Source organism: Haemophilus sp. THUN1691 (assembly GCF_059704425.1).
On record NZ_AP046578.1, the window covers coordinates 519045 to 576715 of the forward strand.

At 39.6% G+C, this 57671-nt stretch carries 56 protein-coding genes and 1 tRNA gene (2 of these 57 cut by a window edge); 35 read left to right on the forward strand and 22 right to left on the reverse strand.

Annotation, left to right across the window (positions count from 1 at the left end; translation table 11 throughout):
* Together AC6H0J_RS02525 and fkpA are read right to left on the reverse strand one after the other, a co-directional pair.
* Positions 1-364: the 5' portion of a helix-turn-helix transcriptional regulator gene (locus AC6H0J_RS02525; RefSeq protein WP_005629659.1), read on the reverse strand. 302 nt of this gene lie to the left of the window's left edge; only the first 364 of its 666 coding nucleotides appear in the window; the start codon lies at positions 362-364; its stop codon lies off the left edge, out of view.
* 88 nt (positions 365-452) lie between these two features.
* Positions 453-1178 (reverse strand): FKBP-type peptidyl-prolyl cis-trans isomerase, encoded by a 726-nt coding sequence (gene fkpA, locus AC6H0J_RS02530; RefSeq protein WP_005629661.1) that lies wholly within the window; start codon positions 1176-1178, stop codon positions 453-455.
* Between the two features lie 97 nt (positions 1179-1275).
* On the opposite strand from fkpA, the gene AC6H0J_RS02535 reads away from it, so the two are divergent.
* Complete coding sequence (locus AC6H0J_RS02535; RefSeq protein WP_005629663.1) at positions 1276-1497, forward strand: SlyX family protein; 222 nt, start codon at positions 1276-1278, stop codon at positions 1495-1497.
* 91 nt (positions 1498-1588) lie between these two features.
* Here AC6H0J_RS02535 and pgdx read toward each other — a convergent pair whose 3' ends face one another.
* A complete protein-coding gene (gene pgdx / locus AC6H0J_RS02540) occupies positions 1589-2314 on the reverse strand; it encodes a hybrid peroxiredoxin PGdx (protein ID WP_118817393.1) in 726 nt (241 codons plus the stop codon).
* A 122-nt stretch (positions 2315-2436) separates the two neighbouring features.
* On the opposite strand from pgdx, the gene oxyR reads away from it, so the two are divergent.
* Both oxyR and fabR read left to right on the forward strand, forming a co-directional pair.
* Positions 2437-3342 carry a DNA-binding transcriptional regulator OxyR gene (gene oxyR / locus AC6H0J_RS02545; protein WP_005629667.1) on the forward strand — a complete coding sequence of 302 codons (906 nt, stop codon included), beginning with the start codon at positions 2437-2439 and terminating at the stop codon, positions 3340-3342.
* Positions 3342-3959 carry an HTH-type transcriptional repressor FabR gene (gene fabR / locus AC6H0J_RS02550; protein WP_005629669.1) on the forward strand — a complete coding sequence of 206 codons (618 nt, stop codon included), beginning with the start codon at positions 3342-3344 and terminating at the stop codon, positions 3957-3959. The genes oxyR and fabR overlap by 1 nt, the downstream gene beginning before the upstream one ends.
* A 69-nt stretch (positions 3960-4028) precedes the next feature.
* Here fabR and greB read toward each other — a convergent pair whose 3' ends face one another.
* Positions 4029-4505 (reverse strand): transcription elongation factor GreB, encoded by a 477-nt coding sequence (gene greB / locus AC6H0J_RS02555; RefSeq protein WP_005629671.1) that lies wholly within the window; start codon positions 4503-4505, stop codon positions 4029-4031.
* 107 nt (positions 4506-4612) lie between these two features.
* Between greB and AC6H0J_RS02560 the strand changes: the two genes are divergently transcribed.
* The 4 genes from AC6H0J_RS02560 to AC6H0J_RS02575 all read left to right on the forward strand — a co-directional run bounded on the left by AC6H0J_RS02560 (position 4613) and on the right by AC6H0J_RS02575 (position 11006).
* On the forward strand, positions 4613-6925 hold the full coding sequence (locus AC6H0J_RS02560) for a Tex family protein (protein WP_497512782.1): 2313 nt from the start codon (positions 4613-4615) through the stop codon (positions 6923-6925).
* A 125-nt stretch (positions 6926-7050) separates the two neighbouring features.
* Entirely contained in the window at positions 7051-9471 is a 2421-nt protein-coding gene (gene gyrB / locus AC6H0J_RS02565; RefSeq protein ID WP_005629675.1) for a DNA topoisomerase (ATP-hydrolyzing) subunit B, read from the forward strand.
* Positions 9472-9617: 146 nt separating this feature from the next.
* Positions 9618-10292, forward strand: a complete 675-nt coding sequence (rpe, locus tag AC6H0J_RS02570; RefSeq protein ID WP_005629677.1) for a ribulose-phosphate 3-epimerase — start codon at positions 9618-9620, stop codon at positions 10290-10292.
* A 39-nt stretch (positions 10293-10331) separates the two neighbouring features.
* Entirely contained in the window at positions 10332-11006 is a 675-nt protein-coding gene (locus tag AC6H0J_RS02575; protein ID WP_005629679.1) for a phosphoglycolate phosphatase, read from the forward strand.
* A gap of 66 nt (positions 11007-11072) precedes the next feature.
* On the opposite strand, the gene asnA is transcribed toward AC6H0J_RS02575, so the two are convergent.
* Positions 11073-12065 carry an aspartate--ammonia ligase gene (gene asnA, locus AC6H0J_RS02580; protein ID WP_046942916.1) on the reverse strand — a complete coding sequence of 331 codons (993 nt, stop codon included), beginning with the start codon at positions 12063-12065 and terminating at the stop codon, positions 11073-11075.
* A gap of 153 nt (positions 12066-12218) precedes the next feature.
* Between asnA and asnC the strand changes: the two genes are divergently transcribed.
* Positions 12219-12671 (forward strand): transcriptional regulator AsnC, encoded by a 453-nt coding sequence (asnC, locus tag AC6H0J_RS02585; RefSeq protein WP_005635654.1) that lies wholly within the window; start codon positions 12219-12221, stop codon positions 12669-12671.
* Positions 12672-12697: 26 nt separating this feature from the next.
* Here the strand turns inward: asnC and hslR are convergent, their stop codons facing one another.
* A complete protein-coding gene (gene hslR, locus AC6H0J_RS02590; RefSeq protein WP_005626656.1) occupies positions 12698-13093 on the reverse strand; it encodes a ribosome-associated heat shock protein Hsp15 in 396 nt (131 codons plus the stop codon).
* Positions 13094-13163: 70 nt separating this feature from the next.
* Here hslR and nudE point away from each other — a divergent pair, with 70 nt between their 5' ends.
* The 10 genes from nudE to gnd all read left to right on the forward strand — a co-directional run bounded on the left by nudE (position 13164) and on the right by gnd (position 22368).
* Complete coding sequence (gene nudE, locus AC6H0J_RS02595) at positions 13164-13721, forward strand: ADP compounds hydrolase NudE (RefSeq protein ID WP_005626657.1); 558 nt, start codon at positions 13164-13166, stop codon at positions 13719-13721.
* A gap of 245 nt (positions 13722-13966) precedes the next feature.
* Complete coding sequence (locus AC6H0J_RS02600; protein ID WP_118817390.1) at positions 13967-15955, forward strand: OPT family oligopeptide transporter; 1989 nt, start codon at positions 13967-13969, stop codon at positions 15953-15955.
* 53 nt (positions 15956-16008) lie between these two features.
* Positions 16009-16425, forward strand: a complete 417-nt coding sequence (locus AC6H0J_RS02605) for an HI_0559 family membrane protein (protein ID WP_118817389.1) — start codon at positions 16009-16011, stop codon at positions 16423-16425.
* A gap of 4 nt (positions 16426-16429) precedes the next feature.
* On the forward strand, positions 16430-17239 hold the full coding sequence (gene cysQ / locus AC6H0J_RS02610; protein WP_118817388.1) for a 3'(2'),5'-bisphosphate nucleotidase CysQ: 810 nt from the start codon (positions 16430-16432) through the stop codon (positions 17237-17239).
* Positions 17240-17313: 74 nt separating this feature from the next.
* Positions 17314-18798, forward strand: a complete 1485-nt coding sequence (zwf, locus tag AC6H0J_RS02615; RefSeq protein ID WP_118817387.1) for a glucose-6-phosphate dehydrogenase — start codon at positions 17314-17316, stop codon at positions 18796-18798.
* Positions 18799-18882: 84 nt separating this feature from the next.
* On the forward strand, positions 18883-19581 hold the full coding sequence (gene pgl / locus AC6H0J_RS02620; RefSeq protein ID WP_497512784.1) for a 6-phosphogluconolactonase: 699 nt from the start codon (positions 18883-18885) through the stop codon (positions 19579-19581).
* A 33-nt stretch (positions 19582-19614) separates the two neighbouring features.
* On the forward strand, positions 19615-20007 hold the full coding sequence (locus AC6H0J_RS02625; RefSeq protein ID WP_118817385.1) for a GNAT family N-acetyltransferase: 393 nt from the start codon (positions 19615-19617) through the stop codon (positions 20005-20007).
* A 26-nt stretch (positions 20008-20033) separates the two neighbouring features.
* The gene (locus AC6H0J_RS02630) at positions 20034-20450 is read left to right on the forward strand and encodes a hypothetical protein (protein ID WP_239994378.1); all 417 of its coding nucleotides are present in this window, start codon (positions 20034-20036) and stop codon (positions 20448-20450) included.
* 32 nt (positions 20451-20482) lie between these two features.
* Positions 20483-20815 carry an avidin-fold protein gene (locus tag AC6H0J_RS02635; RefSeq protein ID WP_118817384.1) on the forward strand — a complete coding sequence of 111 codons (333 nt, stop codon included), beginning with the start codon at positions 20483-20485 and terminating at the stop codon, positions 20813-20815.
* Positions 20816-20913: 98 nt separating this feature from the next.
* Positions 20914-22368, forward strand: coding sequence for a decarboxylating NADP(+)-dependent phosphogluconate dehydrogenase (gnd, locus tag AC6H0J_RS02640; RefSeq protein WP_118817383.1), 1455 nt, complete (start codon positions 20914-20916; stop codon positions 22366-22368).
* A gap of 133 nt (positions 22369-22501) precedes the next feature.
* Here the strand turns inward: gnd and AC6H0J_RS02645 are convergent, their stop codons facing one another.
* Both AC6H0J_RS02645 and ansB read right to left on the reverse strand, forming a co-directional pair.
* A complete protein-coding gene (locus AC6H0J_RS02645; RefSeq protein ID WP_118817382.1) occupies positions 22502-23824 on the reverse strand; it encodes an anaerobic C4-dicarboxylate transporter in 1323 nt (440 codons plus the stop codon).
* Between the two features lie 157 nt (positions 23825-23981).
* Positions 23982-25031, reverse strand: a complete 1050-nt coding sequence (gene ansB, locus AC6H0J_RS02650) for an L-asparaginase 2 (protein ID WP_118817381.1) — start codon at positions 25029-25031, stop codon at positions 23982-23984.
* Between the two features lie 220 nt (positions 25032-25251).
* On the opposite strand from ansB, the gene AC6H0J_RS02655 reads away from it, so the two are divergent.
* Entirely contained in the window at positions 25252-25698 is a 447-nt protein-coding gene (locus AC6H0J_RS02655; RefSeq protein WP_497512786.1) for a rhodanese-like domain-containing protein, read from the forward strand.
* Between the two features lie 13 nt (positions 25699-25711).
* Entirely contained in the window at positions 25712-26221 is a 510-nt protein-coding gene (gene secB / locus AC6H0J_RS02660; RefSeq protein ID WP_065264916.1) for a protein-export chaperone SecB, read from the forward strand.
* A gap of 68 nt (positions 26222-26289) precedes the next feature.
* Here the strand turns inward: secB and aphA are convergent, their stop codons facing one another.
* Positions 26290-26997, reverse strand: a complete 708-nt coding sequence (gene aphA / locus AC6H0J_RS02665) for an acid phosphatase AphA (RefSeq protein WP_118817379.1) — start codon at positions 26995-26997, stop codon at positions 26290-26292.
* 218 nt (positions 26998-27215) lie between these two features.
* Here aphA and hslV point away from each other — a divergent pair, with 218 nt between their 5' ends.
* Both hslV and hslU read left to right on the forward strand, forming a co-directional pair.
* Entirely contained in the window at positions 27216-27743 is a 528-nt protein-coding gene (gene hslV / locus AC6H0J_RS02670) for an ATP-dependent protease subunit HslV (protein ID WP_005629407.1), read from the forward strand.
* 10 nt (positions 27744-27753) lie between these two features.
* On the forward strand, positions 27754-29088 hold the full coding sequence (hslU, locus tag AC6H0J_RS02675) for an ATP-dependent protease ATPase subunit HslU (protein ID WP_005629405.1): 1335 nt from the start codon (positions 27754-27756) through the stop codon (positions 29086-29088).
* A gap of 70 nt (positions 29089-29158) precedes the next feature.
* Here the strand turns inward: hslU and AC6H0J_RS02680 are convergent, their stop codons facing one another.
* Positions 29159-30211 carry an extracellular solute-binding protein gene (locus AC6H0J_RS02680; protein ID WP_046953409.1) on the reverse strand — a complete coding sequence of 351 codons (1053 nt, stop codon included), beginning with the start codon at positions 30209-30211 and terminating at the stop codon, positions 29159-29161.
* Positions 30212-30352: 141 nt separating this feature from the next.
* Between AC6H0J_RS02680 and AC6H0J_RS02685 the strand changes: the two genes are divergently transcribed.
* The gene (locus AC6H0J_RS02685) at positions 30353-31648 is read left to right on the forward strand and encodes an NAD(P)/FAD-dependent oxidoreductase (RefSeq protein WP_046953410.1); all 1296 of its coding nucleotides are present in this window, start codon (positions 30353-30355) and stop codon (positions 31646-31648) included.
* Positions 31649-31680: 32 nt separating this feature from the next.
* Here the strand turns inward: AC6H0J_RS02685 and AC6H0J_RS02690 are convergent, their stop codons facing one another.
* Complete coding sequence (locus AC6H0J_RS02690; protein ID WP_005629402.1) at positions 31681-32082, reverse strand: PRD domain-containing protein; 402 nt, start codon at positions 32080-32082, stop codon at positions 31681-31683.
* 113 nt (positions 32083-32195) lie between these two features.
* On the opposite strand from AC6H0J_RS02690, the gene AC6H0J_RS02695 reads away from it, so the two are divergent.
* The 4 genes from AC6H0J_RS02695 (at position 32196) to purT (ending at position 35297) form a co-directional block, all read left to right on the forward strand.
* The gene (locus tag AC6H0J_RS02695; RefSeq protein WP_005629401.1) at positions 32196-32798 is read left to right on the forward strand and encodes a beta-phosphoglucomutase family hydrolase; all 603 of its coding nucleotides are present in this window, start codon (positions 32196-32198) and stop codon (positions 32796-32798) included.
* Positions 32798-33271, forward strand: a complete 474-nt coding sequence (locus tag AC6H0J_RS02700; protein ID WP_005629400.1) for a YqaA family protein — start codon at positions 32798-32800, stop codon at positions 33269-33271. Before AC6H0J_RS02695 ends, AC6H0J_RS02700 begins: the two co-directional genes overlap by 1 nt.
* 332 nt (positions 33272-33603) lie before the next feature.
* On the forward strand, positions 33604-34107 hold the full coding sequence (gene luxS / locus AC6H0J_RS02705; RefSeq protein ID WP_005629399.1) for an S-ribosylhomocysteine lyase: 504 nt from the start codon (positions 33604-33606) through the stop codon (positions 34105-34107).
* A gap of 8 nt (positions 34108-34115) precedes the next feature.
* Positions 34116-35297 carry a formate-dependent phosphoribosylglycinamide formyltransferase gene (gene purT / locus AC6H0J_RS02710; protein WP_005629398.1) on the forward strand — a complete coding sequence of 394 codons (1182 nt, stop codon included), beginning with the start codon at positions 34116-34118 and terminating at the stop codon, positions 35295-35297.
* A 111-nt stretch (positions 35298-35408) separates the two neighbouring features.
* On the opposite strand, the gene glpC is transcribed toward purT, so the two are convergent.
* Genes glpC through glpA form a run of 3 tightly spaced genes read right to left on the reverse strand, consistent with a single transcriptional unit; the run spans position 35409 to position 39680 of the window.
* A complete protein-coding gene (gene glpC, locus AC6H0J_RS02715) occupies positions 35409-36689 on the reverse strand; it encodes an anaerobic glycerol-3-phosphate dehydrogenase subunit GlpC (RefSeq protein ID WP_005629397.1) in 1281 nt (426 codons plus the stop codon).
* Positions 36690-36700: 11 nt separating this feature from the next.
* Positions 36701-37999 carry a glycerol-3-phosphate dehydrogenase subunit GlpB gene (glpB, locus tag AC6H0J_RS02720; RefSeq protein WP_005626937.1) on the reverse strand — a complete coding sequence of 433 codons (1299 nt, stop codon included), beginning with the start codon at positions 37997-37999 and terminating at the stop codon, positions 36701-36703.
* Positions 37989-39680 carry an anaerobic glycerol-3-phosphate dehydrogenase subunit A gene (glpA, locus tag AC6H0J_RS02725; protein ID WP_497512789.1) on the reverse strand — a complete coding sequence of 564 codons (1692 nt, stop codon included), beginning with the start codon at positions 39678-39680 and terminating at the stop codon, positions 37989-37991. Before glpA ends, glpB begins: the two co-directional genes overlap by 11 nt.
* A gap of 293 nt (positions 39681-39973) precedes the next feature.
* Between glpA and glpT the strand changes: the two genes are divergently transcribed.
* The 4 genes from glpT to glpK all read left to right on the forward strand — a co-directional run bounded on the left by glpT (position 39974) and on the right by glpK (position 45170).
* Positions 39974-41416 carry a glycerol-3-phosphate transporter gene (gene glpT, locus AC6H0J_RS02730; protein ID WP_005626932.1) on the forward strand — a complete coding sequence of 481 codons (1443 nt, stop codon included), beginning with the start codon at positions 39974-39976 and terminating at the stop codon, positions 41414-41416.
* Between the two features lie 101 nt (positions 41417-41517).
* Positions 41518-42612, forward strand: a complete 1095-nt coding sequence (gene glpQ, locus AC6H0J_RS02735) for a glycerophosphodiester phosphodiesterase (protein ID WP_497512791.1) — start codon at positions 41518-41520, stop codon at positions 42610-42612.
* 231 nt (positions 42613-42843) lie between these two features.
* On the forward strand, positions 42844-43638 hold the full coding sequence (locus AC6H0J_RS02740) for an MIP/aquaporin family protein (RefSeq protein WP_497512792.1): 795 nt from the start codon (positions 42844-42846) through the stop codon (positions 43636-43638).
* Between the two features lie 20 nt (positions 43639-43658).
* The gene (gene glpK, locus AC6H0J_RS02745) at positions 43659-45170 is read left to right on the forward strand and encodes a glycerol kinase GlpK (RefSeq protein ID WP_005626924.1); all 1512 of its coding nucleotides are present in this window, start codon (positions 43659-43661) and stop codon (positions 45168-45170) included.
* Positions 45171-45246: 76 nt separating this feature from the next.
* On the opposite strand, the gene gpt is transcribed toward glpK, so the two are convergent.
* Positions 45247-45714 carry a xanthine phosphoribosyltransferase gene (gene gpt / locus AC6H0J_RS02750; RefSeq protein ID WP_005626922.1) on the reverse strand — a complete coding sequence of 156 codons (468 nt, stop codon included), beginning with the start codon at positions 45712-45714 and terminating at the stop codon, positions 45247-45249.
* 106 nt (positions 45715-45820) lie between these two features.
* Here gpt and AC6H0J_RS02755 point away from each other — a divergent pair, with 106 nt between their 5' ends.
* The gene (locus AC6H0J_RS02755; protein WP_497512793.1) at positions 45821-47275 is read left to right on the forward strand and encodes an aminoacyl-histidine dipeptidase; all 1455 of its coding nucleotides are present in this window, start codon (positions 45821-45823) and stop codon (positions 47273-47275) included.
* Between the two features lie 96 nt (positions 47276-47371).
* Here the strand turns inward: AC6H0J_RS02755 and AC6H0J_RS02760 are convergent.
* Positions 47372-47466, reverse strand: a tRNA-Sec gene (locus AC6H0J_RS02760).
* 70 nt (positions 47467-47536) lie between these two features.
* Here AC6H0J_RS02760 and selA point away from each other — a divergent pair.
* Complete coding sequence (gene selA, locus AC6H0J_RS02765) at positions 47537-48922, forward strand: L-seryl-tRNA(Sec) selenium transferase (RefSeq protein ID WP_046953413.1); 1386 nt, start codon at positions 47537-47539, stop codon at positions 48920-48922.
* Complete coding sequence (gene selB / locus AC6H0J_RS02770; protein ID WP_118817377.1) at positions 48919-50778, forward strand: selenocysteine-specific translation elongation factor; 1860 nt, start codon at positions 48919-48921, stop codon at positions 50776-50778. The genes selA and selB overlap by 4 nt, the downstream gene beginning before the upstream one ends.
* Positions 50779-50938: 160 nt before the next feature.
* Here the strand turns inward: selB and mutS are convergent, their stop codons facing one another.
* The 6 genes from mutS to truD form a co-directional block, all read right to left on the reverse strand.
* Positions 50939-53524 (reverse strand): DNA mismatch repair protein MutS, encoded by a 2586-nt coding sequence (mutS, locus tag AC6H0J_RS02775; protein WP_118817376.1) that lies wholly within the window; start codon positions 53522-53524, stop codon positions 50939-50941.
* 134 nt (positions 53525-53658) lie between these two features.
* Complete coding sequence (gene nlpD / locus AC6H0J_RS02780) at positions 53659-54906, reverse strand: murein hydrolase activator NlpD (RefSeq protein ID WP_005627134.1); 1248 nt, start codon at positions 54904-54906, stop codon at positions 53659-53661.
* 23 nt (positions 54907-54929) lie between these two features.
* The gene (locus tag AC6H0J_RS02785) at positions 54930-55115 is read right to left on the reverse strand and encodes a hypothetical protein (RefSeq protein ID WP_005627136.1); all 186 of its coding nucleotides are present in this window, start codon (positions 55113-55115) and stop codon (positions 54930-54932) included.
* Between the two features lie 8 nt (positions 55116-55123).
* Positions 55124-55702: a YqaA family protein gene (locus AC6H0J_RS02790; protein WP_497512794.1), complete on the reverse strand. Its 579-nt coding sequence runs from the start codon at positions 55700-55702 to the stop codon at positions 55124-55126.
* 29 nt (positions 55703-55731) lie between these two features.
* Positions 55732-56472 carry a 5'/3'-nucleotidase SurE gene (gene surE / locus AC6H0J_RS02795; protein ID WP_118817374.1) on the reverse strand — a complete coding sequence of 247 codons (741 nt, stop codon included), beginning with the start codon at positions 56470-56472 and terminating at the stop codon, positions 55732-55734.
* A 9-nt stretch (positions 56473-56481) separates the two neighbouring features.
* Positions 56482-57501, reverse strand: coding sequence for a tRNA pseudouridine(13) synthase TruD (gene truD / locus AC6H0J_RS02800; protein ID WP_118817373.1), 1020 nt, complete (start codon positions 57499-57501; stop codon positions 56482-56484).
* A gap of 108 nt (positions 57502-57609) precedes the next feature.
* Here truD and rraB point away from each other — a divergent pair, with 108 nt between their 5' ends.
* Positions 57610-57671 carry the start of a ribonuclease E inhibitor RraB gene (gene rraB / locus AC6H0J_RS02805; RefSeq protein WP_005627144.1) on the forward strand. The gene runs 361 nt beyond the window's last position, so 62 of the gene's 423 nt are visible here — the first part of the coding sequence; its start codon is at positions 57610-57612; its stop codon lies off the right edge, out of view.

A 57671-nucleotide genomic window follows, 5' to 3' on the forward strand; every position in this document is an offset into this window, starting at 1 on the left:
CATCTAAATTGATATTGATACAAAGCAAACCAATAATACGTTGAGTTTTATTACGAATGGCAATGGTGACTGATTTCATCAGTACATTGCCTTTTGCTCGTGTAAAATAAGGCTTTGAAACACTTTCGCTTTGCATATTTCGTAGCGAACGTAAGGCAAGATCGGTGATTGGCGAACCAACTTGTCGATTAGTGTTATGTCCGTTAGCAATACAAATAGCAGAATGTTCAATATCTTCTAGAGAATGAAGCACGATTTCGCAGTGTTCGCCAATCAGCGCGCTTACACCATCAACGACCGCTTTGTAGGAGTTTATGATAGTGCAATCTTCGTCGGTGAAAGGATATTTGTCGTTTAAAGTCATGGTGTTAGGTTAAAAGTGCGGTAAAAATTTCGCTCGTTTTTATAATAAAAAGCACGCGTTAAAGAACGCGCGCTATTAAACTTATTAATTATTTTGTAGCTTTTGGATTGACGTCTAATACTTCCACATCAAAAATTAATGTTGAATTTGGTGGAATAGATGCGCCAGCACCTTGTTCGCCATAGCCTAATTCAGGTGCGATAACTAATTGAATTTTTCCGCCTTTTTTCACTAATTGAAGACCTTCAGTCCAGCCTTTAATTACTTGATCAAGTTGGAATTCTACAGGTTGACCGCGTTCTACGGAGCTATCAAACACTTTTCCATTTGGTAATTTACCCGTGTAATGTACTTTAACTGTATCTGTTGCTTTGATTGCATCGCCTTTACCAGGGTTTTCAATTTTGTACATTAAACCAGATTGTGTAGTTTTTACATCTTTACCTTTAGCAAATTCAGCACGGAATTTATCACCTTCTTCTTTTGCTTGTTTAGCAATAGATTCTGCTTTTGCTTTTGATGCAGCCATTAATTTTGTTTCAATAGATTCTAAGGTTTTTTGGATTTTTTCATCTTTACGAACATCCACTTTACCTTCTAAGGCATCTTTTAAACCATCTAAAATACGCGCATTATCATATTTGATGACTTCTTTGTGTGAATCTACAAGATCTTTCATTTGACCGCCCATGAGCGTACCCACGGCATAAGATGCTGCTTTCTCATCGAATGCGCTATCTTCTGCAAAAACTTGGCCAGAAATCACCGCACTTACCATTAATGCTGCGATAGATAATTTTTGAATTTTTAACATATGAGTTAATCCTTTATAATGAATGGAATAATACGAGGAATAGATTAAATGGCTTTCTATCTATTCTCAACTTTTTTTTAGAATTTAGAGAAAATTTATGCAAATTCAACAAATGTTAGAAAATCGCATCGAAGAACTTGAAACGAAAATTGCATTTCAGGAACAGTTATTAGATGAATTAAATCACGCTTTAGTTCAACAGCAATTTGATATTGATAAAATGCAAGTCCAACTGCGTTATATGGCAAATAAATTAAAAGATTTTCAACCCTATAACATTGCAAGCCAATCTGAAGAAACGCCACCGCCCCATTATTAATTTCTGCAATAAATTAGTACAAATGAAAAGGGCGCTTAATGCGCCCTTTGAATTACATTCCCAAATAATAATCAGCTAAATACTTGTCTGCTTATGCAAAGTATTTTTCCAAATCGTCGCTACCGCCAATGTGTTTACCACCGATAAACACTTGTGGAACAGTAGTACGACCTGAAACTGCACGTACGCTCACGATTGTTGCATCGTGACCTAATACGATTTCTTCGAAGCTTAAGCCTTTATCGTGTAAAAGTTGTTTTGCTTTTGCACAGAAAGGACAGCCAGGTTTTGTGAAGATTGAAATAGACTCTTGCACTTGGTGTTGTGGCGCAAGGTATTTCAACATAGTGTCAGCATCGGATACTTTGAACGGATCGCCTGGTTCGTTTGGTTCGATAAACATTTTTTCAACTACGCCGTTTTTCACAAGCATAGAATAACGCCATGAACGTTTGCCGAAGCCTAAATCTTCTTTACCAACTAACATACCCATGCCTTCGGTAAATTCACCATTACCATCTGGAATGAAAGTGATGTTTTCAGATTTTTCATCTTCTTTCCATGCGTTCATTACGAAAGTATCATTTACAGATACAACAAGAATATCGTCTACACCGTATTTTTTGAATACTGGCGCTAATTCGTTATAACGCGGTAAATGTGATGATGAGCAAGTTGGAGTGAATGCGCCTGGTAATGAGAACACGATCACTGTTTTGTTATCAAATAATTCAGAGGTAGTTATATCAACCCATTTATCACCCTGACGAGTGCGGAATGTCACTTGAGGGACTTTTTTTCCTTCCATACTAGACATTGTTTTTTCTCCTATTGGTTGTTAATTTAAATTTTACGCGCTGTATTATAGGGAAAATTATGATATAGTCATAATCAATTAATTCTATTCTTTTAATTGAATTTTTCTATAGGGAAAATCTCATGAATATCCGTGATCTAGAATATCTTGTTGCCTTATCTGAATATAAACATTTCCGTCGTGCTGCCGATTCTTGTAATGTGAGTCAACCAACATTAAGTGGTCAAATTCGTAAATTAGAAGATGAGCTCGGTATTATCTTGTTAGAGCGCACCAGTCGTAAGGTGTTGTTTACTCAATCTGGGATGTTGTTGGTTGATCAAGCTCGTACAGTTCTTCGAGAAGTAAAATTATTGAAAGAAATGGCGAGCAATCAAGGTAAAGAAATGACCGGGCCATTACACATCGGTTTAATCCCAACACTTGGCCCTTATTTGCTCCCTTATATTGTACCAACGTTAAAAGAGGCATTCCCTGATTTAGAAGTTTTTCTTTATGAAGCGCAAACGCATCAATTATTAGAACAATTGGAAACGGGGCGTTTAGATTGTGCTATCGTTGCCACTGTTCCAGAAACTGAGGCTTTTATTGAAGTACCTATTTTCAACGAGAAAATGTTACTTGCCGTATCTGAGCATCATCCTTGGGCTCAAGAAAGTAAACTTCCAATGAACCAGTTAAATGGTCAAGAAATGTTAATGCTTGATGATGGTCATTGTTTGCGTAATCAAGCGTTAGATTATTGCTTCACTGCTGGCGCAAAAGAAAATTCCCATTTCCAAGCAACTAGTCTTGAAACTTTGCGCAATATGGTGGCAGCAAATGCAGGTATTACTTTTATGCCTGAATTGGCTGTATTGAATGAAGGTACGCGCAAAGGTGTGAAATATATTCCTTGTTATTCGCCTGAGCCATCACGCACCATTGCGTTGGTTTATCGTCCTGGTTCACCATTACGTAACCGCTATGAGCGTGTGGCAAGTGCGGTCAGCGATGAAGTTAAATCTATTCTAGGTGGGTTGAAATAATGGCTGGTGTTCGTGCTGTTCAAAAAGAAAAGACTCGTCGCGCTTTAGTGGATGCGGCATTTAATCAACTTAGCGCAGAAAAAAGTTTTTCTAATTTGAGTTTGAGAGAAGTTGCTCGCGAGGCTGGAATTGCGCCTACATCTTTCTATCGCCATTTTAGCGATATGGATGAACTCGGCTTAGAAATGGTGGATGAAGCTGGTTTGATGTTGCGCCAACTAATGCGTCAAGCGCGTAAACGTATTGATGCTGGCGGTAGCGTTATTTCAGTTTCTGTAGATACATTTTTTGAATTTATCACTAACAGTACGAACGTTTTCCGTTTGCTATTACGCGAAAGTTCAGGCACTTCTCAAGCTTTTCGTACTGCGGCAGCACGTGAAATTAAGCATTTTGTTGATGAGTTAGCAGAATATATTTCCTACAAACATCAATATTCGCAATATGTTGCTTATGTTCAAGCGGAAGGCATCGTAACAATCGTATTCACCGCAGGGGCTAATGCTTTAGATATGAGTAAAGCTGAACGTGAGCAACTTAAAGCTCGAGTGATTTTGCAGTTGAGAATGCTTGCAAAAGGCGCTGATTTTGCAGCGAATAAGGAAAGAGGTAAGTAAGATAGTTTATATCTAGCCTATTAGTTTTCTCTTTGTGCTTAGATATTCACTATCTTTTATTTTTCCGAGTTATTTCTCATACCAAATTTTATTCACATAAAGTGTAATAAAACCTGAGGGCGTTTCTACCCGCACTTCGTCGTCTAATGTTTTTCCTATTAAAGCTCGAGCAACTGGGGAATCAATGGATATCCAATTTTTCGCAGGGGCAAATTCATCACAACCGACAATACGGTATTGCTTGGTTTCTCCTTCTTCATTTTCTAATTCCACCCACGCACCGAAGAAAACTTTTCCCTCTTGCTTTGGGTTGTAATCGACAATTTGTAGCACTTCCAATCTTTTAGTTAAAAAACGTACTCGGCGATCAATTTCACGTAAACGACGTTTTCCGTAAATATATTCTGCATTCTCACTGCGGTCACCAAGCGCCGCGGCATCTGAAACAGCTTGGGTAACTTTGGGACGTTCTTCTTTCCACAAAAACTTGAGTTCTTGGTCAAGCTCATTCCAGCCTTGACGGGTAATATAATTTGATTTTGCCATAATAAAAATAAAAGAAAGTTTTTCGAATTATATTTGAGCCAACAGCCTAAAACCAGTATTCTATCTCCGTTTTTTCTCGAATCCCTTCATAACAAAGAAGTATGACAATGTTAAATCAACAAATTAGCCAAATTATTGCGGCAGAATTAACTGTTCAACCCCAACAAATCCTCTCGGCTATTCAATTATTAGATGATGGCAACACCATTCCATTTATCGCCCGTTATCGTAAAGAAGCCACTGGAGGCTTGGATGACACCCAACTTCGTCATTTTGAAACCCGTTTAATTTATTTACGTGAATTAGAAGATCGTCGTCAAACCATTTTGAAATCTATTGAAGAGCAAGGAAAATTGACCGATGAACTGCGTGACAAAATCCATGCGACACAAAGCAAAACCGAATTAGAAGATTTGTATTTGCCGTACAAACCTAAACGCCGTACGAAAGGGCAAATTGCGATTGAAGCCGGTCTTGAACCATTGGCGAATTTACTTTGGAATGAGCCTAAAAATGATCCAGAAAAAGCAGCGGCTGAATTTATTAACGTAGAGAAAGGCGTAACTGATACTAAAGTCGCGCTTGATGGTGCACGCTATATTTTAATGGAGCGTTTTGCTGAAGATGCGGGTTTATTAGCGAAAGTCCGTGATTATTTAGCGAAAAATGCCGTCATTGTATCCAAAGTGATCGAAGGCAAGGAAACGGAAGGCGCAAAATTCCAAGATTATTTCGACCACCAAGAATTATTGAAAAATGTGCCTTCTCACCGTGCATTAGCCATGTTCCGCGGACGTAATGAGGGCATTTTACAATTAAGCTTAAATGCTGATCCTGATGCGGAAGAGGGAAGTCGCCAAAGCTATTGTGAAGAGATTATTCGTGATTATTTAGATGTACGTTTTACTGGTCAGCCTGCGGATAAATGGCGTGAGCAAGTGATTGCGTGGACGTGGAAAATCAAAGTTTCGTTGCATTTAGAAACGGAGTTAATGGCAAGTTTACGTGAAAAAGCGGAAGAAGAAGCCATTGATGTTTTCGCTCGAAATCTGACCGCACTTTTAATGGCTGCACCCGCTGGCGCGAAAAGTACCATGGGCTTAGACCCTGGCTTGCGTACGGGGGTTAAAGTCGCAGTGGTGGATAACACAGGTAAATTATTAGATACCGCCACCATTTATCCACACACGGGGCGTGAAGCTGAAGCGCAAGTGGCGATTTTCAGCTTGATCCGCAAATATAACGTAGAGTTAATTGCCATTGGTAACGGTACGGCTTCTCGTGAAACAGAGCGTTTTGCGAAAGAAGTGATTAAAGAAATTAAAGAAAATAAACCACAAACCGTTGTGGTGAGCGAAGCGGGCGCATCGGTTTATTCTGCCTCTGAATTTGCCGCAAATGAATTCCCGAATTTAGATGTATCTTTGCGTGGCGCGGTATCAATTGCGCGTCGTTTACAAGATCCATTGGCGGAATTAGTGAAAATCGAACCGAAAGCCATTGGTGTAGGACAATATCAACACGATGTAAACCAAACCCAACTTGCGCGTAAACTCGATGCGGTGGTGGAAGACTGTGTAAACGCGGTAGGCGTAGATTTAAATACCGCATCCGCGCCATTGCTCGCTCGTGTAGCTGGTATGACAAAAACCTTAGCGCAAAACATTGTGGAATACCGTGATGAAAATGGTCGTTTTGAAAGCCGTAGCGAATTGAAAAAAGTGCCACGTTTAGGGCCAAAAGCCTTTGAGCAATGTGCGGGCTTTATGCGTATTGCAGAAGGTAAAAATCCACTTGATGCCTCTGGTGTTCACCCAGAAGCTTATCCTGTGGTCGAAAAAATCTTGCAAGCCACCGCACAATCTATTCAAGATTTAATGGGTAATGCCAGTGTGGTACGTCAGCTTGATGCAAAACAATTTATTGATGAGCAATTTGGTTTACCGACCGTCCAAGATATTTTCAAAGAGTTGGAAAAACCAGGGCGCGATCCACGTGGTGAATTTAAAACTGCCGTATTCGCAGAAGGCGTGGAAGAAATCACCGATTTAAAACCAGGTATGATTTTAGAAGGTACCGTCACCAATGTGACTAACTTCGGCGCATTTGTGGATATTGGTGTTCACCAAGATGGTTTAGTGCATATTTCATCATTAAGCGATAAATTCGTAGAAGATCCGTATCAAGTGGTGAAAACTGGCGATATCGTGAAAGTGAAAGTATTGGAAGTGGATGTGCCGCGTAAACGTATTGCGTTGACGATGCGATTAGATGAAAGTGCGGCCAAAAATGACGGCAAATTTGACCGCACTTTATCAGCAAGACCTCGTGCAAATACGCAACGAGAGGAGCGGAGTTCGAGAGGTAATAATGCGATGGGTAATGCCTTTGCTGATGCGCTAAAAAATTGGAAAAAATAACAAGTTATAGGGCGAGATTACTCGCCCTTTTTTTATATCTTTCCTTTCCCGAAAAGCATCGCCAAAACGGCGATTTTTTGCTATAATCCCGCCCAATTTTTATTTACAAAAGAATGAGATAAATTATGTCAGAAACGACCAATGATAACTATGGTGCATCGAGCATTAAAGTATTAAAAGGCCTTGATGCGGTACGTAAACGTCCGGGAATGTATATCGGTGATACCGATGACGGTACTGGTTTGCACCATATGGTATTTGAAGTGGTGGATAATGCCATTGATGAAGCCCTCGCTGGCCATTGTTCCGATATTATCGTGACAATTCATGATGATAATTCTGTATCGGTGCAAGATGATGGGCGCGGGATTCCTGTGGATATTCACCCAGAAGAAGGCGTTTCTGCAGCAGAAGTTATCATGACAGTGCTTCACGCTGGCGGTAAATTTGACGATAACTCTTATAAAGTATCGGGCGGTTTACACGGTGTGGGCGTATCAGTGGTGAATGCGCTTTCTGATAAATTACAGTTAACCATTCGTCGTCAAGGTCACGTTCATGAGCAATTCTATCATTTAGGTGAGCCACAAGCGCCATTAACAGTGATTGGCGACACAGAGGCAACGGGGACAACAGTTCGTTTCTGGCCAAGCTCAGATATTTTTGCTATCACAACCTTTGATTACAAAATCTTAGCAAAACGCTTACGTGAGCTTTCTTTCTTGAACTCAGGCGTATCTATTCGTTTAATCGATAAACGTGATGGCTCTGAAGATCATTTCCATTACGAAGGCGGTATTCAAGCATTCGTCGAATATTTGAATAAAAATAAAAACCCAATTCATCCAAAACCATTTTATTTTACAGCTGAGAAAGATGGCATCGGTGTAGAAGTCGCCTTGCAGTGGAATGATGGTGTAAATGAAAACGTATACTGTTTCACCAATAACATTCCTCAACGTGATGGCGGTACTCACTTAGCAGGTTTCCGTGGTGCTTTAACCCGTAGTTTAAATAGCTATATGGAAAACGAAGGTATGCTGAAAAAAGAAAAAGTGGCCACTTCAGGCGATGATGCGCGTGAAGGTTTAGTTGCGATTATTTCAGTTAAAGTGCCTGATCCAAAATTCTCATCGCAAACTAAAGACAAACTCGTGTCTTCAGAAGTTAAAAGTGCGGTGGAATCTGCGATGAATGAAAAAATGCAGGAATATTTATTGGAAAATCCTGCAGATGCAAAAATCATTGTAAACCAAATTATTATGGCAGCTCGTGCGCGCGAAGCAGCACGCAAAGCTCGTGAAATGACTCGCCGTAAAGGGGCATTAGATATTGCAGGTTTACCGGGTAAACTTGCAGACTGCCAAGAAAAAGATCCTGCGCTTTCTGAACTTTACTTGGTGGAGGGTGACTCTGCGGGTGGTTCTGCAAAAGTTGGTCGTGATCGTAAAACTCAAGCAATTTTGCCATTGAAAGGTAAAATCTTAAACGTAGAAAAAGCACGTTTCGACAAAATGTTGTCTTCCCAAGAAGTAGGGACATTAATTACAGCTTTGGGCTGTGGTATTGGTCGTGATGAATATAATCCAGATAAATTACGTTATCATCATATCATTATCATGACTGATGCTGATGTGGATGGTTCTCACATTCGTACGTTGCTTTTAACGTTCTTCTATCGTCAAATGCCTGAGCTGATTGAGCGTGGTTATGTTTATATTGCTCAGCCGCCACTTTACAAAGTGAAAAAAGGAAAACAAGAACGCTACATTAAAGATGCAGATGAAATGGAGCAATATGAATTAACGCTTGCTTTAGATGGCGCGGAATTACATATTAGCGCAAATGCACCAGCAATGAATGCCCTTGTATTTGAAAAATTGGTGGCAGAATATAACAGCGTACAAAAACTTATCAGTCGTTTAAGTCGCCATTATCCAACTCCAGTGTTGCAAGGATTAATTTATCAGTCGCCAATTTCTGTTGAAATGATGAAAGACGAAAGTGCGGTGGAAAATTGGGGTAAATCTTTTGTTGAACAACTGACCGCAAAAGAAACAGAAGCTCATCAATATTCGGTGCGTACACAATTTAATGCGGAACGCAAAGTGTATGAAGCGGTGATTACCGTTCGTAAACACGGTATTGATACCGATTATTTCTTGAATTTTGATTTTGTTCACGGCAATGAATATGCGAAAATTGTTTCTCTTAATAAACAACTCAATGGTTTATTAGAAGAAGGCGCTTATGTCACACGTGGTGAAAAAGTACAGTCAGTTCGTACTTTTGAACAAGCCGTTGAATGGCTGGTGAAAGAATCTCGTAAAGGTCTTGAAGTACAACGTTATAAAGGACTTGGTGAAATGAACGCAGACCAACTTTGGGAAACCACAATGGATCCAAATTCACGTCGTATGTTGAAGGTTTCTATTAAGGACGCCGTTGCAGCGGATCAACTCTTCACGACCTTAATGGGAGATGAAGTTGAGCCACGTCGTGAGTTCATTGAGCTGAATGCGTTAAGAGCAAATTTGGACGTGTAAATTTTCGTCTATTTATATTCATGACTGAAAGGGCACCAAAGTGCCCTTTCTTTGTTTATCTTGTTATTTCATATCAGGATTACTATTGGTTTTTTGAACTTAAGTGAGTAAACTAAATGCACTCATTTTCTCAACGGAGAACCTTTATGAAACCTTATCTTATCGCCCCATCAATTCTTTCTGCCGATCTCGCTCGTCTTGGTGATGATGTACAAAACGTACTTAATGCAGGCGCGGATGTTATTCATTTTGATGTTATGGATAACCATTATGTACCTAATCTCACTTTTGGGCCTGCGGTATGTCAAGCTTTACGCGATTATGGTATTACCGCACCGATTGATGTGCATTTGATGGTAAAACCGGTCGATCGCATTATTCCCGATTTTGCTAAAGCAGGTGCGAACTACATCACTTTCCACCCAGAATCTAGCGAACATATTGACCGCTCTTTACAGCTTATTCGCGATTGTGGTTGTAAATCTGGATTAGTTTTTAATCCTGCGACGCCCTTGAGCTATTTAGATTACGTTTTGGATAAAGTGGATGTGGTTTTATTAATGTCAGTAAATCCTGGATTTGGCGGACAATCTTTTATTCCAGCAACGTTGAAGAAATTACAACAGGCTCGTAAGATCATTGATGAAAGTGGTTATGACATTCGTCTTGAAGTGGATGGTGGCGTGAAGGTTGATAACATCGCAGAAATCGCTGCGGCGGGCGCAGATATGTTTGTGGCGGGTTCTGCAATTTTTGGTAAGCCAGATTATAAACAAGTTATTGACCAAATGCGTACACAGCTCGCGAGTGTGGGCGCATAACTGTCATTTTAATGAAATGCAATAGAACAGAGAAAAACAATGAATACACAATTTAAACTTATTGGCTTTGATTTAGATGGTACGTTGGTAAATAGCCTGCCTGATTTAGCGCTATCCGTAAATTCTGCCTTGGCTGAATTCGATTTACCGCAAGCACCAGAAGAATTAGTGTTAACTTGGATCGGTAATGGCGCGCCTGTATTAATTGCACGAGCGTTAGATTGGGCGCAAAAACAAACAGGAAAAGAGTTAACTGAAGAAGAGATTAAGCAGGTAACGGAGCGTTTTAATTTTTATTATGGCGAGAATTTATGTAATGTCAGTCGCCTGTATCCGAATGTAAAAGAAACATTAGAAACCTTAAAAGAAAAAGGCTATGTCCTAGCAGTTGTTACCAATAAACCCACAAGACATGTTCAACCTGTGTTGGCAGCATTTGGCATTGATCATTTATTTAGTGAAATGTTGGGTGGCCAATCTTTACCTTCCATTAAACCACATCCAGGCCCGCTTTATTATTTATGCGGAAAATTTGGTTTTGAACCACGCCAAGTGCTTTTCGTAGGTGATTCTAAAAATGATATTATCGCAGGTCACTCTGCGGGCTGTGCAGTTGTTGGTTTAACTTACGGCTACAATTACAATATCCCTATTAGTAAATCCAATCCAGATTGGGTGTTTGATGATTTTGCCCAGCTATTAACGATTCTGTAAGTTTCCTATCTAACAAAAAAGTGCGGTGAAAATTCACCGCACTTCTTTTATCAAATGAATTGTTTTTTAAAGAATATTTGAAAATTCTTCTAACATTTCTTTTGGCCATACGCTTGATTGGACTTCACCGATATGTTTTTTACGAAGTAAAAGCATTGCTAAGCGAGATTGACCGATACCACCGCCGATAGTTAATGGTAATTTTCCGTTTAATAAATCTTGGTGCCAATCCATTTTTAAACGGTCTTCATCACCCGTTAGGCTAACTTGTAAACGCAATGCACTTTCATCTACGCGAATGCCCATTGAGGAAAGTTCAAAGGCTTTACCTAATTGGTCGTTCCATACCAAAATATCGCCGTTTAAGCCTTTGTAGCCATTTTCAGATTCGGTTGTCCAGTCATCATAGTCAGGAGCACGGCCATCATGAGGTTTGCCATCTGAAAGTTTGCCGCCAATCCCGATCAAGAATACTGCGCCGTATTCTTTACAAATTGCGTTTTCACGTTCTTTACTGCTTAAATCTGGATAGCGTTTTACTAAATCTTCGCTGTGCACAAAGGTAATGTGTTTTGGAAGAATTGAAGGAATATCAAAACGTGCTTCTACGGCTAATTCTGTTAAACGAATAGCACGATAAATAGAATTTACTGTTTCTTTTAAGTATGCAAAATTACGACGACCTTCAGGAATCACTTTTTCCCAGTCCCATTGATCCACATAAACAGAGTGAGTCGGATCAAGAGAATCTTCATCTGGGCGCAATGCTTTCATATGAACAAACAAGCCTTCGCCTTCTTTAAAGTTGAAGCGAGCAAGAGTATGGCGTTTCCATTTAGCAAGAGAATGTACAACTTCAAATACCGCATTTGGAATACATTTCACATTAACTTGTACTGCCTTTTCAATGCCAGATAAGTTATCTTGCATTCCGTTACCTACTTGGCTCAAGATAGGGCCTTGTACTTCAATAATGCCAAGTTGTTCAATAAGATTTTGGGTGAAGGTATTCTTCACAAAACTGATTTCTTGTTGTTGTAAAATAAATGTCTTTTTCATTTTGATAACCCTTTTTAACAATAGGTGATATTTTTATGTATTATTTAATAAATATTACTTTTGTTTCAAGTATTTTGTTTGCTTTCTTTTTTAAATTGAATATTATCTAAATCAGAAAAGAAAAATTAAATAAAATCTAAAGGAGGCGGTTTTATGCACAATATTGATAGTTTAGATCAGCAAATCTTACGTGTACTCACCAAAGATGCGAGAACTCCCTATGCCGAAATGGCTAAAAATTTTGGTGTCAGTCCAGGAACGATTCATGTGCGAGTAGAAAAAATGCGCCAATCGGGCATTATTGAAGGCACGAAGGTGATTATTGATGAGCGTAAATTAGGTTATGACGTATGCTGTTTTATCGGCATTATTCTAAAAAGCGCAAAAGATTATGAGAAAGTGATCAAAAAGTTAGAAAGTTTTGATGAAGTAGTGGAAGCCTATTATACAACGGGTAATTACTCGATTTTCTTAAAGGTGATGACACACACAATCGCAGAATTACATTCTGTTTTGGCGACCAAGATTCAGTTAATAGATGAAATTCAATCCACTGAAACCTTGATTTCAATGCAAAATCCAATTTTGCGAGATATTAAACCTTAAGAACATAGAAAAGTGCGGTGAAATTTTTATTCAAATTTATCCTGATGTTTAAATTTCAATAAATCTCTCCGCTCTTTTTTGTTTGGGCGACGATCAGGATGGGGCATTGAAAGTGAATTGTTTTTTCTTGCCCACGCGATTTCTTCTCTTTTTTTCACGCTATTTTCGGTTTCTTGATAGAGTAATTGTGCCTCTGGCGCACCTCGGCGTTGATCGCTTAAGGCGATAATTTTTATTTCTTTTTCTTCGTTTCCCTGACGAAGTTTTAACATTGCGCCTACTTCCACAATTTTACTTACTTTCGCACGTTGATTGTTGTAATGCACTTTGCCACTTTCAATCATCGCTTTAGCAATGCTACGTGTTTTGTAGAATCGCGCAGCCCACAACCATTTGTCTAATCTGACTTCTTTTTCTTCCATTTATGAATTTCTCTTTTGCTATTTTGTGGTACAGTTTGTCCCAATCCTATCACAAAATAAAGGAAAACTTATGTTATCCGATTCATCCAAAAAATTACCTAAAATTCTTACCGCACAAGTTGTTGCTAAATCTCGTTTATTTGAAATTCAGTCTGTTGATTTAGCGTTTTCTAATGGGGAATTACGTACTTATGAGCGTTTCAAACCCGGTAATCAGCAGGCTGTTATGATGGTTCCCATTGATGGGGATGATCTTTTATTGATTCGTGAGTATTCAGTTGGCACAGAACGTTATGAATTAGGATTTCCTAAAGGCGGCGTAGATAAAGATGAAGAACCGAAAGAGGCAGCAAATCGCGAATTAAAGGAAGAGTTGGGGCTGGGAGCCAATAAAATTGATTTCTTGCGCACGGTGATTACCAATCCAAGTTATATGCGTAGCATTATGCATATTTTTGTTGCTCAGGATTTTTATCCTTGCCAGTTAGAAGGCGATGAGCCCGAACCGTTAGAAATTGTTCGCTTTCCATTGTCGAAAATTGATGAATTACTTGCAGACCCAAGTTTCAATGAAGCTAGAAATTTAACCGCACTTTATTCTTTGAAAGATTATTTAAGCCAAAAATAATGGGCTTAATTGAATATCATTCTCTTATTTTCTCTTTTTTAAAAAGAGGAAAATCATGGCTAACCAGATGAACATCACTCTGAGTTAGCCTTTTTCGCTTATCTATAAATAAAAAATCATTCAAATATTCCCCTTTTTATTAAATATTTTCTAACAAGCTCAAATTTCCCTTTAAAAAACTTGAAAAAATACTCGATTTTTGACAATGTTTAGGTGTTTTCTTTTTTTACTCAAGGAACATTTTTATGCATAACGAAAACTTAAAAGAATTAACCGTTCGAGGAATTATCCTCGGCGCATTGATTACAGTGATTTTCACTGCATCCAATGTGTATCTCGGTCTAAAAGTAGGGATGACATTCGCGTCATCTATTCCAGCGGCCGTCATTTCTATGGCGGTACTCAAATTTTTCAAAGATTCTAGTATTCTCGAAAATAACATGGTGCAAACACAAGCATCTTCAGCGGGGACACTTTCTTCTGTGATCTTCGTCTTACCAGGCTTATTAATGATGGGTTACTGGCAAGACTTCCCATTCTGGCAAACTATGCTGATTTGTGCTGCGGGTGGTACATTGGGCGTGTTATTCACCATTCCATTACGCCGTGCGATGGTGGTTAATAGTGATTTACCTTACCCTGAAGGCGTAGCTGCAGCAGAAATCTTAAAAGCAGGTAATCATGCAGATGGCGATAGCGGTGTAAAAGATATTGCTTACGGTGGTGTTTTAGCGGGATTAGTTGCATTTTTAACTAACGGTTTACGCGTGATGGCTGATGGTGCTAGCGCTTGGGTTCAAACTGGTAAAGCAGCTTTCCAATTACCAATGGGCTTCTCACTTGCCTTGCTTGGTGCAGGTTATTTAATTGGTATCGTAGGCGGTATTGCGATGTTGATCGGTGTTATTTTGACTTGGGGTGTGGCTGTGCCATATTTCACGATGTCAGGTGATATCGCGGCAGACGCAAGCTTAATTGATGCAGCAATGGTGGTTTGGAAAACGAAAGTTCGCTTTATTGGTGTAGGTACAATTGGTATTGCAGCGATTTGGACATTACTTATTTTAATGAAACCAATGATTGAAGGGATGGTACATTCTTTCCGTATGTTGAAAGGTGGACAAGCTGAATCTGAGCACCGCGTTGATATCGACCTTTCTCCAAAAACAATGATTTATATCTTAATCGCGACTGTTGTGTTAATTGTTATTTCATTACACCACTTTATCGCGGCTGCACCGATTTCACCTGAGCTTTCCATTTTATTAGTTGTAGTTTGTACTTTCTTAGCGGTATTTATCGGCTTCTTTGTGGCTGCAGCTTCTGGTTATATGGCAGGTTTAGTGGGTTCATCTTCAAGCCCAATTTCTGGTATCGGGATTATTTCTGTTATCGTGATTTCATTGGTATTGGTGTCAATCGGTAATGCATCTGGCTTATTTGAAACCGTGGATGGTCAGAAATTTTTGACCGCACTTACACTCTTTACTGCGTCAATTGTATTAACCACTGCAACGATTTCTAACGATAACTTGCAAGATTTAAAAACGGGCTTATTAGTGGATGCGACACCTTGGCGTCAACAAGTCGCATTAATTATCGGCTGCTTTGTCGGTGCGCTTGTTATCGCGCCAGTATTAGAAATCTTATATCACGCGTATGGTTTCAGCGGTGCATTACCACGTCCAGATATGGATCCTTCACAAGCCCTATCTGCACCACAAGCAACATTAATGACCACCATTTCTCAAGGTATTTTCACAAATAAATTGGAATGGACTTATATCTTAACTGGTGTCGGCTTAGGTGCGGTGTTAATTACGATTGATGCATTCTTGAAAAAAGTCAGCAACAAAGTCTTTGGCTTGCCAGTTATTGCTGTGGGGATTGGTATTTACTTACCACCATCAATTAATATGCCTGTGATTGTCGGTGCATTCTTAGCATGGATCATGACTCGTCATATTGCAAAACTTGGTAACAAAGAAGTGTCTGCTAAAGCAGAACGTTTCGGTACGCTTTTCTCTGCAGGTTTAATTGTAGGTGAAAGCTTAATGGGTGTGATTTTAGCATTCATTATTGCGGCTTCTGTTACCACTGGCGGTTCTGAAGCGCCATTATCCTTAAATCTTGAAAACTGGGATACTATTGGCGAGTGGTTAGGTTTAATCGTATTTATCGTGGGCATTGTGATTTTTGCATCTCGCGTATTACGTGCGAAAAAATCTGATTAATCCTTAAATTTATTTTAGAATAGGCTACCTTTTGGATAGCCTATTTTTTTATTATGAAATCTTACTTAAAAACACTTATTTTTTTCCCTCTAATTTTACAAGTAATCGTCACCGCACTTTTGATTTGGTTCGATGATGATTCAAGTGGCGTTATCGTTCCTTTTTCTAGCTATGCTCTCACAGCATTTCTTCTTGCCACAATCCCCGCATTTTTAACCGCACTTTTAGCTGTAAAATTCCGTTACACACGTTATAACATTGCTTCGATTGTATTAGTTTCATCGATCATTTCATTTGTTTACTGCAATATGGCATCTTATTTTTATTTGTTATTGCTCGGCGAACAAGAAACTTCCTTTTGGGGATGGTTGACCGAAGGGGGATTATCCCTCGGGCTAATAAGCACATGCGGAATGGTGTTTTATGCTCTATTTGTGATGCCGTGGTTGCTGCCAAAAACAAGAGAATAATTTTATGCTCATGCTAAACGAACACTTACTTAACCAAGTATTGCTGATTGCTTATCAAGCGGGTAAGCATTTGCAACAGTTTTATCAAAAACAGGTTCATGTTGAATTGAAAGAAGACAACACGCCTGTGACGGAAGCGGATCTTTTTGTGAGCCAATTTTTGACAGAAAAATTAACCGCACTTTTCCCTAATGTCCCTGTTCTTTCGGAAGAAAATTGTCATATTTCCTTTGAAGAACGTAAAAATTGGAAAGAATATTGGTTGATCGATCCTCTTGATGGCACACAACAATTTATTAATCGTACCGATCAATTTTCTGTGTTGATAACCTTAGTTCGTAAAAATAAGCCAGTATTAAGCGTTATTCATGCACCAATTTTATCGACGACTTATTATGCAATGCGTGATTTTGGCGCATTTAAAAAACAAGTGGATCAGGTAAAAAAACTCACTAAAACCACGATTAATTTTGACCGCCCTTTACGAATTGCGGTAGGTGCAACCACTTCACAAGAAAAAGTGAGATCGATTTTACCGAAGGATTTTCCTAGTGAATTTGTTGTGGTGGGTTCAAGTAGCTTAAAAAGCGGTTTAGTGGCTGAAGGTGCAGTAGATTGTTATGTCCGTTTAGGACGAACAGGCGAATGGGATACCGCTGGTGCTGAAGTGCTGCTAGGTGAAACTCACGGTGCTATTTTTGATTCTCATTTTGAGCCTTTAACCTATAACCAACGTGAAACCTTGATTAATCCGCATTTTGTCATGGTGGGCGATCAATCGCTCGATTGGCGTTCTATCTTTCAATTTAATTGATTGGTTCGATTGGTTTTTTTCTCTAGAATACGGCATTATTTTCGACATTACTCGGAATCTTATAAGGAATAATTATGCAAACTGATAATAACTGTATCGTCATCTTTGGCGCGTCTGGTGACTTAACTCACCGTAAACTCATTCCAGCTCTTTATAATCTCTACAAAATCGGGCGTTTGAGTGAAAACTTTTCCGTTCTAGGTGTTGCTCGCTCTGAATTGAACGATGAAACTTTCCGCGAAAAAATGCGTGAGGCCTTAATCCATAATGAAGAAACAACACCAGAAACCTTAGATGCTTTCTGCTCTCATCTTTATTACCAAGCTGTGAATACTTCGGATGCTCAAGATTACGGTAAACTTGTTCCACGCTTGGATGAGCTTCACGATAAATATCAAACCTGTGGTAACACCCTTTACTATATGTCCACTCCGCCAAGTCTTTATGGCGTGATTCCTGAGTGTTTGGCTGCACATGGTTTAAATACGGAAGAATATGGCTGGAAACGTATTATTGTTGAAAAACCTTTTGGTTACGATGAAAAAACAGCGCAAGCGTTAGACGTACAAATCCATCGTTTCTTTGAAGAACACCAAATTTATCGTATCGACCATTATTTAGGTAAAGAAACCGTTCAAAACTTGCTCGTATTACGTTTCTCAAATGGTTGGTTTGAACCGCTTTGGAACCGTAATTTCATTGATTATGTGGAAATTACTGGTGCAGAATCTATAGGCGTGGAAGAGCGCGGTGGCTATTATGATGGTTCTGGCGCAATGCGCGATATGTTCCAAAACCATTTATTGCAAGTATTAGCGATGGTAGCAATGGAGCCGCCAGCGATTATTAATGCGAACTCCATGCGTGATGAAGTAGCAAAAGTGATGCATAGTTTGCGTCCATTAACTGCCGAAGATATGGAGCATAACCTTGTTTTAGGTCAATACACTGCGGCTGAAATTAACGGCAAAATGGAAAACGGCTATTTAGAAGAAAAAGGCGTACCAGCAGATTCTCGCACTGAAACCTACATCGCATTACGTTGTGAAATTGAAAACTGGCGTTGGGCTGGTGTGCCGTTCTATGTCCGTACGGGTAAACGCTTACCTGCTCGCGTAACTGAAATTGTGATCCATTTTAAAACTACGCCACATCCTGTATTCAGTCAAAATGCACCAGAGAATAAATTGATTATTCGTATTCAACCTGATGAAGCGATTTCAATGCGTTTTGGTTTGAAAAAACCAGGTGCAGGTTTTGAAGCAAAAGAAGTATCAATGGATTTCCGTTATGCCGATTTAGCAGGCGCACAAGTGCTGACCGCTTACGAGCGTTTATTGCTTGATGCGATGAAAGGCGATGCAACTTTGTTTGCGCGTACTGATGCTGTTCACGCTGCATGGAAATTTGTGCAACCGATTTTAGATTACAAAGCGAATGGTGGTCGTATTCATGAATATGAAGCTGGCACTTGGGGCCCTGTGGCTGCCGATAAATTAATCGCAAAACAAGGTAAGGTTTGGCGTAAACCAAGTGGATTAATGAAGAAAAAAGTTTAATTCATCTAATCTAGGGTGGGCTTTAGCCCACCTCTCTTAATATCGAACATAATAAATTGTGGGCTAAAGCCCAGCGGAAAATCAATGAACTATATCAGCTTCCCAACGGCTCAACACGCAGTCGATAAAATTGCACAAGAATTTGTGATTTATTGCCAATTAAATCATCCTGTGCATATTTCCCTTTCTGGTGGTTCAACACCTAAGTTGTTATTTAAAACTTTAGCCAAATCACCTTATGCGGAACAAATTAACTGGAAAAATCTGCATTTTTGGTGGGGAGATGATCGTATGGTTCCGCCATCTAATCCTGAAAGCAACTATGGCGAAGTACAAAAACTTTTATTCGATCACATTCAAATTCCAGCAGAAAATATCCATCGAATTCGTGGTGAAAATGAACCGCACTTTGAGTTAAAACGCTTCGAAGAAGAATTAAGTGCGGTCATTCCAAACGGAGTTTTTGATTGGATTATTTTAGGTATGGGAACAGACGGTCATACCGCGTCTCTCTTCCCACATCAAACCAATTTTGATGATGAAAATCTAGCTATCATTGCAAAACACCCTGAAAGTGGTCAAATCCGCATTTCTAAAACAGCCAAACTGATTGAACAAGCCAAACGCATTACCTATTTAGTCACAGGTGAAAGCAAAGCAGATATTTTAAAAGAAATCCAAACGACTCCTGCAGAAAATCTGCCTTATCCTGCTGCCAAAATTCAGGCGAAAAACGGCGTGACGGAATGGTATTTGGATAAAGCGGCGGCGAAATTGCTATAACAAGTTGAGTATTAAATATCACAGGCTTGCAAAATGATAGACTACAAAGTGAATGAACCGATTTCAGTTAAACAATTTATTGAATTGCTAAATAAAACAACGCTCGGGGCACGCCGTCCGTTAGAGGATGAAAAACGTGTCGCAGCGATGCTGCACCATGCAGATTTATTAGTCACCGCTTGGGATGGTGAACGATTAGTGGGTGCTGCACGTTCGGTGACGGATTTTGCCTATTGCTGTTATTTATCTGATTTGGCGGTGGACGAACAATATCAAAAACAAGGTATCGGCGTGCAGTTAATCAAACACACCAAACAGGCATTACATCCACAAGCCAAAATCGTGCTGTTATCCGCCCCGCAAGCGGTAGATTATTATCCGCATATTGGATTTACGCAGCACATGAGTGCATGGACGAAGAGTTAATTTATTAGAATGGTATGGAGACAAAAATGAAAAAATTGTTTGTACTACTTACTTCAACTTTGTTATTTGCTTGTTCATCTGGTCCATCTTTAGATCAGTTAGCGGCACAAATGCCAAAAGATAATCGCTCAGTAATGCTTCAAGTTCCAGAAGCAGGAAACCCAGTTTCAAATGGAATGCTTGTAGCAACGATTAGAACCGCAGGTGGTACTTCAGGAAAACGACTCGTATCTCTTTTAGCTACAGATAATTTACACATCGGAATTGCAGGGAACAGTCAATCCGTGAATAAAGCAGTTGCTATGTATGGACTAAATAATGCAGAAAAGGTCGGCAAAGATGTATCTTTATACCTTGTTGGAGATAGTCAAAGTGATAAAGCAGATCTAGAAAAAGCCGCAAAAGCGAAAAATGTAGAAATGCATTACATTATGCAACAATAAGGTACAGATGAATTAGATGCAGAGTGACTTTAATGTTGAATTTAGATAATAAAAAATTTGTTGCTGTTGAAAACACCGCAAATGGTGAGGTGAGTAGCCAAACCGAATTTCATTACCATCAACAAGGTGAAATGATTTGGGCCGAATATGGTGGTGGGGAAATTTTAAAAGGCTTTTTAATTGGGAAATGGATTAACGATACTCAAATTGGATTTACGTATCAACATTTAAATCAATCTCTAGAAAATCGTTTGGGGCGTTGCTGTACAACATTTTCTTTAGAAGAAAGCAAACTCATCGGTCATGAAAAGTGGCAGTGGCTAGACACGTTAGAGCAAGGTAGCTCTTTAATTAGAGAAATTTAAAAGAAGTTTTGCTATAGGATATCTGAAACAAGCTTCTTATACTTTACAATAAATACTAAATGATAGGTGCATCCGTACCTCACAAACAGGAGAAAACAATGTCAGTAAAAGGCGACATCGGTGTTATCGGCTTAGCCGTAATGGGGCAAAACCTCATTTTAAATATGAATGATCATGGCTTTAAAGTTGTGGCGTATAACCGCACCACGTCAAAAGTGGATGAATTTTTACAAGGTGCGGCTAAAGGCACCAATATTATTGGCGCATACTCTTTAGAAGATCTAGCCGCTAAATTAGAAAAACCGCGCAAAGTGATGTTAATGGTGCGTGCGGGTGATGTGGTAGATCAATTTATTGAGGCATTATTACCACACTTAGAAGAAGGTGACATCATCATTGATGGTGGTAACTCAAACTATCCTGATACTAACCGTCGTGTAAAAGCATTGTCTGAAAAAGGTATTCGTTTTATCGGTTCGGGGGTTTCGGGTGGTGAAGAAGGTGCGCGTCATGGACCATCTATCATGCCAGGTGGTAATCAAGAAGCATGGCAATATGTGAAACCAATCTTCCAAGCAATCTCAGCGAAAACTGAACAAGGTGAGCCTTGCTGTGACTGGGTGGGCGGTGAAGGTGCAGGCCACTTCGTGAAAATGGTTCACAATGGTATCGAATATGGCGATATGCAATTAATCTGTGAAGCTTACCAATTCTTAAAAGAAGGTTTAGGCTTGAGCTATGACGAAATGCAAGCTATCTTCGCAGAATGGAAAAAAACTGAACTTGATAGCTATTTAATCGATATCACCACCGATATTCTTGGTTATAAAGATGCTGATGGTGAACCATTAGTTGAAAAAATCTTAGATACTGCAGGCCAAAAAGGGACAGGTAAATGGACGGGTATCAATGCATTAGATTTTGGTATTCCATTAACCTTAATCACTGAATCTGTCTTTGCTCGTTGTGTATCTTCATTTAAAGATCAACGTGTTGCCGCTAACCAATTATTCGGCAAAACAATTCAACCTGTTGAAGGTGATAAAAAAGAGTGGATTGAAGCAGTACGTAAAGCCTTATTAGCATCAAAAATCATTTCTTACGCACAAGGCTTTATGCTGATTCGTGAAGCCTCTGAACAATTTGGTTGGGATATTAACTATGGTGCAACGGCGTTATTATGGCGTGAAGGTTGTATCATTCGTAGTCGTTTCTTAGGTAACATTCGCGATGCGTACGAAGCGAACCCAGATTTAATCTTCTTAGGTTCAGATAGTTACTTCAAAGGCATTTTAGAAAATGCATTAAGCGACTGGCGTAAAGTAGTGGCAAAATCTATCGAAGTGGGTATTCCAATGCCTTGTATGGCGTCTGCAATCACCTTCTTAGATGGTTATACTTCAGCACGTTTACCTGCAAACTTATTGCAAGCACAACGTGACTACTTTGGCGCACATACTTATGAGCGTACTGATAAACCACGCGGTGAATTTTTCCATACTAACTGGACTGGTCGTGGTGGGAATACTGCCTCTACCACTTATGATGTGTAGTTAAAAATATCGCTAAAAATTACCGCACTTTGAGATATTAAAGTGCGGTATTTTTTTTATCTCTTTTCTGTTTATATTTGGGAAATAAAAAACGGTGCTATTTCAGCACCGTTCTTTGTCTCGAATCACATTATTAAAGAATAACCTGAGAAAGACCTAAACCGATTAATAAGCAGAAAATCATGCTCAATAAACCAGGAAGCATAAAGCTGTGGTTTAAAATGTATTTACCGATTTTGGTTGTACCCGTGGTATCGAAGTCAAGAGACGCGATGATTGGGCCATAGTTAGGGATGAAGAAGTAACCATTTACAGCAACAAATACACCGATTAATACAGGTGCTGGGATACCTAATGCGATACCAAGTGGGAACAATGTCGCCACTGTTGCACCTTGGCTGTTTACTAATACAGAAAGTACAAATAGCGCGAAGGCAAATGCCCATGGTGCAGTTTCAACTAAGCCTTTCACCATTTCTTTTACTTCGGTCATGTGCGCTTGCATCAATGTGTCGCCTAACCATGCAATACCGAAGATTGCAATTACTGCACGCATACCTGCGTGGAATACAGAACCTTTAGTGATTTCAGTGCCATCTGGTTTACAAGTTAAGATAATTAACGCACCAATCGCTAACATAATGATTTCGATAGTGTGTGCCATCCCCATTGGTTTACCATCAAATACTGGACGTAAAGATGGAACCGCACCCATGATTACAACAAGTAATGAACCAAATAAGAATAAAGAAACAGAAATTTTAGCTGTTTTGCTCACTTCTACTTCTTTGACCGAAGTGGTAGAAGCAAAAGTATCTGCATATTTTGGATCATTTAAACGACGTTGATATTCCGGATCATCTTTTAATTCTTTACCCATTTTGTTTACAAATAAACAAGCAATAAAAATACCTAAGATGGTTGAAGGAATAGTTACCATTAATACGTCGCCAAGATGGATGCCTTGAGGTTCAAGGTAAGCCACGACCGCTACAACAGCTGCCGCAATAGGGCTTGCTACGATAGCAAATTGTGATGCGATTACCGCCATTGACATTGGACGTTCTGGACGGATACCGTTTTGACGGCTCACTTCAGCGATAACTGGTAATACAGAATATGCTACATGGCCAGTACCCGCTAAGAAAGTGAATAACCAAGTTACTGCTGGTGCGATAAAAGTAATGTGTTTAGGATTACGACGTAAGATTTTGGTTGCGATTTTGATCATGTAGTCTAAACCGCCAGCTGCTTGCATTGCCGCCGCCGCTGCCACTACAGCCATAATCATAAACATAACATCAATAGGTAAACCTGCTGGTTTTAGACCAAAGCCAAAAGAAAGAATAGCAAGGCCTAAACCACCAAATACACCTAAACCGATACCACCTACACGTGCACCCACAAAGATACACAATAATACGATGGCAAATTGTAGTAAGAACATTGCAGACATACTGCCCCCTAAGTTAATTAAAAAACATCTTTGTTTTATTTGTTAAAACAGCGACTAATATAGCAACAAATAGGTATCGATTCCATAACATGGATCAATAAATTGTGGTCAAAAGTGCGGTTATTTATAACCGCACTTTTGTTTATTACAATTGATCTTAGAAGTCTTCGAAATATTGTTGAATTACTTTTGGATCTTTAGTTTGAGTTAAAGATAATTGCAACAGCACGCGGGCTTTCTGTGGATTTAAAGTACCTGATGCTACAAAGCCATATTTACTATCATCAACTTCAGCATCACGAGTTGTATAGCCAGTTGGTACACGAGAAGAACGAACTACAACGACGCCATCTTTCGCGGCTTTTTCTAAGCGATCTAAGTGTGCAGCATTAATATTTCCATTGCCAACTCCTGCAGATACAATCCCTTGATAGCCAGCATTGAGTAATGCGTTTAGTGGTTCAACTGGTGCATTTGAATAAGCATAAATAATTCCCACTTTTGGTAGGCTATCTAATTTTTCTACGTTAAACGGAGTGTTGATGGTATGTTTGCTTTCTGGGGAACGTTCATAGTCCACTTTGCTGTTATGAATATAGCCTAGAGAGCCATAATTTGGTGAATGGAAAGTTTGCACTGCGGTCGTACTGGTTTTTGTGACATCGCGAGCACCTAGTACTTCATTATTCATTGCGACTAAAACGCCACGGCCACTCGATTTTTTGTCTGCTGCGACAACGACAGCATTGTAAAGATTTAATGGACCATCAGCACTTTTTTCTGTTGCAGGACGCATTGCCCCTACGAGAACAACCGGTTTTTCACATTTTACGGTTAAATCTAAGAAATAAGCCGTCTCTTCCATGGTATCTGTACCATGGGTAATGACAAATCCATCAGTACTTTTACATTGAGCATTGATGGCTTTTGCAAGTTTTAGCCAGACTTCATCATTCATGTCTTGTGAGCCTATTTTTACAATTTGCTCACCTTTAATGTTGGCAATATTTTTCATTTCTGGTACAGCTTCAATTAAAGTATCAATACTTAATTGTCCAGATTTATACGCAGAATTTACCGAACTTTGCCCGCTTCCTGCAATAGTACCACCCGTTGCTAAGATTGTAATATTTGGTAAGTCAGCTGCATTTGCTATTGAAACACCTAGACCAAATAAAGTACATAAGGCTAATTTAGTTAATTTCATAGATTTCTCCTAATGAATAAAAATTCCTTTCTAATGATCTAACTAAATTGAGCTATTCTGAATAATGAAAAAGTAAATTTATGATCCCGATCACATAATTTTTTGTTAATTGTATAACCTTTATGCAAGAACGGTATTTAAACATAATTTTTTTGAAAGATAATCCAAGTGCGGTTATACTTGAGCCCTATTTTGACGTACTTAATCAGTAGAGAAAACAATGCAAGAATTTATCCCAATGGCAACAGAGTTTGCTCAAAAACATTCTCTTTTAGCGGTTTCTTGGTTTGCGATTTTCGTGATGGTAATTTATACCTTCTATAAAGGTGCAACGAGTAAATTTAAAGTAATTACTCACAATGAGGTAATTCGTTTAATAAATGCGGATGAAGCTATTGTGGTGGATTTACGTAGTATTGAAGAATTTCAACGTGGTCATATCATTGATAGCATTAATTTACTTCCAAGCGAAATTAAAAATCAAAACATCGGTAAAATTGAACAGCACAAAGAGAAAGCAATTGTGTTGGTAGATATTAACGGTGTTTCCGCACCAGCTTCAGCTATACTTTTAGCGAAACAAGGTTTTAACCGTGTGTTTGTGTTAAAAGAAGGCATTTCTGCATGGGCGGCGGCAAATTTACCTTTAGTTAAAAAACATAAATAATAAGGAATAGAAAATGTCAGAACAAAAACAAGACGTCGCAACAACAGAAGAACAACAACCCGTTCTTCAAATTCAACGTATTTATGTGAAAGACGTGTCTTTTGAAGCACCAAATCTTCCACATATTTTCCAACAAGAATGGAAACCAAAACTTGGTTTTGATTTAAGCACCGAAACAACCCAAGTTGGTGATGACTTATATGAAGTGGTATTAAACATTTCTGTTGAAACTACACTTGAAGATAGTGGTGATGTCGCATTTATTTGTGAAGTAAAACAAGCGGGCGTATTCACTATTAGCGGTTTAGAAGATGTTCAAATGGCGCATTGTTTAACTTCTCAATGCCCAAATATGCTTTTCCCTTATGCGCGTGAATTAGTGTCTAACCTAGTAAATCGTGGTACGTTCCCTGCGTTGAATTTATCTCCAGTAAACTTTGATGCATTGTTTGTTGAATATATGAATCGTCAACAAGCAGAAAATGCAGAAGAAAAATCTGAAGAAGGTCAAACTAAACACTAATTAAGTGGTAAAACAAAAGGCAAGCTAGGAATCCTAACTTGCCTTTTTTGTTGTTAAAGTGCGGTCAATTAATAGCTTGAATTGATTAACACTTCTTCACCATAGCCACCTAAAGTCGGCATTGGTTGATAAGTTGAGTTTGCTGCACGCATTAAACGAATACCACGAATACCCGCTTCTTTAGCTGCTAATACATCATCATCGCTGTCGCCATAGTGAATGCTAACTTTATGTGCAATAATGCCCGGGGTTTTGTTGTATTTAGTTGTGCGTTCACGTCCGCCCATAAATTCAACAGGGTGCATATTTTTAATATCAAACGCTTTTTGTAATATAGGTGTTACGCCATCCACGTTCCCTGCAGTACGACCTGTAATAAAATAAATTTGGTCTCCGCGTTCTTGGTGCATTTTGATCAAATCAGCAGCGATTTGTTTTGGAATGGAATATTTATCACAACCTGCGTTGACTTCATTCCAGAAATCTTGGTTTTTCAAATAGTCTTGTTTACCTGGAGAATATTTTTGTTGACCATAATAGAAACAAGAGCTGGTGAAAAGTACGGTATCATCAATATCAAAGCTGACATTAATTGGGCCTTTGCCTTCTAATTCTTTTTTAATTTGATCTACTGAAATCCAGTGAATTGGTTGTTCTTGCAACATTTCACGCGCATTTGTACCTGATTGGGTATAAGGCTCAGTTTTTCCTGCCATAGCTGGAATTGCTGCTGCGGTTAATAAAGCTACAACAGATAGCTTGATCATCTTTTTCATAAAAAACTCCTAGTTGGATGGTCATTGATTGCTATGTATCATACACATTTTATGTTTTATATCAATTTAAAGCAAACGTTTGCTATTTTGAAGTATGATCGTGCTCACATTTTTTGATTATTTTTGGCGAATAAATCGGCAAAAGAGTATTTTCCCTTGAATTTTGTTAATTTACCGCCATATAACGAACAACTTTTCACTTTATAAAGGACAGAACAATGACAACGATTGTAAGCGTACGCCGCAATGGACAAGTCGTCGTAGGCGGTGATGGACAAGTTTCTTTGGGTAATACCGTCATGAAAGGCAATGCACGAAAAGTGCGTCGTTTATATAATGGCAAAGTGATTGCTGGTTTTGCCGGTGGTACCGCAGATGCATTTACGCTTTTCGAATTATTTGAACGTAAACTTGAAATGCACCAAGGGCACTTACTAAAAAGTGCGGTGGAATTAGCAAAAGATTGGCGTACAGATCGTGCACTCCGTAAGTTAGAAGCGATGTTAATTGTGGCGGATGAAAAAGAAAGTTTAATCATCACGGGTATTGGCGACGTAGTTCAACCAGAAGAAGATCAAATTTTAGCAATCGGATCGGGTGGTAACTATGCGTTGTCTGCAGCACGTGCATTGGTGGAAAATACCGAACTTTCTGCTCGTGAAATTGTTGAAAAATCTTTGAAAATTGCTGGTGATATTTGTGTGTTCACAAATACCAATTTCACTATTGAAGAATTACCAAATTAAGGAAAAAGCCATGTCTGAAATGACTCCTCGCGAAATAGTTTCTGAATTAGATCAACATATTATTGGTCAAGCCGATGCAAAACGTGCTGTGGCGATTGCATTGCGTAACCGTTGGCGTCGTATGCAGCTTCAAGAACCTTTGCGTCATGAAGTGACCCCAAAAAATATTTTAATGATTGGTCCAACTGGTGTGGGTAAAACTGAAATTGCGCGCCGTTTGGCAAAATTAGCTAACGCGCCATTTATCAAAGTGGAAGCAACGAAATTTACCGAAGTGGGTTATGTGGGGAAAGAGGTGGATTCCATTATTCGTGATTTAACGGATAGTGCGATGAAGCTTGTTCGTCAGCAGGAAATTGCGAAGAACAGAGCAAGAGCTGAAGACGCGGCTGAAGAGCGTATCTTGGATGCTTTACTTCCTCCAGCTAAAAATCAATGGGGCGAAGTTGAAAGCCATGATAGTCACAGCAGTACTCGCCAAGCGTTCCGTAAGAAATTACGTGAAGGTCAATTAGATGATAAAGAAATCGAAATTGATGTGTCTGCGGGCGTGTCTATGGGGGTTGAAATTATGGCTCCTCCAGGCATGGAAGAAATGACAAATCAACTGCAATCATTGTTCCAAAATTTAGGTTCAGATAAAACGAAAAAACGCAAAATGAAAATTAAAGATGCGTTAAAAGCGTTGATTGATGATGAAGCAGCAAAATTAATTAACCCTGAAGAACTTAAACAAAAAGCGATTGATTCGGTAGAACAAAATGGTATCGTCTTTATCGATGAAATTGACAAAATTTGTAAGAAAGGTGAATACAGCGGTGCAGATGTATCGCGTGAAGGCGTGCAACGTGATTTACTTCCGTTAGTGGAAGGCTCGACAGTTAGTACCAAACACGGAATGGTTAAAACTGATCATATCTTATTTATTGCATCAGGTGCATTCCAAGTTGCTCGCCCTTCAGATTTAATTCCTGAGTTACAGGGGCGTTTGCCGATTCGCGTTGAACTTACCGCATTAAGTGCGGCTGATTTTGAGCGTATTTTAACGGAGCCGCATGCTTCTTTAACCGAGCAATATAAAGCTTTGATGGCAACAGAAGGGGTGAATATTGAATTTACAACCGACGCAGTGAAGAAAATTGCTGAGGCTGCATTCCGTGTGAATGAAAAAACGGAAAATATCGGTGCACGTCGTTTGCATACGGTAATGGAACGTTTAATGGATAAAATTTCTTTCAGTGCAAGTGACATGAATGGTCAAACGGTCAATATTGATGCGGCTTATGTAGCGGATGCACTTGGCGAAGTGGTTGAAAATGAAGATTTGAGTCGTTTTATTCTTTAAATATTTTCTTCTCTGATATAAGAAGTGCGGTGAATTTTCACCGCACTTTTTTGTTTTCTAAATTGAGAAATTAATTGGTTTTTAATTTGCCCCAATATTTTTCATAAATATCAACCGCTTCACCAACATCTCCTTGCATAATCCCTTTTTCTACTTCTGATGCTGGTGGAAATAGTTTAGGATCATTGGCAACTTCAGGGCTGAGTAATGCTTTTACTCCTTCATTTGGCATAGAAAAGCCCATGCGTTCTACCACAACTTTGGCATTTTCTGGACGAAGTAAGAAGTCAATGAACTTATGTGCGCCTTCAACATTTTTTGCTGTAGTTGGAATCGCATAGTTATCCATCCAGAAAATTGCGCCTTCTTTTGGATACACAAATTGAAGAGATGGATTTTCTTTCTGTGCTAAATAAGCAGAACCATTCCAAATCATACCAATTGCTGCTTCACCTTGTACATAAGGGACTTCTGGCGAATCAGAGTTAAAGGTCGCTATATTTGGTAAAAGTTTTTCTAAACGCTCGTAAGCTGTTTTGATGTCTCCTTCATTGGTGGTATTGGGCGATTTACCATCAAGCAATAATGCTACGTGGAATACTTCACGCGCATCACTGGTCATGAGAACTTTACCTTTAAATTCAGGTTTCCATAAATCCGCCCAGCTGGTGATAGTTTTAGGATCAATCTCATCCGCATTAACTTCAATACCAGTAAGTCCGTAAACGTAAGGTAATGAATATTTATTTTCTGGGTCGAATTCTTTATTTAATAAATGTTTAGGGATTTGATGAATATTGGTCAATTTACTTTGATCAATCGGTTGAAGCATCTTTTCCTTAATCATTTTATTTACATAATAACTTGATGGAAACACCAAATCATAGCCAGAGCCAGTATTCTGAGTTAGTTTAAGTTTCGCATACATTTCTTCGTTGCTTTCAAAGGTAGAATAAATTACCTCGATGCCAGTTTCTTTAGAGAACTGTGCGACTAAATCAGAAGGCACGTAGTCTGTCCAGTTATAGACGTAAAGTTTGTTATTGGCAAAAGCGGAAGCCGCGAAAAGTGCGGTGGTGGAAAGGAAAAGATTTTTGAGTGAGTGAGCAAAGAATTTTTTCAATTTATTAACCTCCGAGGGTTATCGTTCATCATAAAACGCGCAAATTTTGCGCGCGCGCAGTATAGCATTTTTTTCGTAAAAGGTTTGACATATTTCCCTTTCGGGGTAAGATTTTGCCAGTTTTTTCCTAAGAGATTTTTTATGCTTAATTTTGCCTATCAAGAACACGTTCGCTCTTATTATTTCGACTCTCGTAACCAAGATTTTCAATTCCCACCGCTCACTCAAATTGAACATGCTGATGTATGTGTGATCGGGGCTGGATTTTTTGGTTTATCTGCGGCATTAGAACTGGCGGAGAAAGGAAAAAAAGTCATTGTATTAGAGGGCGCTCGAGTAGGATTTGGTGCTTCTGGTCGTAGTGGTGGGCAGGCAATTAATGGCTTTGAAGAAGGCATTGATGAATACGTTAAACAAGTTGGCGAAGATAAAGCGCATAAACTTTGGAATATGTCATTAGAGGCCATTGATATTATTGATGAGCGTATTGAAAAATATGGCATTCAGTGCGACTGGAAAAAAGGCTATGCCACATTGGCATTAAATGAACGCCGAATGGATGACTTAATTGAAATTGAAAAAGAAAGTCATGAGAATTTTGGCTATCAGAATATGCAACTTTGGGATAAAGCTAAATTAAAACAACACTTAGGCAGTGATATTTATGTGGGCGGCTTATTTGATAGTAACTCAGGACATTTACATCCACTTAATTATTGCTTAGGTTTAGCGAAAGCTTGTGTCGATCTGGGTGTTCAGATTTTTGAACAATCTCCCGTAGTGGATATGGTTGAAAAGAAAGGTTGCGTTGAGGTTAAAACAGCTAAAAGTGCGGTTATTTCTCAAGACGTTATTTTAGCCACCAATGCTTATATTGATGCTCTCCCGAAAGCTATTCATCACGGAATTAATCGTAAAATATTACCTGTAGAAAGTTTTATTATCGCCACAGAGCCGCTAAGCCAAGCGGTTGCTGATTCTGTCATTAATAATGGCATGTCGGTGTGCGATAACAACTTATTATTGGACTATTATCGTTTAAGTGCCGACAATCGCTTGCTCTTCGGTAGTGATTCTAGCTCAGAAAAAGATATGGTCGCGATTATGCGGAAAAATATGTTGCGCGTATTCCCGCAACTTGAAAATGTAAAAATCGATTATGGATGGGCAGGTCCGATTGATATGACCTTAAACTCAACGCCACATTTTGGTCGTATTTCTCCGCACATTTATTTTGCTCATGGTTATTCTGGTCACGGTGTTGCTTTGACGGGGCTTGCGGGCCGAATTGTAGCGGAGGCGATTTTGGGTGACGATGAACGTTTATCTATTTTTGAAGGTCTGAAAGTCCCTTCTGTTTATGGTGGTCGAATTATCAAAGATCTTGCGACAAAGATTGGTGTGCAGTATTACAAGTTTTTAGATAAATATCGTTAAGATATAAAAAATGACCTAGTTTAAAAACTAGGTCATTTTTTATGAGTGGGCTTATTTATTACCACATGCTTTAATTGTTTCTGCTCAAGAACCAAAGAATGAATGTTCGCTAAAAAATAAGTTTGTTCTGCTTCAGGAATGGAAAACGGCATCAACTTGAGTAAATCTTGATGAATGGCTAAAACTTGTGGAAAAATAACCGCACTTTGAATTTCTTTAAGCATTTCTGGATAAAGTGGTGAAACGCAACCCCCTCGTTCTATTCGACCTAAGCTACAAGCAATGTGCAGCAACATAAAATCCACTTGAGGCGTATTCACATCAGCTTGCCAGTAATAAGCTAATCGATCTCGTAAACGAAATACCACATCAATAATAGATTGATTTATTTGCCTGCGAATTTTCCAACGTTCTAGTTGCTTAAATAACCGCATTTGTTTTATTAGTTCAAAATTTGTTCACTAATTTACCGCACTTTACTGAAATAAAACAGTGCACAGATCACAGTTTTGTAGCAAAATGGTAAAAAATTTGTAAGGATGTAAAAATGTTAGATTATGAGATGTTCAATCCATATGAAGGATTGATTTTTGATATGGATGGAACTTTAATCGATACCATGCCCGTGCATGCGCAGGCTTGGACGATGGTGGGAGAGCGATTTGGCTATGAATTTGATTGTCAAATTATGTATAACTTTGGTGGAGCGACGGTTCGAACCATCGCGGAGGAAATGATGAAAGCGGCGAATATGCCACTAGATCGAATTGAGGATGTGCTGGCTGCAAAACGTGAGTTGTCTTATCAACTTATTCCGACTCAATCAAAGTTATTGCCAACCTTTGAGATTGTTAAATCCTTCCATCAGAAAAAGCCGATTGCTCTAGGTTCTGGCTCACATCGTAAAATTATTGATATGTTGATGGATAAACTGGCTATCGCACCTTACTTTAATGCCATTGTCAGCGCAGATGATGTAAAAGAACATAAACCACATCCAGAAACTTTTTTACGTTGTGCGGAATTAATTCAAGCGAATCCAAGTCGTTGTATCGTATTTGAAGATGCGGATTTAGGTGTGCAAGCGGGATTAAATGCGGGAATGGACGTGTTTGATGTGCGTACACGAGAAATCATTTCGCCAAGATAATGGATATTTTTTCATTTTTTAGCGCTGATTTTTGGCAAACTCATGCGTTATGCCTTATGTTTTTTAGTGCATTCTTGAGTGCAACGGTATTACCAGGTAATTCAGAAGTTATATTTGTTGCGCTTGCTGTACCTAAATTAATGTTAGGTTCTTTATTTAACGCAGATATATTAGCTCTAATATTGATTGCAACCGCTGGAAATAGCTTAGGAAGTTTAACCACTTACGGGATTGGGCGATGGATGCCAAAATTTGATCCAAAAAATCACCGCACTTTATGGGTCACGAATCAGATAAAGCGTTATGGGGCGATTACTTTACTTTTAAGCTGGCTACCTGTCGTTGGTGATTTATTTTGTGCCATAGCAGGTTGGTTAAGATTAAATTTTGTGGTAAGTAGCGTCTTTATCTTTCTTGGAAAACTGGTTCGTTATGTTGCGTTATTGTTTTTTAGTGCACCATTCTTATTATAAAATGCGCAAGAAAAAGCCCCACAATGAATGCAGGGCAAATAACCTAAGGAACCAATTTTATTAAAACAACTGCAAGTTGCTTGTTCTATGAGACTAGCACTTTATAAGAAAGTTCAAATTTTTCTGAAAATTTTTTAAATAAAAATTCGGGATAAAAAAAGCCCCACAATGAATATGGGGCAAATAACCTAAGGAACCAATTTTATTAAAACAACTGCAAATTGCTTGTTAAATAAGACAATGAACCTTGCCATAAAGTTCATTAGAATTTGCAAAAAAATGAACATTTATTCAAATTTATTTTTAATTTACTGATTTATAAGGAAAACTTTATGCCATTACTTGATAGTTTTAAAGTGGATCATACCAAAATGAATGCACCAGCAGTACGTGTTGCAAAAACGATGCGCACGCCAAAAGGTGATGACATTACTATTTTTGATTTACGTTTCTGTATTCCAAATAAAGAAATTCTTCCTCCAAAAGGTATTCATACGCTTGAACATTTGTTTGCGGGTTTTATGCGTGATCATTTAAATAGCGATAGCGTTGAAATTATTGATATTTCTCCGATGGGATGTCGCACGGGATTCTATATGTCCTTGATTGGTACGCCAAATGAACAGCAAGTAGCACAAGCTTGGCTAGCTTCAATGAAGGATATTTTAGGTGTGCAAGATCAAAAAACTATCCCTGAATTAAATATCTATCAATGCGGTACTTATACGGAACATTCTTTGGAAGAAGCACACGAAATTGCAAAAAATGTTATCGCACGCGGTGTAGGCGTGAATAAAAATGAAGATTTGGCACTCGATGATTCGTTATTAAAATAGGAGAAATCATGACAACACTTGGCACAGCATTAACCCCTAATGCAACCAAAGTAATGATGTTGGGTTCTGGTGAACTAGGTAAAGAAGTAGTGATTGAATTGCAACGTTTAGGCGTTGAAGTTATTGCAGTTGATCGCTATGAAAATGCCCCAGCACAACAAGTGGCACATCGTGCATATACCATTTCTATGTTAGATGGTGAAGCATTGAAAGTGCTTGTGGAGAAAGAAAAGCCTGACTACATTGTTCCCGAAGTTGAAGCTATTTCGACTGCCACTTTGGTTGAATTAGAACAAGCCGGCTTTAATGTTGTGCCGACTGCAAAAGCAACTCAACTTACGATGAATCGTGAAGGGATTCGTCGTCTAGCTTCAGAAGAGTTGGGGCTACCAACTTCGCCTTACCAATTTGTAGATAATTTTTCAGACTTTCAAAGTGCGGTCGAAAAAATTGGTATTCCTTGTGTGGTGAAACCGATTATGTCTTCTTCTGGACATGGGCAAAGCATTTTAAAGTCTAAAGATGATATTCAAAAAGCTTGGGATTACGCGCAAGAAGGCGGGCGTGCAGGTGCAGGTCGAGTAATTATTGAAGGTTTTGTCAAATTTGATTATGAAATCACGTTACTGACAGTACGCCATATCAATGGTACAAGTTTCCTCGCGCCAATAGGTCATCGTCAAGAAGATGGTGATTATCGGGAATCTTGGCAGCCTCAAGCTATGTCGGATATTGCACTATCAAAAGCGCAATCGATTGCTGAGAAGATTACTGGTGCATTGGGTGGATTCGGTATTTTCGGTGTAGAGATGTTTGTGTGTGGCGATGAGGTAATTTTCAATGAAGTATCACCGCGTCCTCATGATACAGGAATGGTAACGCTGATATCTCAAGAGCTTTCTGAATTCGCTTTACATGCTCGTGCGATCTTAGGTTTACCAATCCCTGAAATTACGTTGATTAGCACATCGGCGTCTAAAGCTATTGTTGTGGAAGGCAAATCACAAAATGTGCAATTTGGTGGAATCGAAAAAGCACTGGCACAACCTCATACTAATATTCGATTATTTGGTAAGGGTGAGGTGAATGGTCATCGACGCTTAGGCGTTTTACTTGCGCGTGATGTATCCGTTGAAAAAGCGTTGGAAAAAGTAAAACAAGCTTATGAACAGCTAGAAATTAGTTTATAAAAATCGAAAGTGCGGTAAAAATTTATCGCATTTTATTAAATGACTAACAATCGATTTTTTAGAGATATTAGTCTCATAAAAAACGCACTTTCTACAAAGTGCGTTTTATTTCTAAGAATCCATCGACATACAGAGTAAGGTTAATGGGTGAATACAGGTCACGTTAGATGACATATCAATTTGCCATTTACAGGTTTGACATTCAGATATGACGTAATCAAATCCACCTTCGTTAATGTTATCGAATAGGTTTTTACCAATAGATTGTGAAACCTCATAGTTTTCTGATTTAAAGCCATAAGTCCCAGCAATGCCACAGCATTGGCTAGGTAACATGATGATTTCTAAACCAGGAATTTTTTTCAACACTTCCAAAGTATAAGGTGCCCAACCTGCTTTATCTACGTGACAAGCGGTGTGATAAGCCACTCGAAGTTTAAGTGGTTTCAACGGTAATGTTTTACCTTCTTTGAAAAGTTGGTATAAGAATGGCGTCACCATATGAATATGCGGACGCACTTTAGCATTGTCGATGCCTAAAATATGATGATATTCGTCACGTAGATTAAGTGAACAACTTGACGCTTCACTGATCACGTCTAGTCCATTTTCATCTACCATTTTTCCAATGTAATCGGTATTGAACTGTGCGATATTACGTGCACGTTCAGGGAAACCATTCACCATTAATGGTAAACCACAGCATTTTTCTTTTTCTAGTAACATCACCCCAATGTTCATCGCATTGAACACTTTAAGGAATTCTTTACCAAGCTGCGGATTATTATAGTTCACATAACAACCATGATAATACGCGACTTTACGCTCAAATTTTTGTTGGTCTTGTAACGCATTTTTCATATACCAGCTACGGAACGTACCAAACGCATATTTAGGTAAAGTACGTTCTTTACTGATTTTAAGCGTTTTTTCCAACATAAATTTGGTCGCTTTTAGGCTTGTGATGGTGTTTACTATCGGTGCCAATGGTGTATTGATTTTCCCCATTACATCAGTGTTACTTAAAATCGCATCACGCAATTTATTCATTAACGGTTTTTTAGACTGCGCTAAATGGTTATTACGCGCACGCACAATTAAATCACCAATTTTCACATCAGATGGGCAAGCCACTTCACAACGTTTACAGTTGGTACAATATTTAAGTGCTTCATCGTAAAGTTCAGCTGATTTTAAGCGTAAACGCTCACCATCTGGACCAGATTGTTTTGGGCCAGGGTAAAGCGGATTATTGCGTGAAACCGGACAAACAGCGGTACAAGCCGTACATTTAATACAGCTTTCAAAACTTTCGTCGATATATTTATGGCTTTCAGGTGAATTAAGGGATTGTTTTGCACTATCAATGAGTCGTTGAATATTATTATCCATATTATTCCCCCTTATTTCGCCAAGATTTCATCAGCAACCGCCAAGGCAGTTACAACTGCGACACCCGAACCACAACCAAGCTCAAGCGCATTAAACCCACCAATTACATTACCGACGGCATATAAATTCGTTAAATATTGACCGCTCTTTTGCACTTGGCATTGAGCATTAATTGCTACACCAGCAGATTGGTAAGGTTGTGGATGAGCAAAACGATGAGCAGTCCAAGTGAAACGATCTTTATCGTTAAACCCTTCAACACCGATAATATCGGATTCAAAAACTGGCTCATAAATTTTATCGAATTCGGAAATGAGTCCTTTACTGAAGAAACTTCCTGAAGCTAGTACGAAATTATCTGCAGTAATTTCTTCATCTTCGAGCAAGCGAGTGTTGATACAACGGACTTGATTTCCTTCAAATGTTGCGTTCAATGCACTATCACCATTAATCATTAAACCACCAAGGGATTCAAATTTACGGCGTAATTGAATACGTTGACGCATACCGAGTAATGATGGTGGCAACGTTGGCAATTCAAATAATGCGAGCTTAGTTGCATCACGAAGTGCGGTCATAAATTCTTGGTTTTCTAAACCAAAACAAGCCGGTAAAAATACCGCTTCTGCACCTTGCGCTGATTCAATAATTTCTTTAACGAGATCATTGAACGCAAGTTTGTGCTCTAGAAGTTGAGAGATATTTACACTACGGAACTCACGAGCATTTTTGCGAAGCTCGTCTAATTGTGGAATATTTAAGAAACCACTGGTCACCTCACAATGTTCAAATTGTGTGTTTAACACTAAATTTGCCGCTAAAAGTTGCGGTTGAAAATCGTGATAACCTTCGATACCAAGCACTGCAATACGTTTATGTGGAAAATGTTCATTACCTTGCACAGTTGGCACACTGTTTGGTGAAAGCCATGCACCACGTAAACTGCCTAAACCTGTTACACGCCAGTGATTTTTTTCCGTAGAACCAATTAAATCAAGATTTAATTCATTGGCTAAACGTTCAAAATCTTGTGCTTTAGCAAGCACTTTCTCTGCGCCCAATAAACTATAAGGGTGAGCAGGTAATTCATTACGAAGTGCGGTGATATTTTCTTTTAAATTTTCTACCGCGCGACCTTCTCCATTTGAAGTTGATGGCATACGGCTTAATAAATCTAAAGAGCCAGATGCAAAATCAATGGCTGCTTGACCGTTGTTGATAATCACGCAACGTTTGCCGCGTTGTTGAAGGGCGATGCCACAGGTTAAACCCGCCAAACCACCGCCAATAATAGCTACATCAAAATTCATTGCTATCCGTCCCTTGTTGTGCTTGTTCATCAAGCGGTTTCACATCATTCAAACCTAATACACTACCATACATCCAAGATGTAAATTCGGCTTCGCGAATAGCTTCACCCCAAGCAATCGGCTCAATACCACGCCAGCGTTCTTCCATAAAAGCAGAAAGTTGAGTGGTTGATTGAGTTGGTGTTGCCACTTCAAAACGGTTCATTAAGCCTGCTGCACGACATGCACAAAGCTCAGCTTGACAAGTCCCCATGCCAACACGTGTACGGCGGCGTAAATCCACAATGTTATTTACACCGAGTTCATCAATTGCATAGCGAACTTCGCCCGCCGTCACTGCTTCACATTCACAAACCATTGAACGATCTAAACGTTCTTTTTCAAGCAAACGAGTAGCGCGTGAACCATGACGATACACAGCAGAATAACGAATAGTACTTGGTAATGAAATGACTTTTTGGTTGGTCTCTTGACGGCTTTCAGTAGAGCCAGGTAGAGGTTGCTCCGCTGTTACACAACGAGCCGTTTTATTGAGTTTTTTACAAACAAGGTCAGTCGCCCATTCAGCCATTAAACGATAAGTCATTAACTTACCACCAGTGATTGTAATAAAGCCATCTAAGCCATCACGTTCTGCATGGTCAAGTAACACAATACCACGGCTCACATTACGACCTGATGGATCATCATCACTTGCAACTAATGGACGTACCCCAGCATAAGCACGTAATACGCGAGTATGACGCAAGCTCGGTGCAAGTTTTTCACCTTCACGGAAAAGAATATCTACTTCTTCTGGCGTCACTTGCATGTTATCGATTTGATCATAAGGAACACGACTTGACGTTGTACCAATAACACAAATTGTATCGCCTGGAACTAGAATATCCGCATCAGCTGGTTTACGGCAGCGGTTAATTACAAGTTTATTAATGCGATGACCCATTACAAGCAATGCACCTTTCGCAGGGAACATTTTGATTTTGAGATCGGCATATTCCGCAATTCCTTGTCCCCAAATACCACCAGCATTCACAACAAGCGGTGCAAAAAATTGGCGTTCTCTACGATTTTTGTGATCGTACACATTCACACCAATCACTTTTTCACCTTCACGAATCAAATTTTTTACTTCGCAATAAGTGAACATTTTTGCGCCGTTTTCTGTCGCATCCATCATATTAGAGGCGGTTAAACGGAATGGGTCAATAGAACCATCTGGCACAACGACAGCGCCCACTAAATCTGGGTTTACAGAAGGCTCCATAATTTTAGCTAAGTCAGGATCAATAGCTTGCGCATCAATTCCAGATTTTGCACAGCTCTCAAGGAAGGTTTTTTGATAGTCGAGAGAATCTTCAGGCAACGTGATAAATAAGCCTTCCGTTTCATCTACGCAATGACGCGCAATTTTGCGCAAAATACGGTTTTCTTTAATACATTCTTCAGCAGATTCTTGGTCGTTCACGGCATAACGCGCACCACTGTGTAATAATCCGTGGTTGCGTCCTGTCGCACCCGTCGCGATATCGCGGCGTTCCAATAAAATACAATCAATGCCACGAAGTGCACAGTCACGTGCAATACCTGCACCCGTTGCGCCACCACCGATAATAATGACATCGGTACTGAGTGGCGAAAAATCTCCAACATCTTTGTACATGCTAGGCGATAATCCCATGTTTACCCCCAATTCCCAAAATTTAACAAAAAAGTAATATAAAAATCACAGGCATTGTAGAGAAGTGCGGCCAAATTAACAACATTTTGAGCGCAAAAGAAAACAATTTTGTGATACCGATCACAATAATTTTCGCATTCGCTCAAATGGTGTAAAAATTTTGTGAAACACTTCACATTTTTTACTTTTTTTACTTCCTTATTTTTTATTTTCTTTTATTATGCGCCTATCCCTTACTGTCTAATAAAGGGTGAATAAAACTTACACATAATTAAAAGTTGGAGAAAAAAATTATGTTTGGACCATTCAAACCCGCTCCGCATATTGCGGAACTTCCAGCGGAAAAAATTGATTCCACGTATAAACGCTTACGTTGGCAAGTATTCGCAGGGATCTTCTTTGGTTATGCCGCATACTATTTCGTGCGTGCAAACTTTGACTTAGCACAACCTGGTTTAATTCAAGCTGGTCTTTATACAAAAGCTGAGCTTGGTGTAATCGGTTCTGCAGCTGGCCTTGCTTACGGTTTATCAAAATTCGTAATGGCTGGTATGTCTGACCGTTCTAACCCTCGTGTATTCCTACCATTTGGTTTATTACTATCTGGTTTATGTATGACCTTAATGGGTCTATTTCCATGGGCAACCTCAGGCATCGCTATCATGTGGGCGATGATCTTCTTAAATGGTTGGTTCCAAGGTATGGGTTGGCCTCCATGTGGTCGTACAATGGTACACTGGTGGTCTAAATCAGAACGCGGTACTATCGTATCTATCTGGAATACCGCGCACAACATCGGTGGTATGATGCCAGGTGCAATGGTGCTATTAGCAAGTGCTGTCTTCTTCAGCACTCACGGTGTTGAAGCACAAGCAAAAGACATTTGGCAACAATCTCTCTACTATCCAGGTATTGCTGCAATGATCTGTGCAATTCCTGTTTACTTCGTCATGCGTGATACTCCACAATCTTGTGGTTTACCGTCAATCGAAAAATGGCGTAATGACTACCCAGATGACTATAACGAAAAAACTTACGAAAACGATTTAAGCACAAAAGAAATCTTCGTAACTTATGTATTGAAAAACAAATTGTTATGGTACATTGCGATTGCTAACGTATTCGTATATTTAATCCGCTACGGCGTATTAAAATGGTCTCCGGTTTACTTGAGTGAAGTAAAACACTTCAACATCAAAGGTACCGCATGGGCATACACAATCTATGAATTAGCAGCGGTTCCAGGTACATTATTATGTGGTTGGGTATCAGATAAAGTATTCAAAGGTAAACGTGGTTTAACAGGTTTCATCTTCATGATCTTAACCACTGCAGCGGTTGTTGCATACTGGATGAACCCAGCTACACCAGAAGCTGAATTAGCAAACTATAGCGCATGGTATCAAAACCCATACCAATTAACTGACTTCATTTTAATGACTTTAATCGGTTTCTTAATCTACGGTCCTGTAATGTTAATCGGTTTACATGCTCTTGAGTTAGCACCGAAAAAAGCAGCAGGTACTGCAGCAGGTTTCACTGGTTTATTCGGTTACTTAGGCGGTACTGTTTCTGCATCAGCAGTTATCGGTTGGGCTGCTCAACATTACGGATGGGACGGTGGTTTCTACGTCATGATCGGTGGTGGTGTCTTAGCGGTGTTATTACTCTTCATCGTAATGGTTGAAGAAGGTAAACACAAAGCGAAATTAGGCGATACTTACGGTACTAAATAATTAGCTTAAAAAAGGCGGCGGGCAAATGCTTAGTCGCCTTTTTTGTAACTAAAATCTAAAAACTCTATAAAATTTACCGCACTCTTAAGGAGAAAATACTTATGAAATTTAAAACTTTAGCCCTTTCTTTATTAGCAGCTGGCGTACTTGCTGGTTGCAGCAGCCATTCATCAAGCATGGCAAACACCCAAATGAAATCAGACAAAATCATTATTGCTCACCGTGGTGCTAGCGGTTATTTACCAGAGCATACTTTAGAATCTAAAGCGCTTGCGTTTGCACAACATGCTGATTATTTAGAGCAAGATTTAGCAATGACTAAAGATGGTCGTTTAGTGGTTATTCACGATCACTTTTTAGATGGATTGACTGATGTAGCAAAAAAATTCCCACATCGTCACCGTAAAGATGGTCGTTACTATGTCATCGACTTTACCTTAAAAGAAATTCAAAGTTTAGAAATGACAGAAAACTTTGAAACCAAAGATGGCAAACAAGCACAAGTTTATCCTGGTCGTTTCCCACTTTGGAAATCACACTTCAGAATTCACACCTTTGAAGATGAAATTGAATTTATCCAAGGCTTAGAAAAATCGACTGGTAAAAAAGTAGGGATTTATCCAGAAATCAAAGCACCTTGGTTCCACCATCAAAATGGCAAAGATATTGCAGCTGAAACGCTCAAAGTGTTGAAAAAATATGGCTATGATAAGAAAACCGATATGGTTTACTTACAAACTTTCGACTTTAATGAGTTAAAACGTATCAAAACAGAATTACTTCCAAAAATGGGCATGGATTTGAAATTAGTTCAATTAGTGGCTTATACAGATTGGAAAGAAACGCAAGAAAAAGATGCAAAAGGTAAATGGGTAAACTACGATTACGATTGGATGTTTAAACCAGGTGCAATGGCAGAAGTAGTGAAATACGCTGATGGTGTTGGCCCTGGTTGGTATATGTTAGTAGATAAAGAACAATCTAAACCAGGCAACATTGTATACACACCATTAGTAAAAGAGCTTGCTCAATACAAAGTTGAACTTCATCCATATACAGTGCGTAAAGACGCATTGCCAGAGTTCTTCACAGATGTAAATCAAATGTACGATGCATTATTGAATAAATCAGGTGCAACAGGCGTATTTACTGATTTCCCAGATACTGGCGTGGAATTCTTAAAAGGGAAAAAATAATATCCCTCACAACCGTGGGTAAACATACCCACGGTTAACTAGGTTTCTATATCGAAGAAGCCAAAAGTCTACTCTAACTGAGTGACATCATAATCAATCTAGGTGTTCTAACCTAGAATTCAAATAAGGAGGCTATTTCAAAATACTCCGTATTCTTTTCTAATAAATTCTTCTTCCCTTTTATTTAGGGAAAACACCCTTCATTTCAACCGCACTTCTAAGGAGTGATCTATGGATAAATCATTAAAAGCGAACTGTATTGGCGAGTTTTTAGGTACAGCCTTATTGATTTTCTTTGGTGTGGACTGCGTTGCAGCACTAAAAGTAGCAGGCGCTAGTTTTGGCTTGTGGGAAATCAGCATTATGTGGGGGATGGGCGTTGCACTTGCAGTATATGCAACAGCTGGTTTATCTGGCGCACATTTAAACCCAGCAGTAACCATTGCCCTTTGGAAATTTGCTTGCTTTGATTGCAAAAAAGTAATTCCTTACATCATTTCACAAATGCTCGGCGCATTCTTTGCTGCAGCATTAGTTTATGCCTTATACCACAATGTTTTTATCGATTATGAAACTTCTCATAACATTGTTCGTGGTACACAAGAAAGTTTAAGCCTTGCGGGTACATTCTCCACTTATCCTCATCCAAGTTTAAGCATTGGTGGAGCCTTTGCTGTGGAATTTGTGATTACTGCAATTCTTATGGCATTAATTATGGCATTAACTGACGATGGAAATGGTGTACCTCGTGGTCCACTTGCTCCATTACTAATTGGTGTATTAATTGCAGTTCTTGGTGGTGCTATGGGCCCTTTAACAGGTTTTGCCATGAATCCAGCACGTGACTTCGGACCAAAATTCTTTGCTTACCTAGCAGGCTGGGGCGAACTCGCTTTAACTGGCGGACGCGAAATCCCTTATTTTATCGTTCCAATGATTGCACCTGTTTTAGGCGCATTAGCTGGTGCATGGTTATACAAAAAAGCAATTGGCGGCAATTTACCTTGTAATTGCGGCTGCGAATAATTATTTGAAGGAGTAATACTATGACAGACAAAAAATACATCATTGCATTAGACCAAGGCACAACAAGCTCTCGCGCAGTATTATTAGATCATAATGCGAATGTGGTTGAAATTGCACAACGTGAATTTACTCAAATTTACCCTCAAGCAGGCTGGGTAGAACATAACCCAATGGAAATTTGGGCAACTCAAAGCTCAACTTTAAACGAAGTCGTTGCAAAAGCAGGCATTACATCTGATGAAATCGCCGCTATCGGTATCACCAACCAACGTGAAACCACCATTGTATGGGAAAAAGCAACGGGTATACCTGTTTACAACGCTATCGTTTGGCAATGTCGCCGTACAGCAGACATTACCGATAAATTAAAAGCCGATGGTCATGAAGAATATATTCGTAATACCACTGGCTTAGTGGTTGATCCTTACTTCTCTGGTACAAAAGTGAAATGGATTTTGGATAACGTTGAAGGAGCTCGAGAAAAAGCGGAACGAGGAGAATTATTATTTGGTACCGTTGATACTTGGCTTGTATGGAAACTGACTCAAGGCCGAGTGCACGTAACCGATTACACCAATGCATCTCGTACCATGTTATTCAACATTCATACCAAACAATGGGACGACAAGATGCTTGAAATCTTGAATATTCCTCGTTCAATGTTACCTGAAGTCCGTAATTCTTCTGAAATTTACGGCCAAACCAATATCGGTGGTAAAGGCGGTGTTCGTATTCCTGTTGCAGGGATTGCTGGTGACCAACAAGCTGCTCTTTACGGACATCTTTGCGTACATTCAGGCCAAGCCAAAAACACTTATGGCACAGGCTGCTTTATGTTACTCCACACAGGTAACAAAGCCATTACATCCCAAAATGGACTACTCACAACTATTGCTTGTAATGCAAAAGGCGAACCAGAATATGCCTTAGAAGGTTCTGTATTTATTGCAGGTGCATCAATCCAATGGCTCCGAGATGAACTCAAAATTGTTCACGATAGTTTTGACTCTGAATACTTCGCCCAAAAAGTGACTGATAGTAATGGCGTATATGTTGTTCCAGCTTTCACTGGGTTAGGTGCACCATATTGGGATCCGTATGCGCGCGGTGCAATTTTTGGTCTTTCTCGCGGAGCAAACCGTAATCATATTGTTCGTGCAACCTTAGAATCTATTGCTTACCAAACCCGCGATGTCTTAGAGGCTATGCAATCAGATTCAGGTGAACGCTTACAATATCTCCGTGTAGATGGCGGCGCAACCAACAATAACTTCTTAATGCAATTCCAAGCTGACATTTTAGATGTAAATGTTGAGCGACCAGTTGTAAAAGAAGTGACTGCTCTAGGTGCTGCTTATCTTGCTGGTTTAGCAACAGGCTTCTGGAAAGATTTAGACGAGCTTCGCGATAAAGCCCGAGTAGAACGCACCTTCAGTCCCGACAGCGACAATGAAAAACGCGAACGTCGCTACAAAGGCTGGAAAAAAGCAGTTAAACGCTCATTAGAATGGGCAAAAGAAGATGAAGAATAATTTATAATTCTCATACAAAGAGCGGTCAAAATTTCTTTTATTTTGACCGCTCTTTTATTCTGTATCTGTATAAAAATTATTTTCTAGATAGAGGTGGAACAAAGGTTAAACCTAAATCCCAAGGTTGCTCAATCCAAGTATTTTGTGGAATATCAATTACGTAATCATCCACTAATTCTGCACCTGCAGGTTTTGCAAATACAGTCACAAATTTTGCATTAGGGTACATTTGACGAATCGCACGCGCTGTATTACCCGTATCAACTAAATCATCTACCACGATAAATCCTTCACCACCATCTGGTACTTGAGCGGAATGAAGAACTTGTAATTCACCTTGATTGTTATGATCGTGATAACTTGCGATACAAACAGTCTCAATATGGCGAATACCTAACTCGCGAGCCAAAACAGCTGCTGGAAATAAACCACCGCGACTCACCGCAATAATACCTTTCCATTGAGAAGCCGGAAGTAAACGTTCAGATAATTTGCGGGCATGCATTTGGAACATATCCCAAGTCACCACATATTTTTCGCTCATAATTGCACCTTAGAAATTTATCGATAAATAAAAATTGCGTAAGGATAACCCGAAATGGCGTTTTATGCTATTATTTCATGAAATTTTTCAGTAAAAAGGAGTGACTATGTCTGAAATTACAACACTTAAACCAGCATTACTCTGGAAATGGTTCGATCAAATCTGTGCAATCCCTCACCCTTCTCATCATGAAGATGCGTTAGCTAACTTTATTGTAAATTGGGCGAAAGAAAAGCATTTTTTTGTTGAACGCGATGAAGTTGGGAATGTCCTCATTCGTAAACCCGCTACGAAAGGAATGGAAAATCACACGCCTGTTGTTCTACAAGCGCACTTAGATATGGTGCCACAGGCTAATGAAGGCAACCCACATGATTTTACCAAAGATCCTATTCAACCTTATATTGACGGGGAATGGGTGAAAGCACGAGGCACAACACTAGGAGCTGACAATGGTATCGGTTTAGCCTCTACGTTAGCGGTGTTAGAAAGCAATGATTTAGCGTATCCACCTCTTGAAGTGCTTTTAACAATGACAGAAGAAACAGGGATGGATGGCGCAAAAGGCTTACGTCATAACTGGTTACAATCTGAAATTTTAATCAATACAGATACCGAAGAAATTGGCGAAATTTACATTGGTTGCGCGGGTGGCATTAACGCAAACTTTGAAATTCCAGTTCAATATGAAACCAATACGTTTGAACACAGCGCACAAATTATCCTTAAAGGTTTACGTGGCGGCCACTCTGGCGGCGATATCCATACAGGGCGTGCAAATGCAATCAAAGTGTTAGCACGAGTATTAGCAAAACTCTCTCAAAATGAACCGCACTTTGCTCTCTCTGAAATTCGTGGTGGCTCAATTCGTAATGCAATTCCTCGAGAAGCTGTAGCCGTATTAGCCTTTAATGGCGATGTAAAAGCCATAGAAAGTGCGGTAGAAAATCTGTCGATTGTTCTTAAAGAAGAATTAGCAATTGCAGAACCTAATTTCACACTTTTTGTAGAATCAGCAGAAAAAGCCCCTGCCGTATTCACCGCACAAAGTACTCAAACAGTAATTAACGCACTCAACGTATTGCCAAACGGCGTAATCCGCAATAGTGATGTAGTTAAAAATGTTGTAGAAAGCTCATTAAGCGTTGGCGTATTGAAAACAGAAGGAAATGTTGTAAAAAGCACCATTTTAGTTCGTTCATTAATTGAAAGCGGTAAATATTACGTGACTGAAATGCTTAGCTCACTTGCAATCTTAGCGGATGCAAAAGTCGAGTTTTCTGCGCCTTATCCGGGCTGGCAACCGGTAAATGACTCAACTATCTTAGACGTTACTCGCAAACATTATGCTGAAGTGCTAGGCTCGCAACCTGTAGTGAAAGTCATTCACGCAGGATTAGAATGTGGGCTTTTAAAAGAACATTATCCACACATTGAAATGATTTCTATCGGGCCAACAATTCGAAATGCTCACTCACCAGATGAGAAAGTGGAAATTGCAACAGTGCAAACCTATTGGGATTTATTGACAAGAGTACTCGCAGACATTCCAGCAAAATAATTAGGTATTAATCCTAAAGGGCGGTCAAAATAAAAAACGGTTTTGGCCGCTTTTATTTTTATAAAAAATAGAAATGATAAAAATGAAATATATAGATGGCGGAGGGGAATGGGAGTCGAACCCACCCAAGAACGCTGGCGTCCTCAACAGGATTTGAAATCCTGCCACCTCACCGGAGATGACGCCCCTCCGTGGTTGAAATTGCAGTTACTTTAGCGTAAATTAATCGGCAATTCAACGTTATTTTAAACGGATTCAAAAATGACCGCACTTTTTCAACAACTTCCTTCCGTTGACAAAATTCTCAAAACACCTCAAGGCTTACAACTTATTACCGAATTTGGTCACACTGCTGTCGTGGCAACGTGTCGAGAATTATTAACGCAAGCTCGTCAATTTATTCAAAAAAATAATCAACTTCCTGAATATTTTTCTAATTTTGACCGCACTTTTGTAGAAATTCATTCTCGCCTACAAAAACAAAACCAAGTACAAATCAAAGCGGTGCATAATCTGACTGGTACGGTGTTACACACAAATCTTGGGCGGGCACTTTGGTCTGAAGCAGCACAACAGGCAGCGCTTTCTGCGATGCAAAAAAATGTTTCGCTTGAATATGATTTAGATGAAGGCAAGCGTAGTCATCGCGATAATTACATCAGCGAATTATTATGCAAACTCACAGGTGCTGAAGCAGCCTGTATAGTGAATAACAACGCCGCTGCGGTATTGTTAATTCTGGCGACTTTTGCTCAAGGTAAAGAAGTAATTATTTCTCGTGGCGAATTAATTGAAATCGGCGGTGCATTTCGTATTCCAGATATAATGGAACAAGCTGGATGCCATTTAGTGGAAGTGGGCACCACTAATCGTACTCACCTGAAAGATTATCGTAATGCTATCACTGAAAATACGGCTTTTTTAATGAAAGTGCATAGCAGCAATTATCAAATTTGTGGTTTTACCTCTTCAGTTTCAGAAGAAGAACTCGCAGAACTGGGGAGAGAAATGAATGTACCCGTAGTAACTGATTTAGGCAGCGGCGCATTAGTTGATTTAAGCCAATATGGCTTGCCAAAAGAACCTACCGTGCAAGAAAAAGTCGCACAAGGTGTGGATTTGGTCTCTTTCTCTGGCGATAAATTACTTGGCGGTGTGCAAGCAGGTATTATCGTGGGTAAAAAAGAATGGATCGAACAATTACAAGCACACCCACTCAAGCGTGCATTACGTTGCGATAAAGTCATTTTAGCCGGCTTAGAAGCCACATTACGTTTATATTTAAATCCTGAAAAATTAACTGAAAAGTTACCAATCTTGCGATTACTCACGCAACCATTAGAACAACTCAAAATAAATGCTACGCGTCTCAAAGAGCGGTTAGAATCTCGCTTAAATTCACAATTTGAGATTCAAATTGAAGATAGCCAAGCACAAATCGGTAGCGGCTCACAACCAATGGAAAAAATCCCTTCCGTGGCTGTTACGATTGCAGAAAAAACAAACGCAAAACTTTCCGCACTTTTAGCTCGTTTTAAACAACTTTCTCAACCTATTATTGGGCGAATGGAAAACGGAAAAATGTGGCTAGATTTACGTAGCCTTGTGGATATTGAAACATTATTAAATACATTGGACGAACTATGATTATTGTTACTTCAGGTCACGTTGATCACGGCAAAACAGCATTATTAAAAGCATTAACTGGCACAAGTACCGCGCATTTACCAGAAGAAAAAAAACGCGGAATGACCATTGATTTGGGGTATGCCTATCTACCTTTAGAAAACAAAGTGCTTGGTTTTATTGATGTACCTGGGCACGAGAAATTCTTGTCAAATATGCTGGCAGGCTTAGGTGGAGTGAATTATGCAATGTTAATTGTGGCTTCGGATGAAGGTATTGCAGCGCAAACGAAAGAACATTTAGCAATCTTACGCCAACTTCAATTCCATGAAATTATTGTTGTCATCACAAAAGCAGATCGTACAAATCCAGAGCAAATTGAATCGTTAATCCAAACAATTAAACAAGATTACAGTTTTTTACGCGATGCCAACTATTTCATTACCTCAGCAGAAACGGGGCAAGGAATTAATGAATTACGTCATTACTTAGCTAATCTACCTGAATTATCTGATACCCAGAAACCTTTCCGCTATGCAATAGACCGAGTATTCAGCGTAAAAGGGGCGGGTACCGTCGTGACAGGAACAGCCTTTTCAGGAACAGTGAAAGTTAACGATGAACTTTACCTTTCCTCTGGACAGAAAGTTCGTGTAAAAGCGATTCACGCACAAAATACATCAAGCGAACAAGGTATTGCGGGTCAACGTTTAGCGTTAAATTTAAATGCTGATTTAGACCGCACGCCAATGAAACGAGGCGATTGGTTATTGCAGGATGAACCTCTCTCACCAACAGATCGCATCAGTGTACAAATTTTGGCTGAAATACCATTAAATGAAAGCCAACCTGTGCATATTTATCACGGAGCGAGTCGCACTACGGGTAAGCTCACCTTATTACAGGGAAAAAATGCCGCTAAAAATGACCGCACTTTGGCTGAAATCATATTAGATTCACCATTATTCTTGGCCTTTGGAGACAAACTTATTTTACGCAGTGGCGATACAAAAACCTTAATTGCCGGCGCACGAGTATTGGAAATAAACTCGCCAAAACGTCATAAACGTACTGAAGTGCAGTTAAATTTCCTAGCGAATTTAGCATTGGCAGAGAATGCTTCGCAACGCATTGCACTTACCCTTCTACATAATGCGACAACCGCACGCCAATTAATGTGGACGGAACAACTGACTTCCTTCCAATTAGATAAAGCACTCGCTGAGCGGGACGCCGTACGTTATCAAGATTGGTGTTTTAATACTAATTACGTACAAGAAAAAACGCAGCAAATTTTAACCGTGCTTAATACCTATCACGAGCAACATAATGATCAACTTGGTGTAAGCAAAGCCAGATTATATCGAATGGCAACATTGAATCAGCCAGAAAATCTAATTCATCATTTTATCGATGAAATGCTTGATGATGGTCGATTACAACAAACGCGTGGCTGGATTCATCTACCAGCGCATAAAATTCAGCTTAATACTGAAGAAAAATCACGTTGGACAGATGTATTAAACGAGTTTGAAAAAGCAAACGGTCAAGCTATTTGGGTGCGCGATATGGCAAATGCACTCGCTATTGATGAATCAATTATACGTAATTTTATGTATAAAGCGGGAAAACTGGGTTACCTCACGCCAATCGTAAAAGATAGATTTTTCTTAACTGAAACCATCTATGCTTATGCAAGACTCATCAAACAAATAGCGGAAGAACAAGGTAAAGTATCAGTAAATGAAGTTCGTGATAAATTGAATTTTGGGCGTAAACTTACCGTTCAACTTATGGAATATTTCGACCGAATGGGATTTTTGCGTCGCAAAGGCAATGACCATATTCTACGCGATAAGAATGTTTTTGATTTATGATGTCTAAAGAGCGTTATTACATAGCTTGATAGCAGGATTTAATGCTATATTTATTACAACTAGAAGAATTATCTAATGGAATTTAAGCGAAATAACTCTGTAAAATTTCTTTAAGGAAAGAAAAAGTGCGGTAAAATATTTACCGCACTTTTGTAAGATGTTACCCCACCATTTTCTTTAACTGATACAAATATGCCAAGGCTTGTTTAGGGCTTAAATCATCGGGATCCAGTTTTTCAATAGCTTCTCTTAGTGCATCCGTTTCTTGTTCAAACAATAATTCACCTTGAGTGTGATTGGCTTCACGCAATGCCTGAATTTGCTGATCGGCTGAATGGCCTGATGTTTTTTCTAATTGTGTCAATTTCTGTTTTGCCAGTTTAATAACAGATTGTGGCACGCCTGCCAAAGCCGCTACTGCCAAACCATAACTTTTACTTGCTGCGCCATCTTGTACGGCATGCATAAAGGCGATGGTGTTGTTATGCTCAAGGGCATCTAAATGAATATTGGCGATGCCTTCTAGCTGTTCAGGCAACGCGGTTAATTCAAAATAATGGGTGGCAAATAATGTAAGTGAGCGGATTTTTTTGGCTAACCATTCTGCACAAGCCCAAGCTAAGGATAAGCCATCATAAGTGGATGTGCCGCGACCGATTTCATCAATAAGCACGAGACTTTGCGCAGTGGCTTGATGAAGAATATTTGCCATTTCAGTCATTTCCACCATAAAGGTTGAACGCCCTGAAGCTAAATCATCAGACGCACCAATTCGAGTGAAAATACGATCAATCGGTCCTATTCGCGCGCTGTCTGCCGGCACAAAGCTGCCGATATACGCCAGCAATGTAATTAATGCGGTTTGGCGCATATAAGTACTTTTACCGCCCATATTTGGCCCGGTGATAACTAATAAATGACGATTATGATTGAGTTCCACTGGGTTGGCGATAAAAGGATCTTTCAACACTTGTTCCACGACAGGATGACGACCATTTTCAATTTTCACACTTACTTCATCACAGAATGTTGGCATCACGTAATTGAGGGTATCAGCGCGCTCGGCGAGATTGACCAATACATCTAATTCAGAAAGTGCGAGGCTCGCCAGTTGTAATGAACCTAAGTGCGGTAATAATAAATCAAACAATTCATCGTAAAGTTGCTTTTCTAATGCTAACGCTGCGCCTTTTGATTTCAGCACTTTGTCTTCATATTCTTTGAGTTCAGGAATGATGTAACGCTCTGCGTTTTTCAGGGTTTGACGACGAACATAATGAATGGGTGCTTTATGCGCTTGGCCTTGGCTAATTTGAATGTAATAACCATGCACTGCATTAAAACCTATTTTTAAAGTATCAATACCTGTGCTTTCACGTTCACGTTTTTCTAAGTTTTCCAAATATTGAGTTGCACCATCAGACAGCATACGCCATTCGTCCAACTCGGCATAGTAACCTTCAGCAATCACGCCACCATCCCGAATTAAAAGCGGGGGCGTTTCAATCAATGCACGTTGCAATAAATCACATTGCTCGCTGAAATCGGCAATTTGGCTGAAAAGTGCGGTTAAAAATGGCGGTGTTTTTTGTTGAACAATCGTGCGTAATTCTGGAATTTGTTCTAACGCCGTGCGCAAACGAGTGAGATCGCGTGGACGAGCTGAACGTAGCGCAACACGCGCTAAAATACGCTCCATATCACCGACTAATTGCAAATAAGGCTGAAGTTCATCAACCAAATCAAAATTCAGAATTTCCGCAATCGCTTGTTGGCGTTGTTTTAATTTTTCCACATCACGAATAGGCTGATGAATCCAACGTTTCAATAAGCGACTGCCCATTGGCGTGACGCATTTATCCAATACAGACGCTAGCGTATTTTCTGTGCCACCCGCAAGGTTTTGCGTCAATTCAAGATTTCTGCGCGTGGCGGCATCTAACTGAATGCAGTCTTGATTTTGAATCAAACTAATGCTTTGAATATGTGGCAATGCGGTACGTTGGGTTTCTTTTGCATATTGCAATAAACAACCTGCCGCACTTAAGCCTAGAGGGGATTTTTCCACACTAAAGGCGCGTAAATCTTTTGTGCCAAATTGTCGATTTAGTAAAGTAATGGCAGTGCTAAGTTCAAACTCCCAAATCGGGCGACGACGTAATCCCTTGCAATGTTCTATGGCTGCCATTTCGTTAAATTCTTCACAATACAGCAATTCTACGGGGGCAATACGTTGCAATTCAGCACGCAATGTTTCTTTATCCGTAGGTTCGCAAAGCTGAAAACGGCCAGAGGTCATATCTAAAGTGGCTAATCCAAATTTTTCTTTTTCTTGATATACCGCCGCAATCAGATTGTCTTGGCGTTCAGGCAAAAGTGCCTCATCACTCACCGTACCAGGTGTAACAATTCGCACAATTTGACGCTCCACTGGCCCTTTGCTTGTGGCAGGATCACCAATTTGTTCGCAAATAGCCACAGGCTCGCCCAACTGAACCAATTTTGCTAAATAACCTTCCACCGCATGATAAGGCACGCCCGCCATTGGAATTGGTTGCCCAGCAGATTGACCTCGTTTCGTCAAAGAAATATCCAACAATGCCGCTGCTTTTTTCGCGTCGTCATAAAACAACTCGTAAAAATCCCCCATGCGATAAAACAACAAAATATCTGGATTCTCTGCTTTGAGTTTTAGATATTGTTGCATCATTGGCGTATGTTGTTGGAAACTTTCTTCGAAAATCATCTAATTACCTGCTTTGAAACTGAATAAAGATAGGTTTTGTGGCGGCTATTTTAGGTGCCGAAAGGGGAAAAAGCTAGATAAAAAAGAGCGGTGAAAATTTGTTGAGATTTTTCACCGCTCTTTTTAGAGGAAGATTAACGTCTTGGGAGGTAACGTGCTGGATCCACTGATTTGCCTTTGTAGCGAATTTCAAAGTGGAGTTTCACAGTATTTGTACCAGAGCTACCCATTTTTGCGATTTCTTGACCAGCTTTGACTTCTTGTTGATCGGTTACAAGAATTTTGTCGTTATGCGCATAAGCACTTAAGAAATCATCATTATGTTTGATGATGATTAAATTACCGTAACCACGTAAAGCATTGCCAGCATACACGACGCGACCTGATGCAGCCGCTTTAACAGCTTGTCCACGAGAACCACTAATATCAATCCCTTTATTTCCGCCATCAGTATTGGAGAAACCTTGAATGATATTACCTGAAGTCGGCCATTGCCATGCAACATTTGATGCGATTGGCGCAACAACATTGGCATTAATCGGTGTATTGGTGTTCTCTACTGGTGTTGTTGGTACTGATGGTGTTGTCGCAGGGATAACAGGAGTTGTCGCGACTGGTACCATTGCTGGTGCGCCATTTGCTACACCTGCGCCAGATTTAATTGGGCCAATGATTGTGCCATCAGATCCCATTTGCGTACCATTTGCACCTGGCGTATAGGTGATAGCAGGTTCTGCTGGCGCTGTCGGTGCAGCTGCAGTAGTTGTTGCTGTTGCTGCTGGAGGTTGTTTTACTGGAACCGTTGTTGTCACTGTTTTTGTACCACAATTAGAGATTTTTAAAGTTTGTCCTAGGCTCAAACTATAAGGCTCAGTCATGTTGTTCAATGCTGCTAATTCTTTTACATCAATCCCCGCCAAGTAAGCGATTAAGAACATCGTATCGCCTTTGTTTACTTTATAGGTATTGCCTTTGTAAGAGCCTTTTTCAATTTGGCTATAATCTGGTGCATTGGTATTTGGGTTGCGTGGAACATTAATATGTTGCGAACCTACGCAATCAGAAACCGTTTTAGTGATTGTTTTTGTTTGCACAGCTGGAGCTGGAGCTGGTGTTGGCGCTGCTGGCATGGCAGGCTGTTGATAGGTTGGTTGGAAATTTGGCTGTGGCGTTTGCACGCCTGTTGGTACACCACCCATCGCTGGTACTGTGTTTTTTTGAATTTCAGGTTGCCAAGAACCGCCCGTGCTCTCGCCATTTACAGGTTGCATAATACCAGGTGAAAGCGTGTTATCTGCATTGGTAATTGGCGCAGGAGAATTAGAGGTACAAGCCGATAATACAACAAGACTCAAAGGGAGTAAGAGAAACGATTTTTTCATAGTAATTCCTTATTGTTCCTTTATTATTTCGTTTGTGCTGGCATTGTATTTTTTTGAATTTCTGGCATAAAGCTACCGCCAGCAACAGCGCCGGTACCTTCTACTGGTTGCATGATGCCGTTTGGCAACGCATCTGGATCTTTAACTGGTTCTGATGTACATCCAACTAATACGAATCCAGCCATTAAAATAAGACCTAATTTATTCATTTTTTATCCTAGTTTTTCAATATAAAGTAAGCAATGACAGCCAGCACAACGACTGACCAACCTATAATTTCAATAGATTTTCGCAATTTTGCTGCGAATTTTTCACCGCCCCATGCGGCTAATTTTGCCACCAGCAAGAAACGCGCTAAACGTGAAACAAATGCGGTGATGGCAAAAGGGAAAAATGCCATTTGCATTACCCCAGAGCAGAGAGTAAACACCTTGTAAGGAATTGGGCTAAAACCTGCCACAAATACAACTAATACGCCCCATTGCTCAAACCAATTTATGGCTTTTTCCCAATGAGCACCATACCCCCATTGTTGTACAATGTTTTCCACCCAGTCCGTTGCATAATAACCAATTGCGTAACCGATAACCCCACCGATGACAGAAGCAATTGCCGTATAAAATGCAAATTTTACCGCACTTTTTGGCTTTGACATTGACATTGGGATCAATATTACATCAGGTGGAATAGGAAAAAATATCGCCTCGATAAAACTAACAAAAGAGAGCCAAAAAGTCGCAAAGCGATGCGTTGACCATTGCATAGTTTTATCGTACATCGTACCGAAAATTTTCATATTTCTTCTCTATTTGGTAAAACGCGCCATTATTCCTGCTCTAACCAATCTTGTAAAGCCGAAAGTGAATGATGTGCAGTAAGATCAGCCTGAATTGGCGTGATAGACACATAACCATTTTTCACCGCATGGAAATCTGTTCCCTTGCTTTCATCTTCGGGTAATGCTGAAGGGCCAATCCAATAAATGGTTTCATCACGAGGATCTCTTTGTTTAATGACTTCTGCAGACGAAGCACGGTAACCCAAGCGACATACCTTGTAACCCTTTAATTCTTCAAAAGGCAAATCCGGCACATTGATATTAATAATTTCACGAGGATTTAATAATTGATGATGTAATTTTGGAATGAGATCACACACCACTCGCGCTGCTGTTTCATAATGTTGACGACCATCTAACGAAACTGCAATAGCAGGTAACCCTAAATGGCGACCTTCAAGGGCTGCGGCTAATGTGCCAGAATAAATCGTATCATCGCCCATATTGCAACCTGCATTAATGCCCGATACCACTAAATCCACTTGGCCAGATAAAAATCCATTTAACGCTAAATGTACACAATCTGCTGGTGTACCATTCACACAATAATCGCCACTGTCTAAATGACGTGGGCGCAGTGGCTCCACTAATGTGAGTGAACTTGATGCTGCACTTCGATTACGATCGGGTGCAACAACAATGACTTCTGCAATTTTTTTTAATTCTGTTGCTAAAACTTGAATGCCTTCCGCGTGAAAACCGTCATCATTACTGACTAAAATTCGCATTGTACTTCCTTATGCTTCTGTATAATTTACTAACTCACGAACCAATGCCGTGGCATAACTGCCTGCTGGTAAATAAAATTTCAAACGCAAGCCTTCTGGCTCAAATGCCCAAGAAAACGCTTTTACTTTCATTAATAATGGACGACGTGCGGCCTTCATTCTCTCTTGTTTCATTAAAGGATCGAAAACTGAATGTTGATTTACGATTTCATTTTCAATATCGCTTGCGGCCAACACATCTTCGCCAATTAAAGGGGCGGTGAGTAAAATATCTTGATTTTCTAACCGCACTTGCAAGGCATTTAAGTCTTCTTTTTCGTCCGCTTTGAACCAACTGTGCGAACCGGCTAATTGCACAATATCGTTTGGTAAAACTTGATTTGTTGCACCCTTTGCAATACGCGCAGCCACAACGAGATTAAAAATCTCACTGCGCGCGGCAGAAAGATAAAAACTGCGTTTTTTTCGATCTTTTACCTTGATTTCCCCTTGAGCCCAACGCAATGCTTGCGTGAGGTTATGGCCATCTCGACCAAAACGTTGTTCCGTAAAATAATTGGGGAAACCAAAATTTGCCACAAAATCTAACCGCGCTTTAAGCTCATCAGATTCTTCTGCACCGCGTAATAAAATATCGAAATAATTTCCCTCAAGGCTACCCGTGCGAATTTTTCGGTTGTGTCGAGTAACCGTTAAAATCTCTACGCCATCTAATTCAAATTGACTGAAATCGGGCGTTTCCATTCCTGGCATTTGTAAACAAAACCATTGTTCTGTCACCGCTCGACGATCTTTCAACCCCGCATATCCCATATTGCGTTCAGAAACACCTGCAAATTTAGCTAATTTTTCGCCAACAAATAAGGTGTTGCAATCTGTTTTGCGTACATACAACGCAACAAACTCACCTTCGTTTGACATTTCATAGCCTAAATGCTCTCTTACAATAAAATCCGCACATTCAGCCTTTAAAAGTGCGGTGGTTTTTGGCGGAGTTTTTAATGCCAAATAAGGGAGTTGTTCGAGCATGATTAAGGGTTCTTTTTTATAGAAAATAATTGCGCGAAATTTTATGCGACTTTTGGTGATTTATCCACTAAAATAACCGCACTTTTGTTCTTGTTGAAGGATTTTATTATGTCAAAATTGGCTGAATTACAAGCAGAAACCCGTGAAATTATCACTGATTTACTTAACGA

Excerpts from the sequence above, each read along its gene's own strand:
- cysQ (WP_118817388.1), top strand. The coding sequence starts at position 16,430 with ATGCTCATGCTAAACGAACACTTACTTAACCAAGTATTGCTGATTGCT.
- glpT (WP_005626932.1), top strand. The coding sequence starts at position 39,974 with ATGTTTGGACCATTCAAACCCGCTCCGCATATTGCGGAACTTCCAGCG.
- AC6H0J_RS02695 (WP_005629401.1), top strand. The coding sequence starts at position 32,196 with ATGTTAGATTATGAGATGTTCAATCCATATGAAGGATTGATTTTTGAT.
- AC6H0J_RS02785 (WP_005627136.1), bottom strand. The coding sequence starts at position 55,115 with ATGAATAAATTAGGTCTTATTTTAATGGCTGGATTCGTATTAGTTGGA.
- oxyR (WP_005629667.1), top strand. The coding sequence starts at position 2,437 with ATGAATATCCGTGATCTAGAATATCTTGTTGCCTTATCTGAATATAAA.
- hslR (WP_005626656.1), bottom strand. The coding sequence starts at position 13,093 with ATGGAAGAAAAAGAAGTCAGATTAGACAAATGGTTGTGGGCTGCGCGA.
- rpe (WP_005629677.1), top strand. The coding sequence starts at position 9,618 with ATGAAACCTTATCTTATCGCCCCATCAATTCTTTCTGCCGATCTCGCT.
- gnd (WP_118817383.1), top strand. The coding sequence starts at position 20,914 with ATGTCAGTAAAAGGCGACATCGGTGTTATCGGCTTAGCCGTAATGGGG.
- glpK (WP_005626924.1), top strand. The coding sequence starts at position 43,659 with ATGACAGACAAAAAATACATCATTGCATTAGACCAAGGCACAACAAGC.
- AC6H0J_RS02605 (WP_118817389.1), top strand. The coding sequence starts at position 16,009 with ATGAAATCTTACTTAAAAACACTTATTTTTTTCCCTCTAATTTTACAA.
- AC6H0J_RS02645 (WP_118817382.1), bottom strand. The coding sequence starts at position 23,824 with ATGTCTGCAATGTTCTTACTACAATTTGCCATCGTATTATTGTGTATC.
- AC6H0J_RS02740 (WP_497512792.1), top strand. The coding sequence starts at position 42,844 with ATGGATAAATCATTAAAAGCGAACTGTATTGGCGAGTTTTTAGGTACA.
- AC6H0J_RS02690 (WP_005629402.1), bottom strand. The coding sequence starts at position 32,082 with ATGCGGTTATTTAAGCAACTAGAACGTTGGAAAATTCGCAGGCAAATA.
- AC6H0J_RS02755 (WP_497512793.1), top strand. The coding sequence starts at position 45,821 with ATGTCTGAAATTACAACACTTAAACCAGCATTACTCTGGAAATGGTTC.
- aphA (WP_118817379.1), bottom strand. The coding sequence starts at position 26,997 with ATGAAAAAGATGATCAAGCTATCTGTTGTAGCTTTATTAACCGCAGCA.
- luxS (WP_005629399.1), top strand. The coding sequence starts at position 33,604 with ATGCCATTACTTGATAGTTTTAAAGTGGATCATACCAAAATGAATGCA.
- gyrB (WP_005629675.1), top strand. The coding sequence starts at position 7,051 with ATGTCAGAAACGACCAATGATAACTATGGTGCATCGAGCATTAAAGTA.
- AC6H0J_RS02575 (WP_005629679.1), top strand. The coding sequence starts at position 10,332 with ATGAATACACAATTTAAACTTATTGGCTTTGATTTAGATGGTACGTTG.
- asnA (WP_046942916.1), bottom strand. The coding sequence starts at position 12,065 with ATGAAAAAGACATTTATTTTACAACAACAAGAAATCAGTTTTGTGAAG.
- AC6H0J_RS02600 (WP_118817390.1), top strand. The coding sequence starts at position 13,967 with ATGCATAACGAAAACTTAAAAGAATTAACCGTTCGAGGAATTATCCTC.
- glpB (WP_005626937.1), bottom strand. The coding sequence starts at position 37,999 with ATGAATTTTGATGTAGCTATTATTGGCGGTGGTTTGGCGGGTTTAACC.
- AC6H0J_RS02655 (WP_497512786.1), top strand. The coding sequence starts at position 25,252 with ATGCAAGAATTTATCCCAATGGCAACAGAGTTTGCTCAAAAACATTCT.
- surE (WP_118817374.1), bottom strand. The coding sequence starts at position 56,472 with ATGCGAATTTTAGTCAGTAATGATGACGGTTTTCACGCGGAAGGCATT.
- gpt (WP_005626922.1), bottom strand. The coding sequence starts at position 45,714 with ATGAGCGAAAAATATGTGGTGACTTGGGATATGTTCCAAATGCATGCC.
- mutS (WP_118817376.1), bottom strand. The coding sequence starts at position 53,524 with ATGATTTTCGAAGAAAGTTTCCAACAACATACGCCAATGATGCAACAA.
- asnC (WP_005635654.1), top strand. The coding sequence starts at position 12,219 with ATGCACAATATTGATAGTTTAGATCAGCAAATCTTACGTGTACTCACC.
- purT (WP_005629398.1), top strand. The coding sequence starts at position 34,116 with ATGACAACACTTGGCACAGCATTAACCCCTAATGCAACCAAAGTAATG.
- selB (WP_118817377.1), top strand. The coding sequence starts at position 48,919 with ATGATTATTGTTACTTCAGGTCACGTTGATCACGGCAAAACAGCATTA.
- AC6H0J_RS02685 (WP_046953410.1), top strand. The coding sequence starts at position 30,353 with ATGCTTAATTTTGCCTATCAAGAACACGTTCGCTCTTATTATTTCGAC.
- AC6H0J_RS02630 (WP_239994378.1), top strand. The coding sequence starts at position 20,034 with ATGAAAAAATTGTTTGTACTACTTACTTCAACTTTGTTATTTGCTTGT.
- selA (WP_046953413.1), top strand. The coding sequence starts at position 47,537 with ATGACCGCACTTTTTCAACAACTTCCTTCCGTTGACAAAATTCTCAAA.
- zwf (WP_118817387.1), top strand. The coding sequence starts at position 17,314 with ATGCAAACTGATAATAACTGTATCGTCATCTTTGGCGCGTCTGGTGAC.
- AC6H0J_RS02635 (WP_118817384.1), top strand. The coding sequence starts at position 20,483 with ATGTTGAATTTAGATAATAAAAAATTTGTTGCTGTTGAAAACACCGCA.
- AC6H0J_RS02625 (WP_118817385.1), top strand. The coding sequence starts at position 19,615 with ATGATAGACTACAAAGTGAATGAACCGATTTCAGTTAAACAATTTATT.
- glpA (WP_497512789.1), bottom strand. The coding sequence starts at position 39,680 with ATGGGATTATCGCCTAGCATGTACAAAGATGTTGGAGATTTTTCGCCA.
- hslV (WP_005629407.1), top strand. The coding sequence starts at position 27,216 with ATGACAACGATTGTAAGCGTACGCCGCAATGGACAAGTCGTCGTAGGC.
- AC6H0J_RS02535 (WP_005629663.1), top strand. The coding sequence starts at position 1,276 with ATGCAAATTCAACAAATGTTAGAAAATCGCATCGAAGAACTTGAAACG.
- AC6H0J_RS02560 (WP_497512782.1), top strand. The coding sequence starts at position 4,613 with ATGTTAAATCAACAAATTAGCCAAATTATTGCGGCAGAATTAACTGTT.
- truD (WP_118817373.1), bottom strand. The coding sequence starts at position 57,501 with ATGCTCGAACAACTCCCTTATTTGGCATTAAAAACTCCGCCAAAAACC.
- fkpA (WP_005629661.1), bottom strand. The coding sequence starts at position 1,178 with ATGTTAAAAATTCAAAAATTATCTATCGCAGCATTAATGGTAAGTGCG.
- fabR (WP_005629669.1), top strand. The coding sequence starts at position 3,342 with ATGGCTGGTGTTCGTGCTGTTCAAAAAGAAAAGACTCGTCGCGCTTTA.
- nlpD (WP_005627134.1), bottom strand. The coding sequence starts at position 54,906 with ATGAAAAAATCGTTTCTCTTACTCCCTTTGAGTCTTGTTGTATTATCG.
- greB (WP_005629671.1), bottom strand. The coding sequence starts at position 4,505 with ATGGCAAAATCAAATTATATTACCCGTCAAGGCTGGAATGAGCTTGAC.
- hslU (WP_005629405.1), top strand. The coding sequence starts at position 27,754 with ATGTCTGAAATGACTCCTCGCGAAATAGTTTCTGAATTAGATCAACAT.
- pgdx (WP_118817393.1), bottom strand. The coding sequence starts at position 2,314 with ATGTCTAGTATGGAAGGAAAAAAAGTCCCTCAAGTGACATTCCGCACT.
- secB (WP_065264916.1), top strand. The coding sequence starts at position 25,712 with ATGTCAGAACAAAAACAAGACGTCGCAACAACAGAAGAACAACAACCC.
- nudE (WP_005626657.1), top strand. The coding sequence starts at position 13,164 with ATGTTATCCGATTCATCCAAAAAATTACCTAAAATTCTTACCGCACAA.
- AC6H0J_RS02790 (WP_497512794.1), bottom strand. The coding sequence starts at position 55,702 with ATGAAAATTTTCGGTACGATGTACGATAAAACTATGCAATGGTCAACG.
- pgl (WP_497512784.1), top strand. The coding sequence starts at position 18,883 with ATGAACTATATCAGCTTCCCAACGGCTCAACACGCAGTCGATAAAATT.
- ansB (WP_118817381.1), bottom strand. The coding sequence starts at position 25,031 with ATGAAATTAACTAAATTAGCCTTATGTACTTTATTTGGTCTAGGTGTT.
- AC6H0J_RS02700 (WP_005629400.1), top strand. The coding sequence starts at position 32,798 with ATGGATATTTTTTCATTTTTTAGCGCTGATTTTTGGCAAACTCATGCG.
- glpC (WP_005629397.1), bottom strand. The coding sequence starts at position 36,689 with ATGGATAATAATATTCAACGACTCATTGATAGTGCAAAACAATCCCTT.
- glpQ (WP_497512791.1), top strand. The coding sequence starts at position 41,518 with ATGAAATTTAAAACTTTAGCCCTTTCTTTATTAGCAGCTGGCGTACTT.